At 41.3% G+C, this 57,671-nt stretch carries 46 protein-coding genes (1 of these 46 running past the window's edge); 15 read left to right on the top strand and 31 right to left on the bottom strand.

Going from position 1 to position 57,671, the window contains the following annotated elements; translation table 11 throughout:
* From PCRYO_RS04765 to PCRYO_RS04710, 10 genes are all read left to right on the top strand, one after another.
* A protein-coding gene (locus tag PCRYO_RS04765; RefSeq protein ID WP_041753037.1) for a dynamin family protein crosses the window boundary here: on the top strand, positions 1-321 show its end. Its footprint begins 672 nt before the window's first position; only the last 321 of its 993 coding nucleotides appear in the window; its start codon lies off the left edge, out of view; it ends in the stop codon at positions 319-321.
* A gap of 17 nt (positions 322-338) precedes the next feature.
* A complete protein-coding gene (locus PCRYO_RS04760; RefSeq protein WP_011513264.1) occupies positions 339-2,639 on the top strand; it encodes a dynamin family protein in 2,301 nt (766 codons plus the stop codon).
* 107 nt (positions 2,640-2,746) lie between these two features.
* On the top strand, positions 2,747-3,676 hold the full coding sequence (locus PCRYO_RS13395) for a hypothetical protein (protein ID WP_011513263.1): 930 nt from the start codon (positions 2,747-2,749) through the stop codon (positions 3,674-3,676).
* A 20-nt stretch (positions 3,677-3,696) separates the two neighbouring features.
* Positions 3,697-6,969, top strand: coding sequence for a helicase HerA domain-containing protein (locus PCRYO_RS04750; protein WP_011513262.1), 3,273 nt, complete (start codon positions 3,697-3,699; stop codon positions 6,967-6,969).
* A complete protein-coding gene (locus PCRYO_RS04745; protein ID WP_011513261.1) occupies positions 6,966-7,595 on the top strand; it encodes an HNH endonuclease in 630 nt (209 codons plus the stop codon). The genes PCRYO_RS04750 and PCRYO_RS04745 overlap by 4 nt, the downstream gene beginning before the upstream one ends.
* Positions 7,596-7,605: 10 nt before the next feature.
* Positions 7,606-7,977, top strand: coding sequence for a DUF6985 domain-containing protein (locus PCRYO_RS04740; protein WP_011513260.1), 372 nt, complete (start codon positions 7,606-7,608; stop codon positions 7,975-7,977).
* A gap of 42 nt (positions 7,978-8,019) precedes the next feature.
* The gene (locus tag PCRYO_RS04735; RefSeq protein ID WP_011513259.1) at positions 8,020-8,694 is read left to right on the top strand and encodes a HEPN domain-containing protein; all 675 of its coding nucleotides are present in this window, start codon (positions 8,020-8,022) and stop codon (positions 8,692-8,694) included.
* A gap of 521 nt (positions 8,695-9,215) precedes the next feature.
* A complete protein-coding gene (locus PCRYO_RS04725; protein WP_011513257.1) occupies positions 9,216-10,094 on the top strand; it encodes a hypothetical protein in 879 nt (292 codons plus the stop codon).
* Between the two features lie 645 nt (positions 10,095-10,739).
* Positions 10,740-13,124 carry a hypothetical protein gene (locus PCRYO_RS04715; protein ID WP_011513255.1) on the top strand — a complete coding sequence of 795 codons (2,385 nt, stop codon included), beginning with the start codon at positions 10,740-10,742 and terminating at the stop codon, positions 13,122-13,124.
* Between the two features lie 6 nt (positions 13,125-13,130).
* Positions 13,131-16,583, top strand: a complete 3,453-nt coding sequence (locus PCRYO_RS04710) for a site-specific integrase (RefSeq protein ID WP_011513254.1) — start codon at positions 13,131-13,133, stop codon at positions 16,581-16,583.
* A 536-nt stretch (positions 16,584-17,119) separates the two neighbouring features.
* Here PCRYO_RS04710 and PCRYO_RS04705 read toward each other — a convergent pair.
* A complete protein-coding gene (locus tag PCRYO_RS04705; protein WP_011513253.1) occupies positions 17,120-18,172 on the bottom strand; it encodes a TRAP transporter substrate-binding protein in 1,053 nt (350 codons plus the stop codon).
* A 469-nt stretch (positions 18,173-18,641) separates the two neighbouring features.
* Between PCRYO_RS04705 and PCRYO_RS04700 the strand changes: the two genes are divergently transcribed.
* Positions 18,642-18,953, top strand: coding sequence for a DUF1244 domain-containing protein (locus PCRYO_RS04700; RefSeq protein ID WP_011513252.1), 312 nt, complete (start codon positions 18,642-18,644; stop codon positions 18,951-18,953).
* Positions 18,954-19,028: 75 nt separating this feature from the next.
* On the opposite strand, the gene PCRYO_RS04695 is transcribed toward PCRYO_RS04700, so the two are convergent.
* Complete coding sequence (locus tag PCRYO_RS04695; RefSeq protein WP_011513251.1) at positions 19,029-19,472, bottom strand: SRPBCC family protein; 444 nt, start codon at positions 19,470-19,472, stop codon at positions 19,029-19,031.
* An 87-nt stretch (positions 19,473-19,559) separates the two neighbouring features.
* Complete coding sequence (gene rluF / locus PCRYO_RS04690; protein ID WP_011513250.1) at positions 19,560-20,546, bottom strand: 23S rRNA pseudouridine(2604) synthase RluF; 987 nt, start codon at positions 20,544-20,546, stop codon at positions 19,560-19,562.
* Positions 20,547-20,945: 399 nt separating this feature from the next.
* Between rluF and PCRYO_RS04685 the strand changes: the two genes are divergently transcribed.
* The 3 genes from PCRYO_RS04685 to PCRYO_RS04675 all read left to right on the top strand — a co-directional run bounded on the left by PCRYO_RS04685 (position 20,946) and on the right by PCRYO_RS04675 (position 23,659).
* Positions 20,946-22,109 (top strand): iron-containing alcohol dehydrogenase, encoded by a 1,164-nt coding sequence (locus tag PCRYO_RS04685; RefSeq protein WP_011513249.1) that lies wholly within the window; start codon positions 20,946-20,948, stop codon positions 22,107-22,109.
* Between the two features lie 51 nt (positions 22,110-22,160).
* Positions 22,161-23,060 carry an SMP-30/gluconolactonase/LRE family protein gene (locus PCRYO_RS04680; protein WP_011513248.1) on the top strand — a complete coding sequence of 300 codons (900 nt, stop codon included), beginning with the start codon at positions 22,161-22,163 and terminating at the stop codon, positions 23,058-23,060.
* 185 nt (positions 23,061-23,245) lie between these two features.
* Positions 23,246-23,659, top strand: a complete 414-nt coding sequence (locus tag PCRYO_RS04675; protein WP_011513247.1) for a PaaI family thioesterase — start codon at positions 23,246-23,248, stop codon at positions 23,657-23,659.
* Positions 23,660-23,803: 144 nt separating this feature from the next.
* Here PCRYO_RS04675 and PCRYO_RS04670 read toward each other — a convergent pair whose 3' ends face one another.
* The 27 genes from PCRYO_RS04670 to PCRYO_RS04540 form a co-directional block, all read right to left on the bottom strand.
* On the bottom strand, positions 23,804-24,628 hold the full coding sequence (locus tag PCRYO_RS04670) for a sulfite exporter TauE/SafE family protein (RefSeq protein WP_041753420.1): 825 nt from the start codon (positions 24,626-24,628) through the stop codon (positions 23,804-23,806).
* Between the two features lie 217 nt (positions 24,629-24,845).
* The gene (locus PCRYO_RS04665; protein WP_192941346.1) at positions 24,846-25,349 is read right to left on the bottom strand and encodes a flavin reductase; all 504 of its coding nucleotides are present in this window, start codon (positions 25,347-25,349) and stop codon (positions 24,846-24,848) included.
* A gap of 148 nt (positions 25,350-25,497) precedes the next feature.
* On the bottom strand, positions 25,498-26,544 hold the full coding sequence (locus tag PCRYO_RS04660) for a methionine synthase (protein ID WP_041753418.1): 1,047 nt from the start codon (positions 26,542-26,544) through the stop codon (positions 25,498-25,500).
* A gap of 54 nt (positions 26,545-26,598) precedes the next feature.
* On the bottom strand, positions 26,599-27,651 hold the full coding sequence (locus tag PCRYO_RS04655; protein WP_011513243.1) for a DUF1852 domain-containing protein: 1,053 nt from the start codon (positions 27,649-27,651) through the stop codon (positions 26,599-26,601).
* Positions 27,652-27,917: 266 nt separating this feature from the next.
* Positions 27,918-29,171 carry an NAD(P)/FAD-dependent oxidoreductase gene (locus PCRYO_RS04650; protein WP_011513242.1) on the bottom strand — a complete coding sequence of 418 codons (1,254 nt, stop codon included), beginning with the start codon at positions 29,169-29,171 and terminating at the stop codon, positions 27,918-27,920.
* A 4-nt stretch (positions 29,172-29,175) separates the two neighbouring features.
* Complete coding sequence (locus PCRYO_RS04645; RefSeq protein WP_011513241.1) at positions 29,176-30,201, bottom strand: ornithine cyclodeaminase family protein; 1,026 nt, start codon at positions 30,199-30,201, stop codon at positions 29,176-29,178.
* Between the two features lie 58 nt (positions 30,202-30,259).
* Entirely contained in the window at positions 30,260-31,657 is a 1,398-nt protein-coding gene (locus PCRYO_RS04640; protein WP_406626820.1) for an FAD-binding oxidoreductase, read from the bottom strand.
* 160 nt (positions 31,658-31,817) lie between these two features.
* Positions 31,818-33,104, bottom strand: a complete 1,287-nt coding sequence (locus PCRYO_RS04635) for an L-pipecolate oxidase (RefSeq protein ID WP_011513239.1) — start codon at positions 33,102-33,104, stop codon at positions 31,818-31,820.
* 17 nt (positions 33,105-33,121) lie between these two features.
* Positions 33,122-34,591: a Na+/H+ antiporter NhaC gene (gene nhaC, locus PCRYO_RS04630; RefSeq protein WP_011513238.1), complete on the bottom strand. Its 1,470-nt coding sequence runs from the start codon at positions 34,589-34,591 to the stop codon at positions 33,122-33,124.
* 424 nt (positions 34,592-35,015) lie between these two features.
* Positions 35,016-36,506 carry an L-piperidine-6-carboxylate dehydrogenase gene (locus PCRYO_RS04625; protein WP_011513237.1) on the bottom strand — a complete coding sequence of 497 codons (1,491 nt, stop codon included), beginning with the start codon at positions 36,504-36,506 and terminating at the stop codon, positions 35,016-35,018.
* Positions 36,507-36,761: 255 nt separating this feature from the next.
* The gene (locus PCRYO_RS04620; RefSeq protein WP_011513236.1) at positions 36,762-38,159 is read right to left on the bottom strand and encodes a 2-oxoadipate dioxygenase/decarboxylase HglS; all 1,398 of its coding nucleotides are present in this window, start codon (positions 38,157-38,159) and stop codon (positions 36,762-36,764) included.
* A 132-nt stretch (positions 38,160-38,291) separates the two neighbouring features.
* Complete coding sequence (locus PCRYO_RS04615; protein WP_011513235.1) at positions 38,292-39,563, bottom strand: 2-aminoadipate transaminase; 1,272 nt, start codon at positions 39,561-39,563, stop codon at positions 38,292-38,294.
* 161 nt (positions 39,564-39,724) lie between these two features.
* Positions 39,725-40,702, bottom strand: a complete 978-nt coding sequence (locus tag PCRYO_RS04610; RefSeq protein WP_011513234.1) for a LysR substrate-binding domain-containing protein — start codon at positions 40,700-40,702, stop codon at positions 39,725-39,727.
* 152 nt (positions 40,703-40,854) lie between these two features.
* The gene (locus PCRYO_RS04605; RefSeq protein ID WP_011513233.1) at positions 40,855-41,568 is read right to left on the bottom strand and encodes a DarT1-associated NADAR antitoxin family protein; all 714 of its coding nucleotides are present in this window, start codon (positions 41,566-41,568) and stop codon (positions 40,855-40,857) included.
* Positions 41,569-41,932: 364 nt separating this feature from the next.
* A complete protein-coding gene (gene chrA, locus PCRYO_RS04600; protein WP_011513232.1) occupies positions 41,933-43,141 on the bottom strand; it encodes a chromate efflux transporter in 1,209 nt (402 codons plus the stop codon).
* A gap of 89 nt (positions 43,142-43,230) precedes the next feature.
* Positions 43,231-43,920: a hypothetical protein gene (locus PCRYO_RS04595; RefSeq protein ID WP_011513231.1), complete on the bottom strand. Its 690-nt coding sequence runs from the start codon at positions 43,918-43,920 to the stop codon at positions 43,231-43,233.
* A gap of 245 nt (positions 43,921-44,165) precedes the next feature.
* Entirely contained in the window at positions 44,166-45,485 is a 1,320-nt protein-coding gene (locus tag PCRYO_RS04590; RefSeq protein WP_011513230.1) for a short-chain fatty acid transporter, read from the bottom strand.
* Between the two features lie 272 nt (positions 45,486-45,757).
* A complete protein-coding gene (locus PCRYO_RS04585; RefSeq protein WP_011513229.1) occupies positions 45,758-47,023 on the bottom strand; it encodes a RidA family protein in 1,266 nt (421 codons plus the stop codon).
* A 200-nt stretch (positions 47,024-47,223) separates the two neighbouring features.
* Positions 47,224-47,808 carry a HupE/UreJ family protein gene (locus PCRYO_RS04580; RefSeq protein WP_011513228.1) on the bottom strand — a complete coding sequence of 195 codons (585 nt, stop codon included), beginning with the start codon at positions 47,806-47,808 and terminating at the stop codon, positions 47,224-47,226.
* A gap of 247 nt (positions 47,809-48,055) precedes the next feature.
* Positions 48,056-48,694, bottom strand: coding sequence for an urease accessory protein UreG (gene ureG, locus PCRYO_RS04575; protein ID WP_011513227.1), 639 nt, complete (start codon positions 48,692-48,694; stop codon positions 48,056-48,058).
* Positions 48,695-48,728: 34 nt separating this feature from the next.
* Positions 48,729-49,436 carry an urease accessory protein UreF gene (locus PCRYO_RS04570; RefSeq protein ID WP_011513226.1) on the bottom strand — a complete coding sequence of 236 codons (708 nt, stop codon included), beginning with the start codon at positions 49,434-49,436 and terminating at the stop codon, positions 48,729-48,731.
* Entirely contained in the window at positions 49,426-49,974 is a 549-nt protein-coding gene (gene ureE, locus PCRYO_RS04565) for an urease accessory protein UreE (protein ID WP_011513225.1), read from the bottom strand. The genes PCRYO_RS04570 and ureE overlap by 11 nt, the downstream gene beginning before the upstream one ends.
* 35 nt (positions 49,975-50,009) lie before the next feature.
* Positions 50,010-51,713 (bottom strand): urease subunit alpha, encoded by a 1,704-nt coding sequence (gene ureC / locus PCRYO_RS04560; RefSeq protein ID WP_011513224.1) that lies wholly within the window; start codon positions 51,711-51,713, stop codon positions 50,010-50,012.
* Positions 51,710-52,045 (bottom strand): urease subunit beta, encoded by a 336-nt coding sequence (locus tag PCRYO_RS04555; RefSeq protein WP_011513223.1) that lies wholly within the window; start codon positions 52,043-52,045, stop codon positions 51,710-51,712. Before PCRYO_RS04555 ends, ureC begins: the two co-directional genes overlap by 4 nt.
* A gap of 28 nt (positions 52,046-52,073) precedes the next feature.
* Positions 52,074-52,376 carry an urease subunit gamma gene (gene ureA / locus PCRYO_RS04550; protein WP_011513222.1) on the bottom strand — a complete coding sequence of 101 codons (303 nt, stop codon included), beginning with the start codon at positions 52,374-52,376 and terminating at the stop codon, positions 52,074-52,076.
* An 87-nt stretch (positions 52,377-52,463) separates the two neighbouring features.
* The gene (locus tag PCRYO_RS04545; protein WP_011513221.1) at positions 52,464-53,372 is read right to left on the bottom strand and encodes an urease accessory protein UreD; all 909 of its coding nucleotides are present in this window, start codon (positions 53,370-53,372) and stop codon (positions 52,464-52,466) included.
* Positions 53,373-53,892: 520 nt separating this feature from the next.
* On the bottom strand, positions 53,893-54,537 hold the full coding sequence (locus PCRYO_RS04540) for a glutathione S-transferase (protein WP_192941315.1): 645 nt from the start codon (positions 54,535-54,537) through the stop codon (positions 53,893-53,895).
* 329 nt (positions 54,538-54,866) lie between these two features.
* Here PCRYO_RS04540 and PCRYO_RS04535 point away from each other — a divergent pair, with 329 nt between their 5' ends.
* On the top strand, positions 54,867-56,753 hold the full coding sequence (locus PCRYO_RS04535; protein WP_011513219.1) for an autotransporter domain-containing protein: 1,887 nt from the start codon (positions 54,867-54,869) through the stop codon (positions 56,751-56,753).
* A 147-nt stretch (positions 56,754-56,900) separates the two neighbouring features.
* Here the strand turns inward: PCRYO_RS04535 and PCRYO_RS04530 are convergent, their stop codons facing one another.
* Positions 56,901-57,533, bottom strand: a complete 633-nt coding sequence (locus PCRYO_RS04530; protein ID WP_011513218.1) for a hypothetical protein — start codon at positions 57,531-57,533, stop codon at positions 56,901-56,903.
* Positions 57,534-57,671 lie beyond the last annotated feature (138 nt).

Raw genomic sequence — 57,671 nt, 5'->3', positions numbered from 1 at the left:
AGTATTATACCAGTATCTGCACTTTCTGCATTAAATGCTAGAAAAGTATTAAATAAAGAACCTCTTACTCGATTTGAACGTAATTTGCTACAACAAAACATACATAACCTTGATGATGATAGACTTATAAGAGCCTCTTATAATATATCTGATGAAGTAAAAACTATATCATTACCGAATACAGAAAAAAAAGATATGTCTATTACGATCAAAGATGGGTTAGAAATATCAAAAAGTAAAATCAATCAACTAATTTATTTTAGCGGTATACCTTTATTAGAAAACATTATTAATTATAAATTTCAAAAAACCACTTTATAAAACTAATGGAGTATTTTATGATTAACGTAGCTATCACACACAATCCTTTTACAGTTGAGACTTTCTTTCTCATCGATGACCAAAAACCTGAGAGTAATTCTCAGTTCGCTGAATATGAAAATCAACGTCTACAGCTATGGATTGAAGGATTCTTTCAGAAGTTATATGAAATATTTAATGGTGAAAAAGAATACAGAGTTCACTTTAAAGGGGTAGAAGCAGACTGTACTGATATGGAAGAGGCCGTTAAACAAGCCAACAAAGACGGAATAAATGTCAAGATGTGGTGTGACGTAGTACCAGGTTCAGAAGAGCGTCTAGAAAACATTCAACAGCTTGTAATAGAAGCAAAACAAGATCCATTGTTTAAACAGTATGTTAACACTCCCGATATACTCAAGAAGTTTGATACGGCGTTTGATAAAAACTTTGATGTCTATGTGGTGGCAACCATGTCATCTGGTAAGTCTACCCTGATCAATGCTATGTTAGGTTGTGACTTATTGCCAGCGTTAAACGAAGCAACCACAGCTACAATTGCTAAAATTACTGATAACGACGATATGCCACAAGGTCACTTTACGGTAAGCTGTACAGATAATAAAGACTGTATAGTCAATGAGAAACAAAAATTAAATCTTACGACAAAAACAGGCTCTGACTCGGCATCTCAGCTAATGAGCGAGTGGAATAAATCACCTGATGTATTCCGAATTAATATAGAGGGGAAAATACCTGCAATAGAAGAACGAGAGAGTGTTCGATTAGTTTTAACAGACACTCCAGGGCCTAATAACAGTCAAGATAGCGAACACAATCTAACAACTATGCGATATATTAGTGATTCTGATCGTAACCCGTTAGTTCTATACATTCTAAATGGACAACAGCTAGGCATCAACGACGATCAAAGTCTGCTAAAACAAATTGCTGATGTTATGAGTAAAGGAGGTAAGCAAAGCAAAGATCGCTTTATCTTTGTCATTAATAAAGCAGATGTATTTGACCCAGAAAAAGGCGAATATGTCGAAGATGTAGTTACACGTGCCAAACAATATCTAGAAAACAACGGTATTGCCAATCCTTTGGTATATCCAGTATCTGCTAGCTTAACCTCTTTGCTTCGCAAGCGTGAGCTAAGTATCGACTTATTAACACGCAGTGAACGAGGTGTCATCAATGCAATGGAAGAGCTGTTCAATGAAGAGCCACGTATGGATTTAGTTCAGTATATGCCCTTATCTAAAAAAACTCAGGAAAAAATTAATAATAAAAACTACTCAACAGCATTATATCGTAGTGGTCTACCCGCAGTTGAGATGATGATAGACGACTATATCGAAAAATACAGTCTTCCTAACCGTGTAACACGAGCCAATCAAGCACTCAGTCAAATCATACAACAATGTACTAATGCTGCTGAACTACAAAAATCACTTGAAACTGATCAGCAGGCACTTAATAATCTGCAAGAGACTATTAACATACTACGGGAAAAAGAAAAACAAGCGTTCAAAACAGATGGTTATATCACTAAATTAAAAAAGCAGCAAAAAGGACTAAGAAAAGAAACAGCTCAAGCATTTATGCAGGAAGAAAAAATCCTGAGAGAGACTACTTATGACTTTGGAAACAAATTTCAAGGAGAAGCCTCTAAAAGACAGGCTCAAGAGAAAATCAAAAAATTAACTCATGATTTACAAAGTGAGTTTAACTTACGCATTATCAATTTAGAAAAGATCATTGAGTCTGACCAATTAGAGATACAGTCAGAATTAGCAGCAGATTATAATAAATATATAACCAGCTTATTTAATGATGTATCAGAGTTAGAGCTACCAATGCTAGAGGGTTTAAAGAACCAAATAGCATCTTTTAATATGTCTTTAGGGCAGAATGAAGTACAGATTAAACATCATAGAGTTCAAACAGGAACAAGAACTGTTAGTGCTTCAACATGGTACAACCCTTTTAGTTGGTTTAGCACAACAGAAGAAGCTATTTATGAAAATCAAGAAGAAGAGTTTGTTAGCCTTGATGATTTGTGGGCGAAACGGGGTCCAGAAATAGACGCTGTGTTTGAAAATCTTTCTGCAGAAGCAGTAAAGAAAGTTAAGGACAATAGCAATAAAACTATAGATATATATATTGATTTTATGAACGAAGAGTTTGGCGAACGCTTTAATAACCTAATGGCAGATTTAGAAAATAAGATTAATGATAAAGATGAACGTGAGAAAGCTATTAATACGGCTAAAGCAGAACTTAATCACATTAATACATTTAATACTAAAATTACCAATATTTTAGCTCTATAGGCTGTTATATCTTATAATCTTTAAATAGAATTATATGCCATATTACAGCTAATCCTGATATACCGTAAAACTCTACTTATCTAAACCTATATATCCTAAGGAATGTTATGAACACAAAAAATAGTAAAAGTGAATTTATTGAACTATCTGCTAATGGTTCAATACCAGCTAAAACATCTCAGAACATACTTGATAATATTCAATCTATTGATTTCGTAGAATTCAATGATGAAACATATCCAATTAAAAAAAATAAAAGTATGTGGAATGAAGACTATTTCCGAGGAGAGCTTAGCCTAATACAGCATAAGGAGTTCTCCAAAAAGCGTTGTGAACATATCATAGCTGTAAAACATTACCTACAAGATTACAAAGTAGAAGGCTTCGGTATTAATAATGAGCAATATGCCCCTGCAATAACCGAAACCTCCAAGTCAACACTAGAAAATAGTAATGAAACTCAAGAAATTGATGTGAGTCTAATATCTGAAAATCCTGATGCTGATGCTTTAAAGGATATTCTCAAAGAATATGAACCTAAAGAAAGTCTACAGCTATCAATCGCGAAAAAAGACATAAGAGCTGTACAAAATATTATTAAGTTTGATTTGAAAAACAATCGATTATTAGTTAAAGATATTATTCAAGAGGTTATGTTTGTAAGTCAAAATATACCAGAAGCCTTTCTTGAGTATGAAGAAGATAAATTTTGTCTTGCCATAATTGAAAACAACAATAGTTGGAATAAAGATTATTTCCTTTTACAGCAAAGCTATCTTAACCATAACTTCGCTATGGAAAGATTAATGCATCTTATCAATGTTCGCGATTACTTAGCTCAAAAAGGTGTAGAAGGTTTCGAGCATATAAAAGTTCAACCTAAGCCGAAACCTCAGTTTAACAACACCTCCAGTAGCAGTTCAAGCAGTAAGCAGTCGAGCCATGTTAAACAAGAAAATAGCTTTATGAAGACTGCCGTTATAATTGGTGGCGCTGTTCTAGCAGGCATACTGGCTTTGATAGCGAAGTTAAGATAACTATAAATATAGGATAAAACATGACTAACCAGATAGCACTTGCCACTAAAACAGAAGCTGAACTTATACGACAACAGGCATTTAATGCCCTTCAAGATGCTAGCAATCTGATAAACAAAAGCTACCTGTCACAGCTGAGTCACTGTGATATTGCACCACGATTTAATCACAAGATTAACTTAAGCTCTGACGTTAGAATATTTAAAGTTGAGCGCATCGTCCTTGAAAATAAGCAATCAGTTTTAGAAAGTATGACAGCTGCTTATAATGCGTTAGGTGCTGCTGGGTTTTCGGTGTTTATATTTTTAGACTGTGATGGTTCTGAGACTCACTTATACTTAGGTACTCGTGGTCAATCAGGTGGCACTCAAGGTGGCACCGCAGGTCAGCTATTGCAGGAAACCTTTAAGGGCCACTTTTCTGGTAGTGAGCTTACACCATTAAATGGTTCAGCAACTCAAACCCTAATGGATAGTCTATACTGCGAAAACCATGATGGTACGTCTACAGTCCAGTCTGTAACTGCAGTTACCGGTGTACCTTCTCTATCTGTGGAAGAAAGAGAGCACTTTATGCAAGGGCTCGAGCGCTTCATTGATGCTGCCGAAGGACATAATTATTCTGCAGTTATTTTAGCTGAACCAGTTACCCCTACCCAGCTTTCTCATATACGTTCTGGTTACGAAAGTGTCGCTACTCAACTCTCACCATTGTTAAAACAACAAATGTCTTATGGCGAGAATGATAGTGAGGCTATCAGCCTATCAATCAGTCATGGCCTTAGCCAGTCATTAAGTGATAGCTTGAGCCAAACCGAAACGTCTGGAATTACAGAAGGAACAAACACCTCTAAAGCTTATGGGACTTCAGAATCACTTTCTGAACAAACCAATAAATCTAAAGTAGCGTCTTTTGGTGGAACTGCTATCACATTAGGCGCTACTGTAGCAGGTGGCATATTGGGTGCACCATTAGGTGGGCCAGTAGGGGCTAGTATAGGAGCTGGTATTGGCTCAATGATAGGTAGTAATGTAGGTAGAATGCTAAGTGATCCATTCGCTGAAAATCAAACGACTGGTACTAGCTATACAGAGTCGCAAGGAGTTAATAAAGGTACTAGCTTTAGTACTGCAGCAGGGCGAACTACTGGTGAAACCAGTACCAATAGTGAAACCAACTCTCAGTCAGATACTAAAACTACAGGCTCAAGCCGTCAATTAACGCTTGATATGACGGATAAAAGTATTGAGCAAATGCTTAAGAAGATTGATAAACAATTAGAGCGTGTCGACGAAGCCTCTCGCTATGGTGGCTGGCAAACCGCTGCCTACTTTATTGGCAATAGCACAGCTTCATCTGAGACTCTAGCAAGCATATTTTTAGGTTTGATGCGTGGCGGCAATTCAGATACTGAGGATTTTGCTTTAACTACGTGGGATAAATCTAACAATAGTAAAATGCAAAGTGTGCTTGAATGGTTGAAGGTTCTCAACCACCCTAGGCTTAACGCTAATTTTTTCAACACTCTACCGCTTAAATATTTAACTCCAGCAACATTAGTATCCGGTAAAGAGATGGCAATTCAGCTTAGTATGCCACGTCGATCTACTTCCAGCACCGCTGTGGTAGAAACTCAAGCATTTGGTAGACAAGTCAAATCATTGGATGGTCATAACATTGCTACTAATAAAAGCATCGAGCTAGGCGTTATTCGACACTTATGGAATGACTTACCACAAAAAGTTAGTTTAGATATCGATAATTTAACCAGTCATGTGTTTATCTCAGGTTCAACAGGGTCAGGTAAAAGTAATACTGTATACGAGTTAATGTATCAACTACAGAAAAAGAATATTCCATTTTTGGTCATTGAACCTACTAAGGGTGAATATAAACATGTCTTTGGCCATCTAGAGAATGTTCATGTTTTTTCAACCAATCCATCTCAAGCTCCTTTACTAAAAATAAACCCTTTTAAATTCCCCAAAAGTATTCACGTTTTAGAACATATCGATAGACTCATTGAAATCTTTAACGTGTGTTGGTCGATGTATGCTGCGATGCCTGCAGTTCTAAAAGATGCCATGCTTCAAGCCTACAAAGACAGTGGTTGGGACATTGATAATTCATATAACTATTATTCCGAAGATATCTTTCCAAACTTTAATGATTTATTGGAAGCAATTAATAACGTTATAAATACATCAGCATACTCAGACGAGGTTAAAAGTAATTATATTGGTTCGCTTGCAACACGGGTTAAAAGTTTGACCAACGGTTTAAATGGTCAGATTTTTGCTTCTGATGAAATTGATAATGATATACTTTTTGACTCTAACGTTATCATTGACTTAAGTCGCGTCGGTTCACAAGAGACAAAATCTCTCATTATGGGTATATTGATCATGCGCCTTAACGAGCGCCGTATGGCATTCTCTGGCATGAACCAACCTCTTAAACACGTCACTATCCTTGAAGAAGCTCATCATCTTTTAAAGAGAACCTCTACTGAACAAAGCTCTGAAGGGTCAAATGTGGCTGGTAAAGCCGTTGAGATGCTTTCAAACTCTATCGCTGAGATGCGTACTTACGGCGAAGGCTTTATTATTGCTGACCAATCACCAAGTGCAGTGGACAGTTCAGCTATACGTAATACCAATACTAAAATTATTTTGAGGTTGCCTGACGAACAGGATCGTCGCTTAATAGGTAAAGCAGCAGCAGTCAGCGACGACCAGCTTGAAGAGATTGCAAGGCTACCTAGAGGCGTTGCTGTTATTTATCAAAATAACTGGTTAGAGCCTGTCCTTTGTAAAATTAATCGTTTTAGTGGGGAAGAAAAAATATATGAGTGCCCCACTACTACACAAGTTACTGTGGGCACTCAGCGTAAAGAGTTTAATCTTCACTTAGCAAGGTTGCTACTTCATAAACGAATGGATGAGACAGAGCCGTTTGACTTACAGATACTCAAAGATGGTGCTAAAAAATATAACATAGCTACTAATTATAAGATTGGGTTGCTTAATTCGATACAACAAGTTGAAAAAACCGGTCATACAACAATATGGTCCGATCATACTAATGCAACAAACTTATTACTTTCTGTATTAGGTATACGAGAAACGATTAGTTCTCAGTTAACTCGTATGTCAAGTAAGGTGGAGCTAAACGTATTAGCGGATACCTTACTGAAAAATCATTTAACTCAACTATCAGATAATATGACACGTAGTATTCATAATGATTTAAGCACTGCCTGGCAAAATATTTCTAAGGATATGATTTTATGATCGAGTTTATTAAACAAAGTGAGGTTTTGAAAACACTCGATAAGCCTATTATTGATGAAAGTCTACTTTCTAAAGATGGATGTTGGGATACCTTTCCTAATAATAAGGGAGGTAATATCTTTGCTAGTGATCAGCCTTGGTCTACAGAGTATTATCCACAGTCTCTCGAAATCAGTCCATCTAATGCCTATCTACCAGTAAGTAATGGTGATTGGGTAGATGAAGTGGGCAACTCAACATGGAATCCTGATGATAACTTTATACCTTTAAAAGCTAATCCGGATAATTTAACTTGGGGTGAGCTCAAAGAAAAATATGGTATTGATGGAATATCTTTTAAAGATGGTGAACCGGATTTTTCGGAAATAATGAAGGATGAAGTAAAAATAGATAACTTCACAACTGAAAGAAACATGAACTTTCCTCAAGCTGATGAAAAACTTGCTGAAAAGTGGGAATGCACACCTAGAGAGGTTGCTAATTGGCGTAAAGAAAATGGTTATACTTGGCATGAATGCAAAGACTGTCAAACTATGCAACTTGTTCCTTCTGAAGTACACAATAACATCCCTCATGAAGGTGGTATATCTGTTGCCAAAAAACAGCTGTTAATTACAAATAACTAAGGATTACAAAATGGATATTTCAAACCTATCATTTAAATATGGCTGGCGGAAACCTATTAAATTTAAGCTTAATAAACAGGATTTTGTAATAGATTGCGTTTTCAGTGCGTTTCAAGGAGAGCATGTTACTAATGAGCAAGAGCAATCCTACAAACTTTTCGATAACAATCATTCAGACTTTGAGTTAAAATCTTTAGAACTGTTAAACGATTATACAGGGACAAACAATATTACTAATTCTGTGGTCCAACCTACTGCATTACAGTTTAACCGTGATGGAGAGTTTGCTTTACTCTGTAATTGTTCTTGGGATGAGGAACATGGTATAGCAGTTATTCTTCACCCTCAGCAGAAAGTGACTATGCAAGACGACTTTCTATAAGTCGGTTTTTAATCATTAAAAACTATATATGGTACTAATTAAATGTCTGATGTTGTGTTGAACCGTTACCAATCTCAAAAGTCTGAATTCTCCGACCCTTTTCGCTTACGTATGCACCGTTCTCTGAGCTGGCTTGCTAAAGCGGTCAGTGTTAATGATGATGATATTCGCTTTATTACCCTATGGATAGCCTTTAATGCCGCTTACGCTCGTGAAGTGGCGCTATTTTCGAGTAGCTCTGAGCGTAGTGAATTTAGGCGATTTTTACAATTAATATGCCGATTAGATACTGACCAGCAAATTTATAAACTAGTGTGGGAAACCTATTCTGGCAGCATTCGCATACTGTTAGAAAACCAGTATACTTTTCAGCCATTTTGGGACTACCATAACGGGCAGATCAGTCAACAGGCTTGGGAAGAGGACTTTAAACGCGCAAAAGATAAAGTACATCGTGCATTGAGCAATAAGGATACCGATACAGTACTGGCTGTAGTGTTCGACCGCTTATATACGTTACGTAATCAAATTATTCATGGCGGTGCTACGCATAATGGTAAAGTAAATCGGGCTCAAATCAAGGATAGTGGCGCTATTTTGTCCTCTATCTTGCCATTGATGCTAGAGATTATGATGGCTCATCATAGCAAGATGGATTGGGGCAAACCTTTCTATCCAGTAATAGATAAAGAAACATATATAGTCAGCTCAATATAAAACTGGAACATCCTATATGATAAAATTATTTTAGGCAGATTATTCTCTATCTAGCCTTGGCATAGAAATTTATACTGTGCCCATTTTTTCGACTGAATTTAGCTCAGGACTGTAGGTGGTAGAAATCATAAACGATTACCATACCTATTAAGTAGTCTTTACACGCGTTTGTGAAAGCTTCCATTGTCCATCAGAATCACGCATTTGGTCTCAAGGATTGAAATTAGCATGTACTTAAACTAGTCATAGAAGATATTGCCATTAACGTTTTTTTCAAATTAATCAAGCGTAAATAGCCTATTTTCGTATAACGCCCCAATCACATTAGTAAGTTTTTTTGCTTGCCAATTATAGTTATCGACACAAGGTTCACCTATCGTTGCATAACTATAAAGTCTGATAATCTCACTCTCAACAATAGGGTACATTGAGCTACATAGTCATTAAGAATGCTTAGATATTGATCTCCTTTCGTCAGACTCAGCTTGATAACAACTAAATTTAATTAGGTGGGTGATCTTATGAGTAGCAAGGAACAGAAAGCTTTTATTTTCCGTCAACAACGTTTTGCCTATCCATCTTCTCATGCCGCCAAACGCATTGCTCAGCGTACATCTATGGATAGTATAGAATTAATGAGCCTGATTGATAATGGCGCATGTGTGAACATCGGGCAGCATGCAGGTTCATATCGTCGTCATTTGCTATTTTTTAGCCCTAAGGACACGTTCTTCTATGTGGCTATCCAAGATGAACGTAATGGTGAGATCATTACGGTTTTACCCCCAGCATATCATAGGAACTTAGCTTGGAAGATTAGTACTGAGCAATGCCAGATGGCAAGAAAAAGTTACGAGTCATATACTGAAGCTATTGCAGCAGCACAATCTAAAAAAAATGTAGCAGAGCGGTATTACACATTACGGAAGAAAGATTTTAAATCAAATAATTGTGTCCCATTAACTACAAACTCACACACATATAGATTATCGGTTGAAGCCCTATATGTTGGTGAGTATCTGACACCTAAACGTAAAACCTTATTTAAAATATCTATGAATTACTACATAGATGATTTTGAGAAAAGTGTAAAAGAATTGCTCAAAGATACAATACTACACGCACAAATTGACCATGAGATTAAAAACAAACTTCTTTTTCAAGATAGTATTTATGAATTATGTTTTCGCCAATACAAAAATACTTCAGTTTTTTATAATGTAACATTACGCAGTCAATATGAAGCTGAAATTCATGCAGAGCAGCATTATGAGTCTCAACTTAAACATATGAGGAATGTGTTATCTACCTATTCTAGTTCTTATTTAACTTTGTCTGCTCCAATATGTATGAAGTTACCACGCTTATGCTGGAAGCCTTTTTTAGAAAAGATATATTAACCATTGAATCTTTGATGGCTTCAATTATGAAAGCCTGCTTATAGCGTACCCCTCCCCTAATTACTGAGCATGCATCCTGCAACATTATCAGATAATGGATTATAAAGTGAAATTAAAACAATACTCACTCAGTTATATCTCAGAGCAGTTTATTACTTATCATGACGAGTTTAAGCAACTTTATATTCTAACTTATGAGATCTTATCAAAACTAGAAGATGGCTTTCTTGAGATAGAAATTGAAAGAGCTTTAGCTACTACTACATTGGTTGCAATCACAGATAAAGATTTCATCTTCTTAAATAACTATATTTTGGCTTTCTTCTGTAAAAAATACATACATCATGCTACAGATAGACAATTACACTGCATATGTGTTAATAACGATGAATTCCTTAAACTTCATAGGTTGGAAAATATTTTTTATGAGTTAATTAACATACTCAATAGAGCCATACGATACCAAGAAAATTTAAATTATTACAATATCCATCAAGAGTTGAAAACAGCTTTGACCACAAAACAGTGTCAGTATTTATTTAATCTTAATAGTTATACTATCCTGCTGTTTTGCAGACACATGAACATCCATAAAAATACATACGATAACGCACGAAATGAGTCAAAAAAATAGCGAGGAATATAATGCCTGATGATGGTAATCAAATTGTTCTTTTGACGGATAGCCAGCTTATTGAGCAAGTTGATTTTTTAAGTGTTGAAGATGAATATAACTACACTGAGAACTGGATAGCCTCACTAAAGGAAATTGCCACTTTAATTAATTTAAGCGTTCAACAACGATCGCCACCTTTAATAGAGCAGTTGATAGCTATAAAAAACGGTTTGCTTTTTCAAGAAGAAGTCAGTAAAAAGACACTTAATGCATTACCTCCGATTCTACAACCACTTTTCTTGGTAGCTAACTTAACCCGTGATGAGCACAAAGAAATAATATGGTTATGCATATCCATTCACACGTATTTGTTATTATCACATCACAAAAAAGCAAAGAGGCATTTAACGAATATAATTAACCGATTCAAATTACCCGTATTTTTTAAATCTAACAACAACAGATGGATTTGGGAGATATTACCAAAACTTGACGATATTGAAGGCTTATCAGATACAGTAGACTTTCTCCATAGATTTTTTATAGCCCAATTAAGAAAAATAGCGTACGAACAAGAAGTGCGAAACGAGCTACTAACTAGAACTGTGGAAAGTGACGCAACCATCAAATTACGCAGTAAAAAAATCAATCAGCTTGATGCGATTGTTAAATGCTTTGAACAAGCCTACTATCCACATAAAAAAATCACTCGGCAAGGTAAAAATGAAGATGCTGAAGAAAAATATTTAAATACTTTTAAAAGCGAGATTACCGAACAGTTAGCTAGTTTTGTAGACGGTTCAACCTGGATAGAGAATAGTTATTGGAATCTGAGTAGATACGATATTGAAAACGATGCTCCACATTTATACTATCAACATCCTGCAATACCAAATTTTGATTATGAACTGTACTCACCAAACTCAACAAAACCTAGAAATATTGAAGAATATATTGATACTTTAGAACGTCCACTAATTGTCAGTTTAGATTTGCCTGATAAGAAAATTCGTTACATGCAACCGTTACATAGGATAGAAAAAAACGTTCATCATAGTTATATTAGTCAGAGAGAATTAGAGCTTAACTCTAATGTCCGAACGCTTTCTGTCGCAGGCTTAAAACAGGTTTTTGGCAGATTAGCGATAGATTCACATCGATACGACTATAAACACAATAAAGCCTCTTTAATCTTACTCCTATCAATGATGACAGCCGTTCCTGTAGAGTTTTTAATGACAACTGGTTTCATTTCAGGTTCTGGGTTATTCACCGTTTTGGAAGATACTGCATATTTGCAGTATCAGCTGCAAATCACTGATCGCAAGCAGGAGTATGATGCAAGTATCCACGAAAACCAAGAAAGTATCATCCGTCTGCCCATGCCAATGGGATTAATAAAACTCCTTTCTAATGAAAGAAATTTATCAAGCAAGGAGGATATCTTAGACTATATTCGGGCTATAAAGGAAGAGATAAACTTACCCTATCTATCAATAGTACGGATTGAAACCGCTTTACATATCATCTTACACAGATACATTCAGGGTAGTAATCAACATATTGCTGATCTGATTTGTCGAATACCAGCATCTCTTGCGCCCTCTACCTACTACAGCAGCCATAGTAACGATTTTCTTGTTAATCGTTATCGTCAAGCGATAGAGCTGCTTAACTATGATAATCAATTAGACGATAGTTTTATTAGCCAGCCGAGCACCAGAACAGATTTTACTACAGGCTCTGGATTTGCTTTGACATTAGAGTACGTCAATATTTTTTTACAGAACCTATGGGTATGGGTTGGTAATAGCGGTGATAAGGAGGAGCGCTTTAATAGGTATAGTGCTCTTGTTTGGATCCAGTTTTGTTTGTTGACCGGCACTCGCCCAAATAATGGACTGACTAATGTTAAAGATATTGACTTAGAGACAGGCTGGTATGAAGTTGCTGACAAACCTAACAAGGTTGTCAAAAACCATCGGCTAATTCCACTGTGCCCTACTCTTTTGGCGATTTTAAAAAAGTACCAATTATTTCTTGTCGATTATCAGCCTTATGCGACTGCCAAGGTCGATAAAATGATTCATCAGATCAAACAAGAGCAAGATGAGTTAACCCTCCTAAATATACTATCAGATAATTACGATAAACTTATTAAAATCAAGCGAAGCCATATCTCAAAACTGTTAGCAGATTACATGCCTTTTGAGGATTCTTATTGGACACGGCACTTCTTACGTACCCAACTTGAAAAGCTTGGCGTTTCAATGATCTTGATTAACACAGTGATTGGTCACGAAAAAAACCGACAAGAAGCATTGGGACAATTCTCATCAGTAAACAAGCAACAAATTTGGCAAGTGCGTGATACCTTTGAGGAAATCGCACAACAAATGAATTTAAGAATGTGATAGCAAATGAAACCATTAAAAAATAAATCAAATAACGATAGCCACAAGCCGCGCAAAGAATTAGCAAAGCCGCAGCAAACTCAGAAATCTAAACGCAAGAACAAAAGTAAGCCGCGTGAGGTAAAAAAACAGCCTATTAACCCTTCAATCATAAATAAAAATGTTTTTCCACCTAAAATTATTGCTGGGTTTACCAAACGAAAAGGCGATAAAAACATATTGAGTGTAAACCAAGATGACGTATCAAAACGTACCTATCAAAAATATGAATTGCTAAGTATTTTTCAAACTCTATGGGACGATATCCAAAAACAAGCATTCCAAGACTTTCAAAACCTAGTCAATCAAAAAAAGGTAGATAAAAGCTTTTACGGCTACAAGATTCTTTCAACAGAGAGATATAAAAAGATCTACCTAGAAAAACACCCCAAGCCAACTGACGATATTAAACTAAAGCAATGGGAAGTAACTTATGCTGATTATTTAGTTCAGTTAGCATTAATGACACACCCACTTGATGAACAGTACTTCGAAGCTTTTTTAAAACAAGCAAAAAAACTGATACATCAAGTCTGTTCTAAAATTTATACTTCAATGGCTCAGTTTCGCTATACTTGGGAGGTTTTGACTAAATTTGTCAGCTACTACAACGCGTTTTATATGCAGTCAGAGTATGCCTACCCTTTACCCAGTGAGCCTGTTTTAGTAAAGGAAAACCCACTATCAATTGATGAAAACTGGGTAAAAAACGGCAAGCTTTTTAATAAAATAACTAAAGCGATGATGGCAGATTGGGCGGCGGCAAGTAAAGATCAAAATCAGTCCTTAGCGTCGCTTATATTCTCACTAATAGCTTTTGGCGGGATTAATGATAAAGAATTACTGGCGGCTTTAGTCAATACTCTGTTAGATCAACCAGTCTTAACTGCTTTCAATGATCATCATGTCATTGTTTCTGTACGTTACCCTACAAAAAATTATGGTAATGAAAGAGTGGAGTCTCCTAATGTAAGAAAGAGCTCTTTATACATTACTCAGCAAGTCTCTCTAGACGTCATCAGCCAATGCTGGTTGTACCGATGTAGAAAGTTTAATGATCCTTATCAGTTTAGGACGAACACAGATATTGAAAAACTGCTTAGAAACCACCTCAGTATTGTCTTACAAATACCTAAAAATAAGGTCCCTTCTCTACCATGGTTGCTAAGTTATGCGAGTTATCATTGGGAAATGATGCCCAATGTCTTTGTTGATCAAGCTCTAATCGGAGTTGCACAAGGCAAGCGTAAAACCACAGGTCTACTCCCAGATGATTTTTCCAACTTACTAAATAAAGAGTATAAAACTAACAAACCCTCTTTATCAATCGAGGCACCTCTATCTAAGATCAGCAAAAATACCGTTAGGTATTCTGAGTTGGCGGAAGTACGTAAGATAGATATCGTGAAACGTATTTATAAACAGTTAGACAGTCACTACAATACTCGTCAACAAAAAGAAAAACTCAAAAATAATGAATATGATATTAACTATCATTTAACAAAGATGTTAAATGAAGAGCGTGACATTGCTGAAAAGATTTTAATTCAGTTTGTGCTGTCTAGATGTAACGTAAAGCCACGCCCTAAAAAAGAGACCATTCAGGGCTATTTAAGTTCGGTAGCTTATGAGTGGCTTTATTTCTTATCAGGACAGCCTCTAAACACTTACAGTAGTGAGGATTTTGAAGAATGCTACGAAGAGATTTTAGAGCACAAAGCTGTCTATCGTGATAATAAAGACATCCAATATTCAGCAAAGCTACTGCAGCGGTTACATGATATAGGGGTTGAACACTATCACTTCCCTAAAGTCAGTATTAAAGAGGCCCAGACACAAAGAGTGGTACGTAGCGAATGGATTTCACCACTAGAGTATCAAGCAATTTTATTGAATATGCCAAAAGTTGTTGATCCCTTCGAAGTGGATATGTACAAACTGTTGTTTGTTTTAGCATACCGTACAGGCATGCGGAAGAAAGAGTTGCTTGGATTAAGGTATGAAGATATTGAAGGATTTACCCTTGGTGAACCCTCTTTAGTTATTCGTCCAAATATCTACCGCAGCACAAAAACTCAAGGTAGTATCCGCCGAGTAGCAGTTTTCTCACTACTATCTGACGAGGAATTGAAGTTTTTTAATCAATATATACAACTGAACGAGCTTAATAAAACAGATTATATATTTAGTCACTCATTTGACAAATACCCAATTGATGATGCAGAACCTCTTGCCGTACTGAGAAGAATACTGAGCTTAATCGAAGCAAAGGATCATACATTCCACGCATTCAGACATACAGCCATTACTAACTTATCACTTGTTTTGAATGCTAACGATCAGCTTGTAAAAACGTTAACTGGTTACGACAATCAATATATTGCCAAGGTAAAGACCGGGCTATTAGGAGTTAATCATGATGCTCAAGATAGATGGTATGCAATTTCAGGATTAGTCGGACATATATCTCCTAATCGTAGCTTTGAGTATTACATTCATTCATCAATGCTCATGACTACATACGCTATTGCCAATACAGAAATGCAATTAGATTACGTTATCTTTAAAAATATTACTGATATTAGTAAAGATAGGCTCAAGTCAAATAGCATTTCAATTGTTGATGACAAGATATCCCTCTCCGATACTCGCAAATTGGCAAAGAAACTGACCTTAAATCAAAGTCGAGATATCCCAGTAAACCTTACTATTGATACTGCTAATCGGTTCAAGGAAAGTGATGTGTTCACTACTAATGTGGCAGATGATAGAGTTCACCGCTATAGTATTAATCAACTCATCAAATTCTTAAAGCTGTTAGAAGAGGAAAGCGGCGATATCCGACTATCATCAAACCATTCATATATAAAGTTCGAAGATGGGCAAGTATTCGCTAAACGCGCTGAGAAAATAGCTCAGATTACTACTAGCCAGGGGAAATGTCGCTTCATTGACACAACGGATCAACGACAACCAAAGAGTCTGAAAAGTAGAGAAAACTATGAGCTCTTACCCGTCATACTAAAATCAGTCTGGATCTTACGTGATCAACAACATGCGGACTACCTATGGTTTCTAAAGATAGTTAGACAAAAAATCACTATTGATAATGCCTATCTTTCATTTCCAGTAAAAGATATAGAGGAGTTTCTAAGGTTTGTACAGATTAGCGTGAGACTTTTACCTGCACAGTCGTGGATGATTTCAGGTAATGAAGGTATAAAAGCTACTGTCCATGATATCTATAGAACTACTGATAAAAAATCAGAGACCTCAAAAATCATATTCAAACCTTCCAACTCTCGCACTATCAGATTTGGCATTTGTATTACTGACGAACAGACATCAAATGGTAAAGCATTTTCTGGCTTACTAAGGTTTTTAGTACATCTTTTTATGATAGTGGATGATGAAGTCTGATAAATATTCCATGAGAAAATACGGTAGGTATACAGCCATATGATACTCAGTTAGACCGGAATACGTTTGTATAACCGTTATATATTAAATATAGTTCGATGCAATTAAGGACAGAAACGGGAGCTAAAAAATCAAAGACGCACTGCTTTTTAGGGAAAACACTAATCAAATCATCAGATATAACTAATATTGCAGTGGATTCTGCTTACCACTCGGGTAGGGCTAAGTGGTCAAAAGACCCTAATATTAGGGTGACCGTATTCAGACTAAAAAATACGTTTACTTAATCCACCCTTAAAGCTATAATTCATTAACCATCTCGGAGCCCTTATATATCAATATATACAGGTTAATGTAGAATTACACATTTCAATGAAAATCGATCAGTTAACATTGCCAAGGTTGGGGTCGAGAGTTCGAATCTCTTTTCCCGCTCCAAATACTTAAAAAGCCTCACTTAACAGTGAGGCTTTTTTTTGTCGAATTTTCAGGGGTTGTACAAGACTTGATGACACGTCCTAATATTAAAAATATAATTAAACCTTACAGGCCACACTAGCAGCTTTTGCTTTTTCATAGACACTTTCAGCATCGAGTCCTAATGCGCTTACATCGTCTAAGTATTTTTGTGTTCCTTTTAGCAGAGGTCCTTTCCAATCTGGATCATTAAGTGGATCTGAAATATCAATGATCTCATCACCTCTATCTTTAGCAGCTTGCAAACCTAATAAATCAGTTCTATCCCACATCTCACCAACTTTCTTAGTAAGAGCCATACCTGAGTTATCATCAATGACCTTTTTTAAATCATCAGGCAAACTTTCATATTTATCTTTATTCATAGTCATCATCAGAGCAGAACTATAAAATGGGATATTGGTATGATATTTGGTTAACTCATCAAGCTTGAAAGTTGTGATCGCCTCCCATGGAAAGCTCAATCCATCAACCACACCGCGCTGTAGAGACGTATATATATCATTGGCAGGTAAACCCACAGGAGAGGCACCCATACTTTCGATAATATCACCTGCTACAGCAGATGGCCTGCGGATACGCATCCCTTTCATATCTTCGGGAGTTCGAATAAGCTTATCAGCACTATGTAATGTACCAGGGCCGGTAGCGAACATAAAAAGGAGATGTGAATCTTCATATTCGCTAGATATAGTGCCATTTTCATAAAGGGTTTGCAGCATACAACCTGTCTGTGTTGATGAATTAGACAAACCGGGAAGCTCTGCAATCTGGGTCAGTGGAAAGCGACCACTAGTATAACCCTGTACTTGAGAACCGATGTCAATCGTTCCCTTTACTGTGGATTCATAAGCGGTATCTGCTTTACTGAGTGTTGCCGATGGATATACCTCAACCTTAAGACGACCATTAGAATCTTCTCCAATTTTTTTGGCCCATGGCTCAAAGATTTCTTTATTAACATCAGCAGTGGCGGGATAAAAATGGGAGAAACGTAGAACGGTAACTTCTTGATTTGAGGCAACTTCGCTACTGTTATCAGATTGGCCAGAACAACCAAAAAGGCTAATAGCTGCTAGTGCACCTATCGAAAAAAAAGGTGCTAATTTCATTATCAATTCCTTTTGATAGCGATTATTTTTTTGACATTTGATTGGTATTAAGACTTAATTAATCTGCCTTAAAAGACATAAGCACTTTAAATTAAAACTGCTTAACATTCAAAACGCTACTTAAAATTAACAGCTAAAATGATAACAGTCAAATCATTTAACGACGATTCTCTAGAAGTGATGATATAGCTGATACTACGTAAAATGGGTACACGACATTATGATGCGTGACTGGCAAAAAAATTATTCATGAATTCAAAGAAGAAACTTGGCTCACGATTGACCAACGAGCAGATAGGAATGAAGCGTGGTTTAATATCATGATTAAAAGGCTTTAAGTTGATAAACCTTACTATGCCAAGTTTGCTTGTGCGATTTTTTAATATAGATCATGACAGGTTGCGCAATATTTATATCGTTAGTATCATCTCAGTTTTGAGATGACTCAATTACAATTAGGAAAAACCTTATGGCAAAATTAGAATCAAACATCGAATTAGAAGCAGCGGCATTTCGTCGCTTACTAGCTCATTTAGATGAGCGTAAAGATGTACAAAATATCGAACTGATGAACCTTGCCGATTTTTGTCGTAACTGCTTATCCAAATGGTATAAAGCGGCTGGTGAGGAGCGTGGTGTTGAAATCGAATACGAGGATGCACGCGAGCTTGTTTATGGTATGCCTTATGCTGAGTGGAAAGAGAAGCATCAACAGAAAGCAACGCCAGAGCAGTTAGCACGTTTTAACGAGATTGAAGCTGCTAAGAAAAAATCGGATTAAAACTAACAGTGATAGCTCAAATAAAATAAGCCACCACTAGATAGTTATATCAAAAAACCCAACATTGCCGCTAGATTAGCGGCTTTCTATAGATTTGAGTATGCTACTAAAACCTATGGTTCCTTGTTTCTGCATTTGACGGTCAAATAGGCGACCTATTAATGGCAATGGTACCGTCAATCGACCCTCAGATATCCAAGTCACATGTGTGGTGCCATCGCCCAAGTCTTTTAAATCAATGACGCCTTTATCATGTTGCATTTTTATAGGTTTGGCTTTTTCGATTTGGTACTCCATATGAGTAGGACGCTCAAACGCCGTAATTCGCTCCCAAAACTTAACAGGCCCCGATTGAATGCTACGTAAAGCCCCAACGCCATTGCGCTCCTCGTCACCTTCCGTCACTAGCTTAGCAACCCCAACCGCTTTAAATGAGCCATAACTGGCATGGTCGCTCAGTGCTTCAAATACCTCATCAATCGGTTTTTTGACAATGCGTTCTACTTTTATTTTAAACATAATATTATCCTGTTAAGGTCAAAGTTAAAATTATTTAGCTTGCTGACATTTAAAAAATGAATAAAGCAGTCACACTGTGAAAACTTACTATCGCTTAGACCCTCGGCCTTTTGAAGGGCGTTTGCCATTTGTAGCAGGCTTACCCTTGCCTCCAGACTTCTTGCCATCACTAAAAGGACGCCAATCTTTACCTTTAGAACCCGCTGGTTTTCTGGCACCATCCTTGGAGTGTTTTTTATTTCCCTTTGCCGCACCCGCTGTTTTTGAAGACGACTTTGCTTTTGACGAGTCATCAGTACGAGGATTTTTTCGTGGTGCATTACGAGATTTCTTAGCCGGTTTACTGTCTTGCGAAGAAGAATCTTCTACAGACTTAAGTAAAACAGACAGCTCTTTTGGCGTCAGGTCTCGCCAGTCTCCAACGGGCGTACCCTTGAGACTTACATTCATAATCCGCGTACGCTCAAGCTTGACTACTTCATAGCCAAAATGCTCACACATACGGCGAATTTGACGATTCAGACCTTGAACTAGCGTGATGTTAAACACGTTGGGCGCTACTTTAGTCACTGGGCATTTTTTCGTCATCTTCCCAAGCATTGGCACGCCACCGGCTAAACCCTCGATAACACTATCCGTTAACGGCTTATTCACCGTCACCAAATACTCTTTTTCATGGTTATTACCAGCACGCAATACCTTGTTCACCAGATCGCCATTACTGGTTAAAAAGATCAAACCTTGAGAGTCTTTATCCAAACGGCCAATCGGGAAAATACGTACGCTATGTCTAACAAAATCAACAATGTTATTTTTCTCGGAGCTTTCCGTGGTGCTCACAATGCCGACTGGCTTATTTAATACAATAAAAACAAAGTCATCAGCTTCTTTCGGCTCAATGAGCTGCCCGTTGACTTTCACCGTATCTCCAGCAACCACTTGATCACCCACTGCAGCACGCTTGCCATTGAGGTATACATTACCTTGTTCAATAAAGCGGTCAGCGTCTCGCCTGGAGCAAATACCGCTTTCACTGATGTATTTATTTAAACGAGTCGAGGAAGCGTTAAACATAAAGCACCGTTTTTACCTAATAAAAAGCCTTTCTTATTCAGAAAAAAGCCTAAATTGAATGGATCATCAACAACGAGATGGCTCGTATTATATAGGAAATTCAGTGCCCATTTCAGTAGAGATGGGAAGAAACCTAGAAATATATCCAGAGTCCTATAGATTGCGATAGCTTCGATAAAGCTTATTAATGATGTCAAAGGTTCAAAAAGCTAAAGGAATAGCGAGTAATATCTCGATAGAATTTAATGCTTTTAATAAAGAAATATTCTTACAAAAAGTGCCAATTAATAGATATACACTGTAGCGTGATTGAGTTAATACTAAAACTTTATACACGCGATTTATCTAAAGGCTATAAATACACAAAAATAATCGCTCATCTACACAAGGAAGAATAGAATGACAGGGATGGAGTTTTATACTAATGGACACATTGTTAGCGAAGCTGACAGTATGCGCCAGAAGCTAGGGGATTTAGCAAAACAGTACGACGCGACATCTGCCATTATTATTACAGATACTGGCATTTGTGAGCTGGGATACGTCGATATCGCACAAGAGTCTTTAGAGCAGGCTGGTATTAATGTTGTTATTTTCGACAGGGTTGTTGCTGATCCGCCTATTGAAGTCGTCGAAGAAGCTATTGAACTTGCCAGAGCGAACCAGTGTAATCTGGTCATCGGTTTAGGAGGTGGCAGCCCTATCGATACCGCGAAAATTGTCGCGCTATATCCCAATGACTTTCAATCGGTTAATGAGCTGTTAGAGGCAGATATTAGTGGTTTTAAAAAAATGCCGTTGTTTGCGATCCCCACCACTGCAGGTACTGGCGCAGAGGCTACCTTTGTATCTGTAATCACAGCAAAGGATGGCAGCAAGAAAGCCATATACACGCCTAAAATCCTACCTGATGTCGCGATTTTAGATGCGACGCTAACTCTCAAGCTTCCTCGCCATATTACTGCTGCCACTGCCTTAGATGCGATGGTTCACTGCATTGAAGCTTACACAAGCCGCACCAAAAAGAACCCCATTTCAGATGCGTTGGCTGTTAAAGGTTTGCAAATGCTATGGAGTAACTTTTATACAGTGCTCCATCACGGCGATGATATTGATGCTCGTGCTGATATGTTATTGGGTTCAACGCTAGCTGGTATCGCTTTTGTCAATGCTTCCGTAGCAGCTGTACATGGACTCTCCTACCCACTTAGCATTAACTTCCATGTGCCGCATGGGCATGCTAATGCGCTCGTGATGTGCAGTGTATTTACTTTCAACTTACCAGTAGCAGCACCTCCTTATGCAGAACTCGCGCGTGCAGTGATGCCTATCGACACTTCGGGCATGACTGACATAGAGGCTGCCCATCAATTTATTAATCAACTAAAGGACTTCTTGAAAACAAGTGGTCTAAAATATCGCTTAAATGAGCTAGATATAACGGGACAGGATATCCCCGCGTTAGCTGATATGGTCATTAATACCTATGCTCGTCTCATTGAAACCAATCCAATGGATATGTCTTTAGAGGAAGTAAAAATGATCTACCAAGAAATACTCTAATAAGCAGCAAATTTCTTAAATAATTTTGTCTATAAATCAAGGAAGATAGTTATGTCAAAATATGAGTTAGACGTGGTAGTTGATGGATTCCATTACCTAGAAGGACCGCGTTGGTACAAAAACGCTTTATGGTTTGTCGATTTTTATACCAAAGGCGTTTATCGTGTTAATGATGAAGGCGTTGCAGAAAAAATTGTGCATGTAGAACAGCAGCCATCTGGCCTAGGCTGGCTTCCTGACGGCCGTATGCTCGTTGTCTCTATGAAAGATCGTAAAGTGTTATGTTTAGAGGACAATGGCGAATTAGTTGTTCACGCTGATATTTGGAAGCATTGTGAGGGGCATGCTAACGATATGGTCGTTGCGCCTAATGGCAACGCTTATGTTGGAAACTTCGGTTTTGATCTGATGGGTGGTGCTGATCATAAACACACTGGTCTTGTATTGGTGAGACCTGATGGTACCTCTCAGGTTGTGGCAGAAGGTTTGGCCTTTCCAAATGGCATGGTCATTTCTGCGGATGAAAAGACATTAATCGTTAATGAGCTATTTGGTAATAAAGTATCACAGTTCGATATTAATAAAGACGGCACTTTAGGAGAAAAACGTGATTTTGCTAACTTTGGAGAGTTAGGAGACGAGCCAAATTTAGGGGCACGTATAGAGAACGCCAGCATCTTACCTGATGGTCTTGCCTTAGATAGCGAGGGCGCTGTTTGGATTGCAGATACCTTGAACCAACGTGCTGTTCGTATTAAAGAAGGGGGAGAAATCTTAGAAACCGTTGATACGGCACCTGACGGCATTTTTGCGGTCGCTCTTGGCGGACAAGATGGCAAAACATTGTTTATGTGTGCAGCACCTGACTGGAATGAAGCGTCACGCACCGCTGAAACTAAAGGGCGTATGCTATCTACACCAGTTAAAGTGGGTCATGCTGGTACGCCTTAGTTTAAGAATACGCCACTAAAAATATTGAGTCAGTATCAAAAATATATCTATCTACTACCCATTTATAATAAGAAACTAGAATCGATACCAATTTTATCGATTCTAGTTGTTTTAATCGAACCAATGAACTTGAGTGCGAAGAAAAGATAGTTAACAACAAGAATAATTAAACCACAGGAGTATGTATGTCAGCGACCAAAGAAGAAATAACAGCCTTTATGGCATTAGAATTTCCCCAAACCAAGTGCAAAGTTGAAGCAGTAGGCGATGATAGTTCGACCTTATCGCATGATATCGGTATAGATGAGCTACGTCCTGGTGGTACGGTCTCTGGCCCTGTATTGATGAGCATTGCTGATGTCGCACTCTATGTGGCGATACTTGGTAAGATTGGCATTGTAGCGTTGACAGTAACAACAACCCTTACCATCAATTTTCTGCGCAAACCATCAGCAGAAGCGCGTATCATTGCTGAGTGCACCTTGCTAAAGGTAGGGCGCACGCTCATTGTAGGTGAGGTTTCCTTGTACTCAGAAGGCTCTAGCGACTTGGTCGCGCATGTTGTTGGCACATATTCTGTACCGCCCAAGCACGACTAAGCTACTGTCTCAACATTGTTTTCTAGACTGTTTTCTAGATTGTCATGCTTTGGATTATTTAGATCATGATAATGCATTCCACTATGTGCTTTTTGGGTAGCTCAGTTCGCAAGCTTTGCCTTTTAGAGGAACGACTATGAATACCTAAACCAGCCCTTTAAAAAGGAAATAGCACCCAACCACGGTTAATAATACTGCAAAGCATTTTTTTAAAAGCTCTGGTGATAGTATATGGGCGACTTTTGCACCTAACTTAGCGGTGAAAAAGCTCATGATACTAATCCCTAAAAAGGCATAAATGTGGACAAAGCCAATGGTATTGGGCACATCAACTTGTTGCTGCATCCCAAAGAACATAAAGCCTAATGCTCCAGCGATGGCAATGGGCAAGCCACACGCTGCTGACGTGCCAACGGCTTTTTGCATGACCACACCGTAACGAGTTAAATAAGGCACCGTTAAGCTGCCGCCGCCAATACCAAAAATGGCAGAAGCAATACCAATAACCCCGCCTGCCGCTAGCTGCTTAGGTTTTGAGGGCAGTTCCGTATTAGCGCCATTGACATCATCAGCATGACTAACGACCTGCTTTTTACCAGCGAAAAACATCTTATAAGCGACCCACAGCAAAAACACCCCAACGATAAGCTGAAGATACAGCCCAGATATCTGTCCTGCAATCCCTGCCCCTAAAAAACAGCCAATCGCTAAGCCGGGTGCTAGGTTTTTAAAAACAGGCCACATGACGGCGCCCTTTTTATTATGCGCCATAAGCGAGCTGATAGAGGTGACAATGATGGTCGCCAGTGACGTACCTAAGGCCAAATGCATGATACTGTCAGGACTGTAATCCATTTGGGTAAAGACGATAAATAATAGTGGTACGATAATCGTGCCGCCGCCCACACCAAAAAGCCCCGCAGCAAATCCTGCTAGAGCGCCTATTATTAAGAAAATGATTAGTTCCACAGGATAGTTACTTCTCGGTTGAATGATAGTTTTATAGTCGATACAAAATAAAATGGATACGTTATCTGACAAGGTGAAACTGGTACAAATTTTTCTAGCTTGCTGTGCCTACGCCGACAAAGGCTACAAAAAATTCATTCCAGTTTCACGGTATCTTCTTGATATTGAGCTAACTATAGTTAGATGACAATTAGATAATCAATGTCAGAAAGTCAGCTTAAACGATTTCCACCTGACCTACTTGATGGTAAGCACGGTTGAAATAAACCAAGCTTTCATCAGCACTGCTTTGTTGGTAGCCTTGTTTGATGGCGACAACTCGGCACATAAAGACACTGTGCGTACCAACTTGCTGAATATCCTCAATCACACAGTCAAAACTGACCAATGCATCTGTTAAAACAGGGGCACCTGTTGCTAACTCAGTCCAAGAGCCCTGTTGAAATCGCTCTTCTGAGCATAATTTAGAAGCAAAGGCATTAGATATAGGCTCATGCTGTGCGCCCAACACATTGACACTTAAGGTTTTGTTTTCAAGAAAATGGGCATGTGAGCGAGACGTTTGATTCATACAGACCAGCAAGGTTGGCGGTGTATCGGTGACGCTACATACCGCCGAGGCAGTAAACCCATGAGCACCTGAGCTGCCTTTGGTGGTGATCACATTGACGGCTGTCGTCAACAAAGACATGGCATCTCTAAAGTCGGTTGCTTCAATCACATCTTTACTCATTGCTGCAATCCTAAATGTTAAATCGGTAAGTACATTGATAACTGAGGTCACTCATGAGTTTAAACAAGCTTTTATAGGCGGAGTTAAAGACCCAACCTATAAAAGCTAAATTTTGCATAAGTTTAGTCGGTAAATCCTAAGCTGTCAGCTCTTGACGCACGATTGCAGCGCCTGCACTTAACGCGTTCAACTTACCGCGTGCCACTTGGCGCGACAACGGTGCCATGCCGCAGTTGGTCGAAGGATAGAGCTTGTCTGCATCGACAAATTGCAGGGCTTTGCGTAGTGTATCAGCAACCTCTTCAGGGGTCTCAATGTTATTGGTTGCCACATCAATGGCACCAATCATCACTTTTTTACCGCGAATGAGTTCTATCAAATCCATCGGTACATGTGAGTTTTGACACTCTAAAGAGACAATATCGATATTAGACTGCTGCAATTTTGGAAAGGCTTGCTCATATTGACGCCACTCCGAACCCAGTGTCTTTTTCCAATCGGTATTGGCTTTGATGCCGTAGCCGTAGCATATATGCACCGCTGTCTCACACTTTAGACCTTCTATGGCGCGCTCTAAAATAGCGATGCCCCAGTCGTTGACGTCATCAAAGAACACGTTAAACGCTGGCTCATCGAATTGAATGATATCTACACCCGCCGCTTCTAATTCTCTGGCTTCTTGATTCAATATTTTAGCAAATTCCCACGCCAATTTTTCACGGCTTTTATAATGACCATCATATAAGGTATCAATCATCGTCATCGGACCAGGCAGTGCCCATTTGATCGGCTGGTCGGTTTGCTGACGTAAAAACTTGGCATCTTCAACAAAAACAGGCTTTTGACGGCTCACCGCCCCAACGACTGACGGCACACTTGCCTCATAACGATCACGAATTTTAACGGTTTTTCGATTCTCAAAATCGACGCCATCAAGATGTTCAATAAAGGTAGTGACAAAATGCTGACGGGTCTGCTCGCCATCACTGACAATATCAATCCCTGCATGTCGCTGCTCTTGCAATGTTAAACGTAGTGCATCTTGTTTGGCTTCAAACAACTGCTCCCCTTCTAATGCCCAAGGTGACCAGATTTTCTCAGGTTCGGCAAGCCAAGAAGGTTTTGGTAAACTGCCCGCTGTTGATGTTGGTAATAATTTTTGTGTCGGTAATAATATTGTCATGAGATTCATCTTCTTATTCATTCGTATTTTATATTTTGGCTATAGTTAGATTGCTTAGGCTGCCTTTTTTTTAGCCATTTCTTTTTGAGCCGCTTCTCTTTGAACAATCTCGCTTGCAACATCATAGCTTGCCGCCCATTCTTCAAGAATGTCTTGGTAAGGATTAATGAACTCGTCTTCCGTAAGTTTACCTTGCGTCACTGCCATCTGGCTGCGCTCCGCGCGATCATACACAATTTGCGTCAGTGAATAATCTTGGTACTTCAAACTGGGTTGATATATTTGAGCGGCGGTGGAATTGGCATTGTAAATTTCAGGTCGATAAATCTTTTGGAAGGTCTCCATGGTACTGATCGCACTGATTAGCTCAAGATCGGTGTAATCCGTCAGCAAGTCACCAGAAAAATAAAATGCTAAAGGTGCAGCACTGTTGGCAGGCATAAAATAGCGCACCGTTAAGCCCATTTTGGAAAAGTACTCATCGGTCAATGATCCTTTGTTCAAAGCGCAGCCATCTTGTCTATATTCAATCCCTAATACAGGATGCTGATTACCCGTACGATGATAGGTTTTACTACTTGAAACGCTTAGGCAAATCACTGGTTGTTTATTAAAATTGGCTTTATAGGCATCTGAATTTAATAAATGTTGAAACAGTTTACCGTGCAAATCGCCAAACTCTTCTGGCGGCGCAGATTTTGGATGGTTTGCAAAGTGTTCTGGTAACACAATGCTAAAATCATAATCGCGCACATAGGATGAGAAGCTGTTGCCAATCATACCGTCAATACGCTTATTTTCTTTATGATCAATGATCGTTGTTTTTAAGGTCTCAATGACTGGGAAGGTATGACCATTGCCTTTAATATCCAAGTCTGCAGAAATGATATCAACTTCAACAGAATAACGGTCGGCTGTCGGATTGTCCCAGTGTGCTAGATCATTAAAACGATTATTTATCATAGTCAGCGTTTTGCGTAAGTTCTCTTGACGACTCTCGCCACGAGCCAAATTCGCAAAGTTAGTCGTCAGACGCGTGCTGTCTGCAGGCTGATAATTTTCATCAAAACGAATGCTCGAGATGGAATATATAAATTGTTTACTCATGATAATTCGCTACCTTAATCTAATCTCATTATTTGAGATAAAACCGAATTTGTGTATGAGATGAATCATACCCGAACCAAAACATGAATAAAAATGATACTATTTAAATTAAAGATGAATAAAATTCATGTTGCTAGTTTTATAGTAGAAAAAGGAGGGAGTAGCGGATATTTTTACGACAGACTTAATAAATATTAAGCCTGTAAAGGGCGTTAAAGATGTGGTCTAGCGGGGTTAAAAGGTACGTTTATTAAGATCTATGTTTATTAAAGATTCGAATCAAAGCGTTTACTACTAAACGGCTGAGCATCAATAAATAATGGCTTACCATGAATCATCTCTTCAATGAGACGCCCTGTCACCGGTCCAAGTGTCAGACCTTGATGAGCATGACCAAAAGAAAACCATAAATTATCGTGTTTTGATGCAGGCCCAATAACTGGCTTCATGTCTGGCATGCATGGTCTTGTCCCACACCATGCTTCAGATTCAACAGCAGCATCAAGCGGCAACACTTTTTTTGCAAAAGTCAGTACAGTCTCTAACTGATTAAAATCTTTTGGATCATCTAACAATGCCATTTCAGCGCCAGTCGTGATTCTCACGCCTTGATCCATTGTGCCCATCACAAACCCTTTATCTACATCAAATAAGCTGTGAGAAAATGCGTTTTGGTCGGTGCTTTTAAAGTGTTGATGGTAGCCACGCATAGGAAATAGAGGAATTTTATAACCCAATGGTTTAATAAGATCAGCTGACCAAGGACCAGCAGCAATGACCAAATTCTGACATAGGTAGGTTCCGCTATCGGTAATGACCTGCCAGCCCTCTTCTGTCTGTATCATATTTTTTACGGTGGATTGTTTTATTTCTCCTGCCATTGCTTCAAAATTTTTAGCATATGCTTTCACAAGACTGCCGGGATTTTTTATCTGCCAAGAGTTTTTCCAGTGTATACCACCGACATAATCTGTAAAGTTCACATTTGGCTCTAGCGCTTGGAGCTCTGCTAGCGATAGAACCTGATACTCCACGCCTTTATCCGCCGCTTTTACCGCTTTATTAATGGATTTTTCAAAACTACTTGATTTACAATGAAGCTCAATCCAACCTATTTTACTGACCAGTTCATCAGCGCCTGACGCTCTAATCATAGGCTCATGCTCGTCTGTGCAATGCTGAATAAGCGTAGCCCACTCGTCATCAATCTCTTCAACGTTTTTTGGACTTGAGTGAATCCAATACTGTAATAACGGGCGCTGAAGACGATATATTGCAGACCAACGGTATCGAATATCAGCACTTTTATTGGGTAATACTCTAGATATTTCTTTAAAACTTCTAGGGAACGGTTTTGTATTTACCGCCTCTCTTGTAATGATACCGGCATTACCATAGGAAGTTTCTTCTCCTGGGCATTTTTTATCTAGCAAGAGAACTTGAGCATTGTTTTTCTGCAGATGCCAAGCAATAGAGGTTCCTACTATGCCGGCACCAATCACAATAACGTCATAGCGCATATCACTACCCCCAAGTAATCAGCTGACCCAAACCTTCGTCTTTAGCTTTTTGAGCAACTTTCAAAGCGACTGCCGCATCAAAACTGGCAGCCCCAACAGATTTGAACAGGGTGATGCCTTTTTTATATTGATTGATAGTAATATTTTTTGTGACCAAGTCCGCTAAATCGCCACTTAAATCGTCCCAAGTCCAACTACAACCCTCAGCAGCATCTGCTTGAATTAAATCGCCCGCTTCATGACGTCCGCCCGCGATATCATCGATGAAAACGTGTGAGCAGGCTTCAATGACGGAATCACTGACTTCTTTCATCTCAGGTTGATAAGCGCCTACCGCATTAATATGTACATCGGCTTTAATTTGGTTTATCTCAAACAAGCCTTCGGTTGCACGTGTCGCCAAGTTAATCACATCGGCATCTTTTACAGCGCTCGCGATATCTTCGCAGACTTCGATGGTGACCGACCATTCTGGATACTGTTCAGAAAACTGTGTTTTAAAGGTATTTGCACCCTTAGCAGCTCGATTCCATAGCGTTACCTTTTTGATATTTGGACATACAGTGAGCACAGCATTCAGCTGCTCATACGCCATCCCGCCACAGCCGATGACTGACACTTGCTGGCTATCTGGCTTTGCTAGATACTTACTTGCGATACCTGATAGCGCTGCCGTACGTACTTGAGTGACATAAACACCATCCATGAAGGCAAGGATTTCACCCGTATCATTGTTTGAGACACTCACCACAGCGGTAGTCGTCGGTAGATTTCGCTTTGGATTATCTGGACAAATAGTGACCAGTTTAACGATAGCAAATTCTTCATGACCGTCGAACAATACTGAAGGCATCGATAGATGTGAGCCACTGTTTTTATCACTGGCAGTGAAAGTTGGAATGACCAAGCGCTCAGGGCACTTAATCCACTCTGGATGCTGCACTTGTAAGGTCAACAGCTGCTCGATTGAGTCGATAGCCATGGTCATTGTCAATTGACTCTTTACCGTTTTGCTGTCTAAAATATGCATGAGAGTTCCTTATAGTTTTTATTAAAAATAAGTCTTAGTTGATTACGATACCATTCAACTAAAGATCAAAAATCTTGCCGCGATTCATAATACCATTGGGATCGAGCACTTTCTTAATCTCACGCAGATAATCAATCTCGGTTTCGCTACGGCTATAGTGTAGATAAGGCTTTTTAGTCATACCCACGCCATGTTCTGCTGAGATCGAACCACCATACTTCTGTACTACCTCAAAGATAGAATTATTTACCGTCTGGCATTGCCCAAAGAATTCATCTTTCGATAAATTCTCGGGCTTTAAAATATTGAGATGCAAGTTGCCATCACCAATATGTCCAAACCAGCAAATCTCAAAATCTGGATATTTGGCGTTTACGATCGTTTCTATATCATGGATAAAGTTTGGCACATGGCTGATGAGTACTGATATGTCATTTTTATACGGCGTGAATACTGAAATCGTCTCAGAGATATACTCGCGCAGCTTCCACAAGTCCATCGCCTGAGCCATACTCTGACTCATTACCCCATCAACTATCCAACCATTATCCATACAGTCTTCAAAGATAGCCATCGCCTTATCCATAATCGGCTCATACGGCGCTTCGAATTCTAATAAAACGTAGTATTTGGTTCGAGCTTCAAACGGCTCTTGCACATGCCCAGTCGCCATTAATTTATCAACCGCCACCTCATCAAAGAACTCAAACGCAGTCAAATCAATTTGTGCTTGAAAAGCCGCTAACACCTGCATCACATGGTCAAATTCATCCATGCCGAGCACCATCACGGTCAAATCTTGGGGTGGACGGTTGAGCTTCATTTGTGCTTCGGTGACGATACCTAATGTGCCTTCAGCGCCAATAAATAATTGACGTAAATCATAGCCAGTAGCGTTTTTAATCATGCCTCGATTCAGCTTAAGGATATCACCTTTGCCCGTCACGACAGTTAGACCCATTACCCATTGACGTGTCATGCCATAGCGAATCACTTTAATCCCGCCAGCATTGGTACCAATATTACCACCGATCTGACTCGAACCTGCTGAGGCAAAATCAACCGGATAATACAAATCCTGCGCTTCGGCAAATTGCTGTAGCTGCGCAGTAATCACACCGGCCTCCACCTCTACCAAACGATCAGCCGGATAAAACTGAACAATTTTATTCATCTTATCTAGGCTGACGACTATCTCACCATTGCTAGCGACTGCACCTGCCGATAGCCCAGTACGACCACCACTCGGTGTGATAACAATATTATACTCATTTGCCAGCTTTACTAAGGCTTGGACCTGCTTAGTAGATTTCGGAAATACGATAGCAGAGGGTGCTGGCGCAAAATGTTTGGTCCAGTCTTTACCCCAATGCTCTAGACTCACAGTATCCGTCTTAATCTGTGATGCATCATAACCATGCTGCTCTTGCAATATAGACAATACTTGCTCAGTCAATGCTAGCGTGGTTAAAGCATGCCCAGCTTCTAAAGTAGGCAGTGCTGAAAAATCAGTCACAATATACACTCCAAATAAATAAAAGCAGTGTGCCGTTCACTTAATCTCTCTGCCAGATCAGCGGCGGCAATAAATAAACACAACGCCCTGCGTCAAAAAACTAGGCTATGATTTTGAGACATTGACCCATATGATACAAAGTCAGCCCCAGCTCCGTATAGCCCGAACGCAGTCCCGACATGCTCACCTTAGCTTCTTTAACGGTCTTAAAAGGTAATGGCAAGACATCGCGGTCACCTGAGATAATATAATCGGCAAAGCATTTACCAATCATAGTACCTGTGGTAATCCCACGCCCATTGTATGCAGTCGCGGCAAGGATACCGTCTTCTGGCTCAAAGATACGCATGATATGGTCTTGCGTAAAGCCAAAGTGACCGTACCACTCATACTGCCACTTAAATTTAGGCAGATCTGGGAAATAGCTCTTTTGTACGACATTCGCCCAGTTTTGATAGAAGGTTTTGGACTTCATGGCTTTGCCACCGACGGTGCCAAGGAGTAAACGACCCTCTTTATCACGGCGAATACTGGACAATGCCAATCGCGTATCCCAAGCGCCTGTTTTATAAGGCAATATTCGATCTGCCACTTCACCGGTCAATGGCTCAGAGGCAATTTGATAATAATCAACCAAATAGAACGTCTTCTTAATATCTGTCCATTCGCCTTCGGTATAAGCATTGGTCGCGATGATGACTTTTTCAGCTTTCACTGCCGCATCAGCCGTACGCACATACCAATTACCATCAGATTTCTCAACTGAGGTTACTGCCGAGTGCTCATAGATACGTACGCCTAATTTAGTCGCGGCTGCCGCTAAGCCATTGACGTATGCGGATGGGTTAATAGTGCCCGCACGATGATCGAGCAGAGCCTTATTGATACTGGTTGTCCCGCAGTATTCATGGCAGCGCGCACCGGTTAACACCTCGGCATGAACACCGCGACGTATCAACTGATCATAACGGATGTCCACATCGGCTTCACCCTTGGCATTGTGTGCCATATGGATATTGCCCGTACGCGTATCCTTTGCATCAATATGATGGCGATCGATGATGTCAAACACGAGACTTGGCGCCTGACCGAGCGCAGTCCCTAAACGTTCACCAACCTCTTCTCCCATGATTTTATTGAGGTCATCAGGACGAGCCCAAGTACCGGCATTCACAAAACCCACATTGCGTCCTGAGCCGCCGCTACCGATGATCTTACTCTCTAGTAACACCACCGCCACTCCTTGCTCCGCCAGATGGATCGCAGCAGACAGTCCAGTATAACCACCGCCGATGATACAAACTCGTGTTTGCGTTTCGCTTGTTAGGGTATCGTAGTGGTGAGTTTTGGGCGCAGTGACGCTCCACAAACATTGCTCTTGCAACATCTCAAGTTCCTTCTAAATTATACGTTTTCTACGGTAGAGAGCGTGCTTGTGTTATCGATGACAGTCGGTTTTTCACGAGGAATAAATTTATTTAAGACGACCCATAGCAAGCCAAACAATGGTGATAACCAGCAGGCAAAGGCGAATGGAGCGTAAGTTAAGGTCGCAATACCTAGGGTTGCCGCGACAAAGCTACCGCCCATATTCCAAGGAATAAGTGGCGATAACAGCGTACCCGTATCTTCGATAGAGCGAGTAAGCGTCGTGCGCTTGTAACCCATCTCTTTATACTTATCTTTGAGCAGACGACCCGGTAAGACTAGCGTGGTATAGACATCACCGATAAGCGTACCAACACCGATGGTACTGGCATAAGTCGTAATCACTAAACCAAATCTCGATTTCACCATGTTGTTGATTTTGGCCATGATGGCTTTTAATGTACCGTAATGCTCAATTGAACCGACAAAAGCTAGTGCAAAGATAGTTAAGGTCACGACCCAAGTCATGGACATCACGCCACCTTTAGACAACAGTTGATCGACCACAGCAAAGCCGGTCTCACTTTTAAAACCGTTTTGTAGGACGTTAAAGATGTCATGGACACCGACGCCTTGCATAAAGAATGCGACAAGACCTGCGACTACCACACCTGACAATACCGTTGGAATGGCTGGCATTTTCATAACAGCTGCAATGACGACGACAACAGCAGGTAATAAAGTAATAATGCTCAGGTTATAGTTCGCTGCTAATGAGGTTTGTATTTCTTTGATTGAGGTGAGATCGACATTGTCTGCGCCGTAGCTCATACCAATCCAAGCATAGAGAATCAGAGCAGTCACCATGGCAGGTACAGTCGTCGGCAACATGCCACGGATATGGTCCCAGAGGTCAACACCGGCAGCAGCTGGTGTTAAGTTCGTGGTGTCAGACAACGGAGACATTTTGTCGCCAAAAAAAGCACCAGAGACGATGGCACCACCTGTTAGTGACGGTGGAATACCTAACCCCAAACCAATACCCATCATAGCTAAACCGACTGTGCCAACCGTGCCCCAAGAGGTACCCGTTGCTACTGAAATAATGGCACAAATAAGACAAACAGAGACTAGAAATGAGGAGGGAGAAAAAACACTAAAGCCGTAGTATAAAATAGTGGGTACAGTGCCGGCGATAATCCAAGCACCGATGAGCATCCCTACACCCATCAAGATGATCATGGCAGGCAGACCAATTTTCACAACCTTTAAAAAACGCTCTTCCATACCATCCCAGCTGCGACCACGTATCTTCATAAACAGACCGGTGATCAAGATGCCACATGCTAGCGGAATATGCGGAGTAAAATCTTTAAAGACAAAAAATTGCACCATTAGAATAATGGCAGTCAGTATCAGTGGGGCAATATCTAGCAGGAAGCTAGAAGAAGGATCATAACCTTCGATATCAGGGTCATGCGGTTTGTGAGGTTTATCTGCAATCATAATATATCTACCTATCCTAGTAGTTAAAACCAAATCCATTGGTATATAGTCATCGTACGATGTTGCTCATTGGTCAGATGCAAACCAATCTAGTGACCTAAGTCACTTCTCTAAATGCATTTATATTAAATAATCAATTAAAACAATAACTTAATAATCATGTTAAAGAATAAAGTATTGCCATCAATCAAAATAAATATTTGAAAGATATTCATGAATCATTAAAAGGGTTTAAAAAATAAAGCGTTAAACAGTAATCTTAATTAAAACGGCTATCCGCTATCTTTGCGGCTTATTGACGGTCTAAAAATAGATTCAAAACAGAATTTAAAAGGATACAAGTAATGCTAAGGGCAGTTAAGCGCACATAACGCGCGCTTAACTGGCTAAAAACACACTTTTACATTAGCAACTATGGCTTGCATTAACCGAAATTAATACCTTGTGCTAGTGGTAGCTCAGTTGAGTAGTTGACCGTATTGGTCTGACGACGCATGTAGTTTTTCCACGCATCAGAGCCTGACTCACGACCACCGCCGGTTTCTTTTTCGCCGCCGAATGCGCCACCAATCTCAGCACCGCTGGTACCGATGTTGACGTTGGCAATACCACAGTCACTACCGCGGGCACTTAAGAACAGCTCAGCTTCACGTAAGTCATTGGTAAAGACGCAAGAAGATAAACCTTGTGGTACGTCATTTTGCAGCTCTAAAGCTTCGTCGAATTCTGTATAGGTCATGACATATAAGATAGGCGCGAAAGTCTCATGACGGACGACGTCATTTTGCGCATCCATCTCAACAATAGCAGGCGTCACGTAGTAAGCGTTTGGATACTTATCTTGTAAAACACGCTCACCACCAGTCACTGTACCGCCGGCTGCACGGGCTTTACTCAAGGCATCTTGCATGTTATTAAAGCTATCTTCATCGATAAGCGGACCGACCAAGTTGCCTTCTAGTGGATGACCGATGCTCACGGTTGAATAAGCGGCTTTTACGCGTGGTAAGATGTCATCTTTTACAGATTCGTGGACAAATAAACGGCGTAGCGTGGTGCAGCGCTGACCTGCCGTACCGACAGCTGAAAATAAAATACCGCGTAAGGCTAGGTCTAAATCGGCACTTGGCGTTAGGATCATGGCGTTGTTACCACCAAGTTCAAGTAAAGACTTACCGAAACGCTCAGCGACTTTTGGCCCTACGATTCTGCCCATACGTGTGCTGCCCGTCGCACTGACGAGAGCCACATCTTTATGCTCAACCAACGCATTACCGACATCGGCTTCACCCAATAAGAGCTGAGATAGATTGGCAGGCGCATCACCAAATTTGGCCAAAGCTTTTTCGAATAGCGCTTGGCAAGCGATGGCGGTTAAAGGGGTTTTTTCTGAAGGTTTCCAGATGACAGGGTTACCACAGACCAAGGCTAGCGCCGTGTTCCATGACCAAACCGCAACAGGAAAGTTAAATGCTGAGATGACCGCGATGACGCCGAGTGGCTGCCAAGTTTCGCGCATGTGGTGACCAGGACGCTCTGAGGCGATAGTCAAACCATAAAGCTGACGAGATAGACCTACTGCAAAGTCGCAGATATCGATCATCTCTTGGACCTCGCCTAGACCTTCTTCTTTGATTTTACCGGCTTCTAGAGAAACTAGCGCGCCTAGATCTTCTTTGTGCTCACGGAGCACTTCGCCTAAAATACGGACCAATTCGCCACGCTTAGGAGCAGGCACTGTACGCCATTCTTTGAAGGCTTTTTTAGCATCTTGTATTTGTGTGTCGACATCATTCACTTGATGCAAAGCGACCTTACCGATGACTTCACCATCGATAGGGCTATGAACTGCGAAATCGCCTGCTTGGTACTGGCTTTCGTCGACGCCCATGGCTGACATATATTGCTTAATCATACTGACTCCTTTGTATAGTATTTCGTTACGTCCGTGCAGATCTATAAACTACCCTGCCGTCGCTCAAGTTGCAAAATAATAAATTTCTTGCTGTCATTCATTTTTGGAATGGCATTCTAAACTTAGTGGATAAAATCTTAATGAATCAATATATTGACTGATATCCTTTTCACTGCATTAAAGCGGATTAAACCTTACTGGCCTAAAACAATTTTTTAACTGCGCCACTGTTTTGTCTTTTAACCATAAGTTGCTTTAGGCCACTTGTCGTAATGAGGCCAAACACGCTTGTAGACTCTCGTTCTGCCGCTGCGCATATAATGCCAATTCATCTTGCACACGCATGCCTAAGGCTTGCTCAAATTCTTGCTTATTGGACTGACCATCATAGCTGTTCTCGCTATCTCTATGAAGATTGGACTGGAAGATACCGGCTGCACTCACAGGCAAAAAGTCTTCATAAACAATCGGCTCGATACGAATGATATCTTGCTCAATCAGGCTTTGCAGATTAGCAGCAGAGAGCTCGTTTGACGATGGATCCACGAACTGATTTGCAAAAGCTTCCTTGTCAGCTACCTGATAGAGGAAATAAGCGAGCTGCTCATGATGCAGTGTCTGATAATCGTCTGGAAAAGCGGCAAAAGATTCGCTTAATAATCGATAATATTGCTCAGCATTGTCTTCATTTGGGGTCATGCCCAATTTTTCACGAGCTTCGGTTAGCAATTGGTCGTAAAGGGCACGGCCTTTTGGGGTCAGGGCTACACCGCGCTGCTCAATTTCACCAAAGCGAGCAGTATGCTGACCTGATTCATATTGACCTTCAACATCTTTAAAACTTACTGCTTCTACTAATGCCTTAAAACTGGTCTGGCGCAAAAGAATAGGACAGTAACGGCGTGGCGGTCCCTCAATGATCGCTTTTGGTGTAATCCCTCGGCGCTGCATACCTTGTTGGACGGCATCGATATCTAGCGTCCTTGGGGTCAAATGATTGATATGTGGTCCTTTAAACCCAACCACATCGGCAATCAGTTGATGCTGACCTGCCAACTGCTCATATACGTCTTTCGAGATAGGCGACTGCTCATGCCAGCGGAAAGTCTCTAACGCTTCTTGGACAAATTGCTCACCCTGCTCATTCGTTAGACCGCCCTCGTTTTCATAAATTTTAATCAGTTTGATTGCGTCATCGGTAAAAATACAGCGTGCATCCAATGCCGCTTGGGCTTGTTGCTTGAGCGTCGCATCGCCAATCAAATCTAAACGCAATAATGAGGTAAATACGCGAAACGGACTATTATTGAGCGATGCCGTATCAATCGCGCGAAACGCTGTAGAATGCACTGGCACGCCAGCAGGCGCTAGGTCATAGTAACCGACCGGGTGCATGCCCATAACTGCAAACAAACGACGCATCATCATAAGCTCTGCCGCCGTACCCAATCGAATCGCTCCATGGCGCTCCATGCTGAGTCTATCGATTTCATTAGTATTCTTAAGCTGTTCAGCAATCTCAGGTTGCTTGTCCAATACATCCTTATTAACTTCAGCGACCAGATTCATAAGATCAGTATATAGCGGCACTTCTTTTTGATACATCTTTGACATAGCGAGCGAAAAACGATGACGGATATCATCACTGCTCATATTTCTTTGGTTTGAACTTAAATGCTCTAAACTCACGGTTATTCTCCTTAAACTGCTTGTGATGACAAATGAATAATAGTTAAAAATGATGGCTACTTGATATAGAAAAATAGAAGCTACAAGCAATATTACTCATTGAATCGGCAGCTCGTTTGGGATGGATGCTAGAATGCCTTTCAAGATATCAAGACCTTCTTGTAGGGTTTCAGGCTCAATCGTTAATGGCGGTAATAAGCGAATAATATGGCGGTATTTACCACTAGGCATCAACAGCAGTCCTTGCTTACGAGCTTCCGCTAAAATATAGGCCATCACGCTTGGGTGCGTACCGTGAGACGGATGACGCAGTTCAATGCCACGCATAGCACCGATACCGGTTAAACTATATAACCAAGGCGTTATACCCTCTTGCTGCCACTGCGCTATCGTCTTTTCAATGGTCTGCTGATAGTGTTTTGCGAAGTCCCATACGGCATTTTCTGCCATGATATCGAGCGTGGCATTGGCAGCAGCACATGCTACTGGGTTGCCAGAATAAGTACCGCCCAAGCTGCCCTTTGGTAAGTCGTTCATGACAGTGCCTTTACCAATGACTGCCCCCAATGGTAAACCGCCGGCAATACTTTTACCCAGCAATACCATATCAGGCTCGATACCTAGATGGCTGAAAGCAAAAGGTGTACCTGTACGCCCAAAGCCTGACTGAATCTCGTCCATAATGAGCAAGATGCCATGATCATCACAAAACTTACGTAAGTATTGAGCAAATTTTGACGACATTAATTGAAAACCGCCCTCGCCTTGTACAGGTTCTGCGATGATAGCGCCGATATTACCAATATCCGTTTCGACCTCGAACAGGCGCAGCAAAGTGTCAATCGCTTGCTGGTCACTGATATTATTATCAGGGCTTGGGAATGGGATATGATAGACACTGCCGGCAAGAGGGCCAAGACCACGTTTATACGGGGCCACTTTACCATTGAGATTAACAGCTGCGAGGGTACGGCCATGAAAGCCGCCATCAAAAGCAATCACACCGACACGACCAGTCTTCATACGGGCAATTTTGATCGCGTTTTCGGTCGCTTCGGCGCCGCAATTGGTTAACATGCCTGCAAGTTTGCCTGCAATGGGAACTAAATCGCAAAGTCTCGGCATGAGCTTTTGGTAAGGCAGGTGACCTGCCGCATTATAAGCGTAGTGGATGAGGTTTTGTGATTGATCGATGATAGCGTCCACGATATGCGGATGACAATGACCAAAATTTAATACGCCGATACCACCGACGAAATCAATATAGTGCTTGCCATTCGTATCCCAAACGTGCGCATTTTTACCTTTGCTAAGGGTTACTGGATGCACCATGGTGAATGCATCGGTAACGTTATACAACGAATCCATGAACGTCTCTCATCTTCCTTGAGTTAGACGCTCATTTCAACAAAACGATAGGATTTGGGCAAACGAATAATAGTTGGGCGGGCATTCCTTTTTGTCATCGTGGCTAATTGCAAAGGTTATTCTTCATCATTAGCTTTTAGCAGTTAATCATCTTACTGTCGTTATCCGTGGCTGATACTCGTACAAGTGATACCAAGCAAACTGGCTAACTCCACCTGACTCTGACTAGAGGTTTCTAAGTAGCGTGCAATCCACTCTTGCATCACTTTGGTCTTGTGCGAGTTGCCAAGCGATAAAGGATAAGACATATAGTAAGCCCCTCTCCCCTTGGCCGCATATTTCCAAGCCATCATCAGCTGACCCGATTGTAGCTCGGGAGCCACCAAACGTAACGGCACCAAGGCAACGCCATAACCTGTTAAAGCTGCCGAAATACAGGCATGAAACGTATCAAAGCGTGGGCCTACAAACGTACCATCCAAGCTAATCAGCTGCTGCTTAAAGTATTCGTACCATGCGCTAGGACGTGAACTCAGCTGTAGCAATACATAGCTGTCCGACTGCTGCGGTTGCAAGTCTTTACCTTGCAAATAATCAGGGCGACAAACCGCCACACAGTACTCATCAAACAATTTAACGTTTTGCATTCCCGACCACGTCCCTTCTCCGTATAAGAACGCAATATCGATATCATGCTCTTCGGAGAAAAATGGACCTACCTGCTCTTTAATATCCAGCCTAATTAAAGGGTTTTCCTGACTAAAGCCGTGAAGCGCAGGAATCAGCCAACGTGCACAAAAAGTGGGATGCGAGACCATTTTTAGCACCTCCAAATTACTGCTATGCGACATCAAATTGGTCGTCGCAGTCTCGATATGCTTAAGAATACTTAGTACATCGATATAATAAGCTTTGCCTGCTGGCGTTAACGAAATACGCTGCGAGGTACGATAAAACAAAGAGATATTCAGCATCTCTTCTAACTGCGCCACTTGCTTGCTTATCGCACTTTGCGTCATATGCAGCTCTAAGGCGGCATTAGTAAAACTTAGGTGACGAGCCGCTGTCTCGAAGCATTGCAGCGCAGTCGTCGAAGGGTATCTTCTAAACGCAAGCGAAGGATTGGTATCAGTTTTCATAGTCTGTTTTTATTTTCTTCCATGATAATAGATGTGGTACTTCGTATCACATCACTTCTTTTAAGCACAGTCTAAGGTTAGTATGCCACTACAGCCTAGCAAGAAAATTAGTTAACCAATTTCTTATACTAAATTGAGCGCTGGTCTAGTTATCAGATCCAACCCGCTTCCAAAAGCTCCTCGGTGTTACTCACTTTAAAGTCATGATATAAGTTAAAAAATACCGCTGGATCTTCAATATTATCGAGCAACTCTCTTTTATGGAGCGCCACAAACATAGCCAGTGCATAAGCTGCACCATGGATAGATTTCTTTGGATTAAACTCCATATCAGTAAAAGCCTGATATTGCATGACCTCTTCATGCAAGTGAGGGTTTTGCTTTAATGCATTCACATATAGCCAATCATAAAATGTCGTTAATGGCTCTACACTCCATTCCATACCGAAATAATTATAGCCAATGAGTTCACCCGAGTTGATTAATCGCTCATCTTTTTTGGCTTGTCTGGGCGGTGCACTTAGCAAGTCGATATAGGGGCCACCATCCTCAAAAACCATACTGCTTTGGAAGGCGTTTTCGACACTATACTGCTCGCCACCATTCTCATTAGTTAGCTTTAGGCTCAAAGGGCTCAGCAGAAAACTCAACTTATTACCTGATTTACTCGACAGCTCTAAAACGTGATTAAAGCCATATTTTTTGCGAATAACTTGATGCATATCATTGATAGATTTTTTCTTTTGCCGACTCGCAAATCCCACATGACGCTCAAACCTAACCATATCCGTTTTTACCAGATTGTCACTGTTGACTCTAGGCATGAATACAGGTCTTTTTTCTACCGCGCTTTGTGCTTGTTCCATCGTGATGTACCTTATATCAATAATCTTTTATCAATGTTCTTTTATAACTGATTAAGTGCGTCTGCCCAGTCCGAAATATATCGACTCCAATCAGCGCTCGCGGGGCAGTTTATCTTATTATGGGTCATTTATCCTGCTCTATTTTAGCGTTATCAATAACCTTGAGCTATGCTGCATAAACGGTAAAGATAAATTTGGTGAATTTCAGCTTTAGCGTTTGAGGTGGATGTTGAAACGTAACTTGATGTGGTGACTCTTGAGAGAGTTAAACCTTCCAAAATTAGAAAAAACTGCTTAATAATGAGCAATTTTTAAAATTAGCAATTTCTTAATGTATCTGATTACTATACAGGTAGTTGCCACCTTATAGCATTAATAACCATCCAGCGGCTCCGCAGCCAATCACTACCAGCCAAGCAGGGACTTTCCAGAACATCAAAGCAATGAGAGCGACCAACGCCAGACCAAAATCTTTTGCTTCAATGATAGCGCTTGTCCATACAGGCTGATAAAGCGCTGACAATAACAAACCGACGACCGCTGCATTGATACCAGATAGTGCGGCTCTTGTGCGCAGATTTTGGCGTAGACTCTCCCAAAATGGCAGTGCGCCCATAACCAATAAAAATGACGGCGCAAAGATTGCTATCAAGCAAATCATCCCTCCTAGCCAGCCACTAGGAGCTTGATTCATCGAGCTACCTAGAAATGCTGCGAAGGTAAATAAAGGTCCTGGCACTGCTTGCGTAGCTCCGTAACCTGCTAAGAAAGTATCGTTACTCATCCAGCCTGCGGGAACAATCTCAGCCTGTAATAATGGCAATACTACGTGTCCGCCACCAAATACAAGTGATCCTGCACGAAAAAAGGTATCTACCATAGATAGGGTTTGGCTTGGATATAATGCAGTTAGCAGTGGCAAACCAATGAGCAATGAAAAAAACAAGAACAACCAAACAAGCCCAGTCCGACGTCTTACAGTAATAGGCAAAGGGTCATGAGCAATCACTTTTTCAGGTTTGAACCATAGCAGCCCAATAATGGCTGCAATCGCAATAACGCTTACTTGAGCTAATGCAGAAGGCACCAAAAGTACAAAACAAGCAGCCAGCGCCATGATAGAGATTCGCGCAACATCGGTGCAGAGATTTTTCCCCATACCCCATACCGCTTGCGCAACCACAGCCACTGCCGCGACCTTTAAACCATGTAATACACCAAGTGGAACAATATCCCCATAACTGCTAATACCTATGGCAAACAACATAAGCACTATGGCAGAGGGTAAGGTAAAACCCGTCCAAGCAGCAAGCGCGCCAGCATATCCTGCTCGAGATAACCCGATAGCAATGCCAACTTGACTGCTGGCAGGTCCTGGTAAAAACTGACAAAGCGCGATTAAATCGGCATAGCTGTTCTCAGTCAGCCACTTGTGGCGTATTACAAACTCATCACGGAAATAGCCCAAATGAGCGACGGGGCCACCAAATGAGGTCAATCCCAATCTAAGGAAGATAAGAAAAACAGCCCATGCTGATTTGCTTTTAATATTGGCGTTATTGTGATGTACCACGTGTCACTCTCCTTGGCAGACCGTATAAAGAGAAAGTGTTATAACTTAAAGTCACATACAGAGTTGGATTAACTATTTGGTGTTATTTACTACTCAACATCGTCTAATAATTTATTCAGGGTTTCTATCATGGCATCGTCTATGATGTGGTCTTCTACATAATCCACTATCTGATAGAGCGTCGCCAGATCCATTGCGCGAATACCTAAGTCAGCTAACTGCGCATTGATAGTCCCTAAGCGCTCGTTGTCATCAGTACCGTCACTCGCGAACCAATACATCTGCTCTAGCAAGGTGTCTTGTTTGGTTAATGTTGAATAGCTATCGCCCTGAATAAATAAATTAAAATAATAAGGCATCTCTATATCATTAATAAAAAAGGTACGCTTACACTCTAGGGTATAGGCTTGTGCTTCTTCACTGTCATTGCTGTCAACGCCTGAGTCATTTTTGTCGTCTTCATCATGTTCAAGCTCTTCTTTTACCAAGCCCTCTAGGAGTTGGTAGCGCCCTGCTTTTATTTTGTGATTGTAAATAATACTCGCATCCGCGATTGCTTCGAAGATAATGGCGCTGACATCTAGAGTATGATTGTCAATATCATAGAAGCTCTTTAAAGCAGGTAAAAATTCGGTCAACTGCTCTTCAGGGACTGGTATGAGAAATTGCTGCTCGTATATCTTGATCATGTCTTCAGGCGCGTAAGTGTTGGCAGTATCAGTCTCGTTTCTACCGGTAGGCTGCAAGGGTAAAAAATTATACGGGTTATCATCGGTCATTTGGGACGGCCTTTTATGTATGTTAGATTTAATAGATGTCTGCTATCAAAAAAAATGAGCGTCTCTAAGCGGATATATCGCTCTTAATATGCGCTTAAAATTTATGCGGGTATTGTCGCTTATTTGGACAATTTTAGATAGACAGCGATAGACATACCCCTTGAATTATTCTCATAAAAAAAGACCTTACCCATCAAATAGGCAAGGTCTAAACGCTAAGTCGTACCAAAAACGCTAGGTTTTAATTATAAAAACAATAGCCCTAAACCAATCACAACACCACTAACAATCAGGACAATGACACAAAAACCCATGATATCTTTGGCTTTGAGTCCCGCAATTGCCAAGGCTGGCAATGCCCAAAATGGCTGAATCATATTTGTCCATGCATCACCCCATGCAACTGCCATAGCAACCTTTGCAGGATCGCTGCCCAGCATCTCTGCCGCCTCTAACATAATGGGTGCTTGCACTGCCCACTGTCCGCCACCTGAAGGAACAAAGAAGTTAACCAGTCCTGCGCTTAAGAAGGCGAAAAGTGGTAATGTCTCAGCTGACGAAATATTGACGAATGCTTCTGACATCACGCCTGCCAAGCCTGACGCTGTCATCATACCCATGATTCCTGCATAAAACGGAAACTGGACAATAATAGCACCGGCGCCTTTGACCGCTTCTTGAACGGCAATCAAATACTTACGAGGCGTTCCGTGAAAGATAATTCCGAGGAACAAAAACATAAAGTTGACCAAATCTAGTGTCAAGGCAAAGCCATTTTGCACAAAATAATAGACGATAAAAGCAATGCCCAACATACCGATAACCATTGACAAAATCCAGCTGTTTTCTAAACGCTCTGCTGGTGTCATATCCGATTTTGCTGGCAGCACTTCATCAATTGGTTCAACCAGAAGTCTCGGATCTACCGTCACCGTATCTTCTGTTTTTGGCATCATCAAACGGTTGAGTAAAGGAACGATGACAATCAATGCAGCCACAATAATTAAGTTATAGCTGGCAAAAATCGTTTCACTGGTTGGAATAACACCAATCTTATCAGCGAACGGATGACCTGCTGTCGCAATGGATAACGGAATGGAACCCGAAAACCCAGCATGCCAAATAATAAAACCAGAATAAGCACTGGCAATCAATAAACGGTAATCGACATTCTCTACACGCTTTGCCAATTCTTTGGCGAATAATGCTCCAATCACCAACCCAAATCCCCAGTTGATCCAGCTTGCTGCAAGGGATACTAAAGTTACCAAGATAATGGCACTGCCCGGCGATTTTGCTAAACTTGCCAGCCTTCCTAAACCTTTTTTAAATATCGGACTGCTTGCCAATACAAAACCTGTGACTAATACCAACACCATCTGCATTGAGAATGCGAGTAATGCCCAAAAACCTTCACCCCAAAACGCCACCATTTGTACCGGTGAAGAATCAGTTAATCCTAAACCCAGTACAAAAATAACCACTGTTAAGATAATAACGAACAAAAATGGATCCGGTAAATACTTCTCCATTAAGCTATTCGAAAAACGGGTAATCCCTTTCATTTTATAATTCCTTTTTTTAGATATACATTTCTTGAATGCTATTGCTAGCTAACTATAGTCCATTCAATTTCGAAACGCTACAGTACTGATATGAACGATTATTTTTTATTTAGACCTTACTCTTACCTGTTTAATTATATCTTCCACATATAAAAAGGCTTCCAAATAGTTGAAAGCCTTTTTATTTTATTTAGGTGATGAATCATAAATTGATTATGACGCTCTAGAAAACGTGCGTCAAACCAATGGTTATGGCAAAATCTGAATAACTACTATCTTACAGGTGGCGTACCTTCGGCATTGGAGAGCACCGCATCAACTTGTATCAATGAATCCATAGGGATTGCTGAAACCCCAAATACTGTCCTAGCGGGCAACTCATCGTTAAAAAACGTGGTATAAACATCATTGACCGTGTCAATATCGCTAATGTCTTTGAGTTGGATAGTTACTTTAACGATGTCATCCATTTTATGATCGATACTCTCGACAATGGCTTTGATATTCTCTAAGCATTGGTTGGTCTGCGCCTTTATATCACCGCCGATGAGCTTACCCGTTTTAGGATTGATAGGTAATTGACCCGAAAGGTGATTATAGTGAGAAAAAGCAACTGTCTGCGTGCTTAACGAGTGCTTTGGCGCCTGCTCAGTATTGTTGGTTTTAATCACAATGCCATGTCGATCTTCAACGGCTTGTGGCGGTGTGCCATCTCCATGTGATACCACGGCTTCAATCTGTACCAAAGCAGCCATAGGTAACCCTGAAACCATAGTCACTGTACGCGCCGGTAGATAATTGACAGCTCTGGCAATAGCCGTGTCTGGGAAAAAAGTACTATAGACGTCATCGACGGCTGCGATATCAACAAGGTTGGTTAGACTAATATTTATTTTAACAATGTCATCAATACCGACATCGATACTATTCAAAATCGACTTAAGATTGGTTAGGCATTGCGCCGTCTGCTCTGCTATACCGCCTGCTACTAGTTGCCCTGAAGTAGGATCGATTGGTAATTGTGCTGAAACGTTATTGTAATGAGAAAAAGCAACGGTTTGGGTAGATAGAGAGTCGATTGGCGCGTTATCAGTGTTTTTTGCCACTTTTACGAGCTCGTAAGGGGCCTGCGGACGAGTACCTTCGCCATTTGAAAGTAGTGCATCCATTTGTACTAACGCATTATCCATAGGCAGCTCTGCAACCATCACTACGTTACGTGTCGGCAAATAGTCGCTAAAGAAAGAACGATAGACAGCATCTACTGCCTGCATATCTGCAATATCTTTTAAAAATACCGTAATCTTAATTACATCATCCATGATGTGCTCGGTACTTTCTACAATCGCCTTGATATTATCCAAGCACTGTTTGGCTTGTGCTGAGATGTCAGCAAAGGCTAATGCGCCAGTCTTCGGATCAATTGGTAATTGCGCTGAGATATTATTGTAATGAGAAAAAGCAATGCTCTGAGTTGAGGTTGCGCTAATCGGCGCACGGTTCGTGTTTCTAGATAATTTTATGATGGTATCATTCATATCGTGATAGTCCCTTTTTGATAGGCTTAATTACTAAGCTGGTTGATATATTTATTAATGAAGCAGGCATCTAGCCCACTGTCGTCGCTTTAAGATCTTTAGTAGATGCGAAAAGGAATATGAGAAACTAAAAAAACCGTAGGAAGTCCCTACGGCTTCTTAGCTTAATGCGAAAAGAGAGTCTTTTTAATTAGTGCATATTAGCCAGCAGCTAATACTCCACCAATGATAGCAACCACGCCGCCTAATGCACGGGTAATACGGTTATCGGCTTTGAGCATCATGGTACCTAGACTACGACCGATAAAGGTAATCGCTAAGGTGGCGACAACAAAGCCAGCCATATAAAGCAATAAGCTTGAACCTTGTGTCATTTCAATACCATGAGCATAACCATGGGCGACCATGAACAGCGCAACCAAGGTGCCACCAACAGCAGTCGGCAGTTTTGCTAACGTGGCGATTAGTACACCGACTAGCAATACTGACATGGCGATGCCGGTCTCTACCCCAGCCAAACTGATACCCGCCCAAGCAAGGCCTGCGCCAGCTATCATGCCGCCTACGACAAATAACGGCGTGCCACGTTTCATCGTAGTGTTTTGGCGAATACTCCAAAAACCAATCGCGCCCATAGCCAATAAGTGGTCAAGGCCCATCATCGGATGTAGTAAACCGCTAAGGAAACCATTGCTTACCTGCTCGCCATGACCAGGGTGGGCCATTGCCAAAGTAGCTGTCATCATTAGCCCTGCTGTCAGCAGCAGTTTAGTCATTTTATTCATCTTTCTCTCCTATTTTTTTTGTTTTCTGTTGTCTGATTGATTGGTCTAGTTAATACTTTGAAGTACTGTCCGCCTACTTATAATTGATCCACTTTTAAAAGAGTACAGAACTACTGGGGTTGATTATTCGCAGCCTCTGTCTGCGTAGCCACAGCAAGCAAGAAAAATTAACCCCAGTAGTGATTGATAATATTTGCATTTTTTTATTTAGGACTGACTATAATTATTAAATGCGAGCAATTAAGCATTAAGCATTGGCGCTTAGCTTTCCAGGACGACGCTCAGGTAACATACCTTGCTTTAAGATAAAGCGAATAATTTCTTCTACGCCCACGCCGTCATATAAGTTGGTGAAGATAAAAGGACGTTCTCCGCGCATTTTCTTTGAATCACGCTCCATCACATCTAGCGAAGCATGGACATATTCAGCGATGTCAATTTTATTAATAATTAACAAATCAGACTTAGTGATACCTGGTCCACCTTTACGAGGGATTTTGTCACCAGCAGCGACGTCGATGACATATAAGGTCAAATCAGAAAGCTCTGGGCTAAAGGTAGCCGCAAGGTTATCGCCGCCAGACTCTACTAACACCAGCTCTAGGTTAGGATGGCGCGTTTGCAAATCATCAATTGCGGCCAGATTCATCGAGGCATCTTCGCGGATAGCAGTATGTGGACAGCCGCCAGTTTCTACGCCAAGAATACGGTCAGCAGGCAAGGCGTCGTGCTTTAACAAAAAATCAGCATCTTCACGCGTATAGATGTCGTTAGTAACCACAGCGATATCATAGTGATCTTTTAGCGCACTACATAACTGACGTAATAGAGCTGTTTTTCCAGAACCAACCGGACCACCAACACCTACTCTTAAACAATGTTTCATGTATATTTTCCTTATCTAAAAACGAAGTATTAATTTAGCTTCGAAATAATCGTGAATATTGAGTTTCATGTTGAGCACTACCCAGTGCTAAGCCGGGTAAAATCGGACCCAACTGCTCATCAGTTAAGGTTAAAGCTTTATCAACTGCCGCTACCAGTTGCGGACGTAACGTCTCGTTCAAACGTTGTGCAGCGGTATGACCGAGTGGCAGGGCTTTACAGGCAGCCGCCAGCTGATTTTCCAGCCAGCCCCAAGCAAATCCTAATAGAGCTTGACGTACAGGTACTTGCCTTTGATGGGCCGTCCATGCAAACACAGTGACATAGCCTGGTTCCTCTGGTAGCTCGACATGACCTAACGCTTTCTGTGGCTGCAACTCTAAACTGTTTAGTAAGCGTATCAATGCTTGACCCAAACGTGTATCTTCATCGCTAAGCTCAGCCGTTTCCCGATTGGCGTGTAGCCAGTCATTCCAAAAAGCCAAACCATCACCGTCGTTATTAGCCCAACATCTCTGTAAACGTGCTAAGACAGGCAGTTCACAACGCGTCAAACCGTCACCTAAAACGCCTTCCAACCATTCGCCCAGTTGAGCTTCATTATTGACCCAACCAAGCTCAAACGCACTTTCCAAACCTTGTGACCAAGCAAAAGCACCAATAGGTAATGCTGGGCTAATTAATTGCATCAAACCTAACAATGCTAGATCGCTCACAGCATTTGACGGATCATCAATGCGCATGGTTATGACCGTCGTGTTCAGAATGATCGTGGTCGTGGTCATGAGAATTAGAGTGAGAATGCGCATGACTATTTGAGTGCGAGTGCTCGCGACCAGCCTGCGCATAAGCACCAGATTCAGGATCAAATGGTGCGTCGTGATGCCTCAAATCTGCTCCCAATAGTACTGCTAGCTCCTCAAGCACATGATCTGGAGGAAAACGCACCCAATGACGCCCATCTTCATCGCTACCAAGGGCAAGCGATACATGTCGATTACCTAAGTGGTAGCACAGTCTAGCGAGTGGTAAGCCGCTTTCGATATAAGCAGTAGCCACTGGCTCATCAGCTGCAAGCACTTGAATCACCTCACCACTATTGGCTTGTAGCAAATCACCATGACGAAGTACAGGACCTCGGTCAAGAAACAGACCCACATCACGTTCGTTATCACTAACTGCCTTTAGACGGCCACGAATACGTAGCTCATAAGGCAAGGTCAAGGTGTCATAAATGTCGACCGAAGTATTGCCGTCCATTCTTTTTATTAATTCAAGCATATTATTATCCTTACAAACGATTTAAAACAATTGGTCTAGAACAGATGATAAAGCTGCGCCAATGGTAATTCAGAGAGCGGCTCACACGTTAAAAGCACACCGTCTACACGAACTTCATAAGTTTCTGGATCTACCGTAATGTTCGGGCAGTAATCGTTCAGCTTCATGTCTTTTTTGCGCATGCTACGAACGTTTTTACAAGCGACCAATCGGCTTCTTAGCCCCAGTTTTTCTTCAAGTCCCGTGTCCATCGCAGCTTGGCTAACAAAGGTAACGCGAGTAGCAGAAACTGCACGTCCTAGCGCGCCAAACATACGGCGGTAATGCACTGGCTGCGGGGTCGAAATTGCGGCGTTAGGATCACCCATTGCGGCACCAGCAATCATGCCGCCTTTTAAGATAATGGAGGGCTTAACACCAAAAAACTTAGGACGCCATAGTACCAAGTCTGCCATTTTGCCAATCTCTACCGAGCCCACTTCATGTGATACACCATGGGTGATGGCAGGGTTGATAGTATATTTGGCAATATAACGTTTCACTCGGAAGTTATCAGTACCGCGCTCTTGATCTTCTGGTAGCAGACCACGTTGCAGGCGCATTTTGTGCGCGGTTTGCCACGTACGGCAGACCACTTCACCAATACGGCCCATGGCTTGAGAGTCCGATGAAATCATTGAAATGGCACCAAGATCATGCAAAATATCTTCTGCAGCAATGGTCTCACGGCGGATACGCGAATCAGCAAAGGCCACATCTTCAGGAATATTTGGGTCTAAGTGATGACACTCCATCAGCATGTCTAGATGCTCGTCAACAGTGTTGATGGTGTACGGGCGTGTTGGATTGGTCGATGACGGTAAAACATTTGGCTGACCACAAGCGACAATAATATCTGGCGCATGACCACCACCCGCACCTTCAGTATGATACGAATGGATACAGCGATCTTTAAAGGCCTCTAGCGTATCTTTAACAAAGCCTGACTCATTTAAACTATCAGCATGTAGCGCTACCTGAATATCGTAACGGTCAGCAACATCAAGCGCATTACCAATCGTTGCTGGCGTTGCCGCCCAATCTTCATGAACTTTTAAACTCATAACGCCAGCTTTGACTTGCTCTTCAAGTGCTGCAGGCGTACTGGCACTGCCTTTACCCAAAAATCCGATGTTAATAGGCAGGTCATCCACGGCTTGCATCATTTTGCCAATGTGCCACGGTCCAGGCGTGTTGGTGGTAGCGACTGAGCCAGTTGCAGGTCCAGTACCGCCACCAATCATCGTGGTTAAACCGCTCATTAACGCCTCATCTACTTGCTGCGGGCAGATATAGTGAACGTGAGTATCTACCGCGCCTGCGGTCAATATTTGGTTTTCACCAGCGATAATCTCAGTACCTGCGCCAATGATAATATCAACATCCGGCTGCGTATCAGGGTTGCCGGCTTTACCAATAGCGACAATGCGCCCGTCTTTTAAGCCAACATCGGCTTTTACGATGCCCCACCAATCAATAATAATCACGTTGGTAATCACAGTATCCATCACTGAGTCTGAGCACAATTGGCTTTGTCCCATACCATCACGAATCACTTTACCGCCACCGAATACTACCTCTTCACCATAATGGGTATGGTCCTTTTCAATCTCGATCCAAAGCTCGGTATCACCCAAACGGATGCGATCGCCAACGGTCGGACCATACATATTGGCATAGGCGTCGCGAGATATTTTCATCGTGTTTCTCCTGAATCTGAATTGTCATCTAGCGCACCCATCACCTCACCTCTAAAGCCAAAGATGCGGCGCAATCCGGCATAAGGCAGCAACGACACCTCACGTTTTTGGCCCGGCTCAAAGCGCGTAGCGGTGCCAGCAGGTATAGCTAGGCGATGACCATAGGCTTTTTTACGATCAAAGCTCAGTGCGCTGTTGGTTTCAGCAAAGTGATAGTGAGAGCCCACTTGTATAGGGCGATCGCCGGTATTGGCCACTTCAATCACAAAGCTGTCGCGACCTACGCACAGTTCAATATCACCTTTCTTTAATTGATATTCACCCGGAATCATCATGCTCTCCTTAAGCTTTATGCTCTTATTAGATAATAGGACTATGAACAGTCACCAGTTTGGTGCCATCAGGGAAAGTGGCTTCGACCTGAATACTTTCAATCATCTCAGGTACACCTTCCATCACATCATCACGAGTTAAAATTTCGCGACCGGCGCCCATCATTTCTGCCACCGTGCGCCCTTCTCGTGCGCCTTCCATAATCTCACAACTTATCAGAGCAATCGCTTCTGGATAATTAAGCTTCAGCCCTTTTGCCTTACGGCGCTCGGCCAAAAGCCCAGCAGTAAAAAGCATTAATTTGTCTTTGTCTCTGGGGGTTAATTCCATTATTGTCTCCATTATTATTGAGCTGAAAACCGATTGATTTGTGGCTTGCTTTTATGTGTAATCGAAAAAAAATACGCAAAAGAATTATTAGGTTAACCAAATGCGCGGCGTCACTGCCTTAACATCCATCAGTCTTGGGCGCAGAATTTCCCTCGCTTGTTGTAATAAATCCCATGCCTCATTGCGCTCCATGCCCAAATAGCGAAGTAAAAGCACACCGCGGCGATAAGTCACCGCCCAATTGTGGTTGGCAGGTATTTTGTCGCGTAGTTCGGTAATGGTGTCAGCAGGGTCACTCAGTCCGACAGCCCACAGAGTAGCGTGAACCGTAGCGCCGCCTTGTCCCCATTTACCTAAAAATCGAGGATGTGTTGGGTCAATGGCTTGGCGCTCTAACCATAGGGGCCGACCTTTTTGGCTAAGCTGAAAGCGCTGTTCAATCATGCCGCTGACATAAGGTAAGTCGCTGGCTGGGCGGCCAAGGCCAATAATTTCCCAGCCCAAGCATTTAGCCGTTTCAGCCAAATCAATAATCACCGTTTGCTCACCGCGTGATCCATCAAAAGCCAGCGTTTCTTGTGGCAGCCATTCAAGCGTGGCACCGTCTTCGACTTTGAGATGAGTATGCTGTGTCCAAGCGACATTATTGCTATCGGCTCGATACAGTTTGTTGGCAGCTGGGGTGGTTAATAAAGCGTGAGCGTTTTCAGACACCGTAACATCGATGGTTAAAGAATCACCGCTGGCAATACCGCCGGGTGGATGCAGAAGATACACATGACAGCAGCCATCACGACCTTCAGGGTAAAAAGCGCGCTGTACCCGTAGTGGACCATAGTGACGTGCGACATTCATGCGGGTAATGCGAGTGTCCGCTTCAGGATAAGCTGCAAACCCTAAAGTTAATGAGGCTGGCCAATGGCGGCTGGCATCAAAACGATGCCCAGAATCTATGATTGGCTGCGGATGCACAGGCATAGAAAATAAAATCGTCATGCGATTGGAAACCTTTTTTATAGGCCCAGCGCGACATACATCGCTGAATCGTCAGCAAATTGGCTGACAATAGCAAAATGAGAAAATACATTCACGTGCGCGGGTGAGGTTAGAGTGACAGTGGCAGCCTAGTAGCTGTCAGCGAATGTCATCAGTTGGGCAATGATTGCCTAAAAACCATAAAACGAGTAGTGCAGATAAATTGCGATGTACCATCAGGGTAGAAGATGCTTCCCTTGATATGTGTATGAGCTTGATTGATGCAAATAGGCGCTCTAAAAAAGCACTTATGGGCAAACAGCCATACTGTTTATCTCTTATAAGCCAACCGTACATAATTGTCAAATTATTTCTTTACACATTGGTAAAAATTATGGCAGCTTAATCTTATTTTTATTTAATCTGTACTGTGAATCTTGTAGTAATTCAATAAGATAGATAGCTAGAAGATAGTAACCCTAGCAAACATGAGACGAAAATTCCAAAGTATTAACACTTGTTAAATATTTTGGAGAGCGTCTCAGCAAAAAATTACTGCTTCATCCCCATCTTGCCACGGCTGGAATTTGGTCATCGTTTGCAAAAAAAACGGATGCTGCAGCCAATCTTGTAACCATTGCTGTAGATTTGGATAAGGCAGGCTATAAAAAACATTACGATCGACATGAGCGAATTGACGGACAAAAGGCATAATACCAATATCGGCAATCGTTACAGTTTTCCCTAGCAAATAAGGATTTTTAGTCAGCAACTCCTCTAACACTTGTAAAAATATTTCACCCTTCTGTCGATACTCTGTCTGGGTCATGTCTATATGACGATCGGCATATTTATAGCGATCGAGCCAATATTTAAATTCGTTGTCGTTTTTATCAATCAAAGCATTTGCCTGCTGCAAAACCTCTGCCTCCAAAAGCCCTTGCGGATCTTGCTGCTCAAGCGCCCATATCATTATCTCTCTACTCTCTTCAATCACCGTCCTATCTACAAGTTGTAAAACAGGTACCGTACCTTTTGGGCTAATGGCTAGCATCTGAGACGGCTTATTTTTCAGTGTTATTTCGCGCAGCTCTACCTGTAGCTCGGCAAACAGTATGCCGAAACGGGCGCGCATGGCATAAGGGCAGCGACGAAAAGAATACAGGCAATGATAAGAGGAAGTCATAGGTAGGGTTCGTAGTTGAATTGAGATTAATAAGTTTAGACGCGGAGGTTGATTATTACTAGGGCGTGTCATCATTTTAAAAATGCTAGGGACGATACTTGAATTTGCACATCATAACAATGCAAGTAATTGCATTGTTATGATGGTCTGGATAATTTAGAAGATAGAGCATTAGTTTAGAACGATATTTACAGCACCATGGTTAAAAGTTTTATACTTGTTAGCTTATTCAACTTATATTGGGATTTACGATAAATTCGATTGCTAGGATTTTCTAAAGCAGTTACACTTCCTTAATAAACCGCTACATTCACGACAAGGAAGTCGATATGCCTCGTAATATCTCTCACGCTATTGTTAACCCTACCACCCTTAAAACATTGACCAAAAGTATGCTTGCCATCTCGCTATCAATGGCAGGTCTAGCGCATGCTGAGCTTTATAGCAGCGTGACATTTTTCGGCGATAGCTTGACTGATGGCGGTTATTTTAGTCCCATTACCCAAGGCAAGCTCGGTATTAAAGAGTCAGGTCAATTTACAACCAATCCTGATAACGTATGGGCAACGTCATTCGCTGAGCAGCTAGGTACAACAGCTGTTCCCATCGTTTATCTTGGAAATCAAGCTGGTAATAACTATGCTATTGGTGGTGCAAGAGCAGGCAAGGATATCGTTAATACGGACTTTGGCGTTAACGTTCCTGTTGCGTCTGTGAACACTCAAGTTAATGGTTATCTGGCTAATAAAAAAGTTGATTCTAATGGTATGTATGTGGTGTGGGGAGGCGCAAACGATTTACTTGCGGCAGCTGCAAATCCTGCTAATGCGATAAATACGATTTCATCAGCAGCTGGCAGCCAAGTCGCCGCTATTAAAGCGCTAAAAGATAATGGTGCCAACTATATTTTAGTACCTAATATCCCTGATATAGGTCTAACACCTACTGCTATCGCTGCAGGAGCAGGGTTTCAATCGTCTGGTACGATGTTAGCAAATTTATATAACCAAACTATGTATAGTGGCGCAGTAGCTACTGGCGCAAATATCATACCGCTCGATACTTTTAGCTTATTACAACAAGTCGCTGCCAATCCTAAAGCTTACGGCTTTACTAATATGACTCAAAAAGCGTGCAACACTTCAAGCTCGCTTTTATGTGGATCAAGTAATTTAGTCGTGCCAGATGCCAATGAAAGCTATTTCTTTGCTGATGGCATCCACCCATCAGGACGCGCGCACCAGATGATTGCTGACTATGCTAGTGCCGTCGTTACCGCTCCTAGTCTTATTGGCGTGTTACCGCACATTGCGACGACAGCAGGGCTAGCAACTAGTGAGCGCTTACAATCTCACATCAATCAAATCCAAAGTAGTGAACAAAAACCTGCCCGTAAGTTATGGGCAACCGGTGATTTTGAAAATCAAGATATTGCAGGGTTTGAAGGCGATAGTAATACCCAAGTATTATTAGGTGTAGATTTTGCTCATCCTAACTCAGCACATGCGGTAACAGGCTTGTATGGCAATATCACTCAAAAGGATTTTGAGAATTCCGGGGTTCGCACTGGCTTAAGCAATATCGACTTAGAAGAAGTAGGCTTTGGTGTTTATCATAGCAATACGCTAGATAAGCTTGGCGGCGTGCAGCTTAATGGTGCGGTTGGCTTTGGTAATCTAGATGTTGATGTCACACGTGCGGTCACACTTGGTGGCAATAAACAAGAGTTTAACTCTAATGCTGATGGCAAACGTTACTATGCTAACTTGCAGGCAGGATATCCGATGCAGCTCAGCAGCCTTGCTATCACGCCATATATCGGTGCAACGGCTAGCCGTGTGAGATTGGACGCGCTAAAAGAGCAAGAAATGTCTGGTATCGCCATGCAGTTTGATGAGCAAAAATATACTACCACGTATGGCAAGCTTGGCGTGAAAGCCAACCATAACCTAGCCGATTCACTTAATGTATTCGGTGATGTTCATTATCAAAAGCAGTTGAGTGACAATCGTGAAGCGGCTTCTGCGCGTCTTAACACCATAGCAAATATCAGCTTTGATACGCCAATGGTACAGACCGACGATGATAATTTTGGCATGACGCTTGGTGTATCCAAAAGCTTTGGTCAATTAAATGCCAATGCTGGTGTTACGCACTCGCAAGGTGATGATGACAAATCAACGAGTTTGTTTGTCGGTCTTAGCAGCACTTACTAAACGGTTTGAATCAAGCTTAGTTGCTGATAGTTTATATATTGAAGCTCAAAAAAACCGCCAAACGCTAAAAAGTGCTTGGCGGTTTTCTATTGAGATGGATTTTAAATAGGCTTTTTAAGATTTTTTCTTACGTCGTTATGAGTACTATCATGATTTAACGGGCAGTCCGTATTCCACTTTGCTAATAACCTCACCATGCTGCTCAATCGTTAGCCAGTAGCCTTTAATCATGCCGCCATATGGCAAATTGCCATTGTAGTTTTTGTAATGCTCATCAATACACTTTTGTACGATGACCTCACGTTCTGTCTCAGTCATTCGAGCAATATTTTCAGGCAAGTGAGCATGAGCCAATTGAGCCGCGCCACCACGGGACATCCAATTTGCGCCGGCAGTAAACTCAAAATCAACATCTGCTCTTAACCGATATTTAGGCAAAGGATACGCATAGTGCGCCAAATCATACTTGATTTGAGCGATGTCTTCTTCAAACGTCTCATCCTGCATATCAAGTACTGAAACCAGCTTTTCTAAGAATTGCTCAGGAGTAAAATAAGCATCGATATAACTGCCATCCAAGCCCAATTTTTCGCTAGACAATACGTGACGCAGGCGATCACAGGCAGGAATAGTATGCTTAAGGGGATAGCCCATGGCTCTGGTAATATCTTGGGGACGGCGCTCACACGTATCGATTTGAGTAATGATACGGCGCGCCAAAGAATGCTGCGGTCTATAATAGCGGGTATATTTGGAATGAGTAGCAGGAAGATTAAACAAGTGAGACTCCTATAACTCCGACAATAAAAGTATAATAATAAGCCAAATTCGGCAAATCAAATAAGGCATGGATGACTTTGTCGGAGAAAAGGCTCATGCGCTTTACCAGAGTTATTTTATATCGTGCTGGAAGTTGCA

Source organism: Psychrobacter cryohalolentis K5 (assembly GCF_000013905.1).
In the GTDB taxonomy this organism is placed as follows: Bacteria; Pseudomonadota; Gammaproteobacteria; order Pseudomonadales; family Moraxellaceae; genus Psychrobacter; species Psychrobacter cryohalolentis.
The sequence above is the reverse complement of the archived record's forward strand: the minus strand, read 5'-3'. Positions and strand labels throughout refer to the sequence as shown.

Excerpts from the sequence above, each read along its gene's own strand:
- PCRYO_RS04540 (WP_192941315.1), bottom strand. The coding sequence starts at position 54,537 with ATGACTTCCTCTTATCATTGCCTGTATTCTTTTCGTCGCTGCCCTTAT.
- ureE (WP_011513225.1), bottom strand. The coding sequence starts at position 49,974 with ATGCTTGAATTAATAAAAAGAATGGACGGCAATACTTCGGTCGACATT.
- PCRYO_RS04645 (WP_011513241.1), bottom strand. The coding sequence starts at position 30,201 with ATGCATATTTTAGACAGCAAAACGGTAAAGAGTCAATTGACAATGACC.
- PCRYO_RS04615 (WP_011513235.1), bottom strand. The coding sequence starts at position 39,563 with ATGGATTCGTTGTATAACGTTACCGATGCATTCACCATGGTGCATCCA.
- PCRYO_RS04695 (WP_011513251.1), bottom strand. The coding sequence starts at position 19,472 with ATGTTTAAAATAAAAGTAGAACGCATTGTCAAAAAACCGATTGATGAG.
- PCRYO_RS04660 (WP_041753418.1), bottom strand. The coding sequence starts at position 26,544 with ATGACAATATTATTACCGACACAAAAATTATTACCAACATCAACAGCG.
- PCRYO_RS04625 (WP_011513237.1), bottom strand. The coding sequence starts at position 36,506 with ATGATTAAGCAATATATGTCAGCCATGGGCGTCGACGAAAGCCAGTAC.
- PCRYO_RS04740 (WP_011513260.1), top strand. The coding sequence starts at position 7,606 with ATGGATATTTCAAACCTATCATTTAAATATGGCTGGCGGAAACCTATT.
- PCRYO_RS04620 (WP_011513236.1), bottom strand. The coding sequence starts at position 38,159 with ATGAGCAGTGATGATATCCGTCATCGTTTTTCGCTCGCTATGTCAAAG.
- PCRYO_RS04585 (WP_011513229.1), bottom strand. The coding sequence starts at position 47,023 with ATGAATGATACCATCATAAAATTATCTAGAAACACGAACCGTGCGCCG.
- ureC (WP_011513224.1), bottom strand. The coding sequence starts at position 51,713 with ATGAAAATATCTCGCGACGCCTATGCCAATATGTATGGTCCGACCGTT.
- PCRYO_RS04595 (WP_011513231.1), bottom strand. The coding sequence starts at position 43,920 with ATGACCGATGATAACCCGTATAATTTTTTACCCTTGCAGCCTACCGGT.
- PCRYO_RS04605 (WP_011513233.1), bottom strand. The coding sequence starts at position 41,568 with ATGGAACAAGCACAAAGCGCGGTAGAAAAAAGACCTGTATTCATGCCT.
- PCRYO_RS04570 (WP_011513226.1), bottom strand. The coding sequence starts at position 49,436 with ATGCGCATTGATGATCCGTCAAATGCTGTGAGCGATCTAGCATTGTTA.
- rluF (WP_011513250.1), bottom strand. The coding sequence starts at position 20,546 with ATGTTTAACGCTTCCTCGACTCGTTTAAATAAATACATCAGTGAAAGC.
- PCRYO_RS04635 (WP_011513239.1), bottom strand. The coding sequence starts at position 33,104 with ATGTTGCAAGAGCAATGTTTGTGGAGCGTCACTGCGCCCAAAACTCAC.
- PCRYO_RS13395 (WP_011513263.1), top strand. The coding sequence starts at position 2,747 with ATGAACACAAAAAATAGTAAAAGTGAATTTATTGAACTATCTGCTAAT.
- PCRYO_RS04535 (WP_011513219.1), top strand. The coding sequence starts at position 54,867 with ATGCCTCGTAATATCTCTCACGCTATTGTTAACCCTACCACCCTTAAA.
- PCRYO_RS04590 (WP_011513230.1), bottom strand. The coding sequence starts at position 45,485 with ATGAAAGGGATTACCCGTTTTTCGAATAGCTTAATGGAGAAGTATTTA.
- PCRYO_RS04750 (WP_011513262.1), top strand. The coding sequence starts at position 3,697 with ATGACTAACCAGATAGCACTTGCCACTAAAACAGAAGCTGAACTTATA.
- PCRYO_RS04745 (WP_011513261.1), top strand. The coding sequence starts at position 6,966 with ATGATCGAGTTTATTAAACAAAGTGAGGTTTTGAAAACACTCGATAAG.
- PCRYO_RS04680 (WP_011513248.1), top strand. The coding sequence starts at position 22,161 with ATGTCAAAATATGAGTTAGACGTGGTAGTTGATGGATTCCATTACCTA.
- ureG (WP_011513227.1), bottom strand. The coding sequence starts at position 48,694 with ATGAAACATTGTTTAAGAGTAGGTGTTGGTGGTCCGGTTGGTTCTGGA.
- PCRYO_RS04710 (WP_011513254.1), top strand. The coding sequence starts at position 13,131 with ATGAAACCATTAAAAAATAAATCAAATAACGATAGCCACAAGCCGCGC.
- PCRYO_RS04675 (WP_011513247.1), top strand. The coding sequence starts at position 23,246 with ATGTCAGCGACCAAAGAAGAAATAACAGCCTTTATGGCATTAGAATTT.
- PCRYO_RS04705 (WP_011513253.1), bottom strand. The coding sequence starts at position 18,172 with ATGAAATTAGCACCTTTTTTTTCGATAGGTGCACTAGCAGCTATTAGC.
- PCRYO_RS04685 (WP_011513249.1), top strand. The coding sequence starts at position 20,946 with ATGACAGGGATGGAGTTTTATACTAATGGACACATTGTTAGCGAAGCT.
- PCRYO_RS04700 (WP_011513252.1), top strand. The coding sequence starts at position 18,642 with ATGGCAAAATTAGAATCAAACATCGAATTAGAAGCAGCGGCATTTCGT.
- PCRYO_RS04555 (WP_011513223.1), bottom strand. The coding sequence starts at position 52,045 with ATGATTCCGGGTGAATATCAATTAAAGAAAGGTGATATTGAACTGTGC.
- PCRYO_RS04725 (WP_011513257.1), top strand. The coding sequence starts at position 9,216 with ATGAGTAGCAAGGAACAGAAAGCTTTTATTTTCCGTCAACAACGTTTT.
- PCRYO_RS04655 (WP_011513243.1), bottom strand. The coding sequence starts at position 27,651 with ATGAGTAAACAATTTATATATTCCATCTCGAGCATTCGTTTTGATGAA.
- PCRYO_RS04545 (WP_011513221.1), bottom strand. The coding sequence starts at position 53,372 with ATGACGATTTTATTTTCTATGCCTGTGCATCCGCAGCCAATCATAGAT.
- ureA (WP_011513222.1), bottom strand. The coding sequence starts at position 52,376 with ATGGAATTAACCCCCAGAGACAAAGACAAATTAATGCTTTTTACTGCT.
- PCRYO_RS04650 (WP_011513242.1), bottom strand. The coding sequence starts at position 29,171 with ATGCGCTATGACGTTATTGTGATTGGTGCCGGCATAGTAGGAACCTCT.
- PCRYO_RS04735 (WP_011513259.1), top strand. The coding sequence starts at position 8,020 with ATGTCTGATGTTGTGTTGAACCGTTACCAATCTCAAAAGTCTGAATTC.
- PCRYO_RS04760 (WP_011513264.1), top strand. The coding sequence starts at position 339 with ATGATTAACGTAGCTATCACACACAATCCTTTTACAGTTGAGACTTTC.
- PCRYO_RS04610 (WP_011513234.1), bottom strand. The coding sequence starts at position 40,702 with ATGAAAACTGATACCAATCCTTCGCTTGCGTTTAGAAGATACCCTTCG.
- PCRYO_RS04715 (WP_011513255.1), top strand. The coding sequence starts at position 10,740 with ATGCCTGATGATGGTAATCAAATTGTTCTTTTGACGGATAGCCAGCTT.
- PCRYO_RS04580 (WP_011513228.1), bottom strand. The coding sequence starts at position 47,808 with ATGAATAAAATGACTAAACTGCTGCTGACAGCAGGGCTAATGATGACA.
- nhaC (WP_011513238.1), bottom strand. The coding sequence starts at position 34,591 with ATGATTGCAGATAAACCTCACAAACCGCATGACCCTGATATCGAAGGT.